Raw genomic sequence first — 54818 nt, 5'->3', positions numbered from 1 at the left:
CCAAGGTGCCGGCCGTGTGCCCCAAGTGCGGCACCGAGCAGCCGGCCGAACAGCCGCGCCTGCGCCGCTCGGCCAACATCACCCCGGACGACAAGCTCAAGAAGCGCGCCGCCGCCGCCACCGAGGTGGATGGGGACGAGGTGGAGCTGGACGACGTGGAGGCGGATGCCGGCGTCGAGGATGCGGACGAGCTGGAGGACGAGGACGACGCGATCGACGCCGAGATCGAAGTCGAGTCCGACCGCGAGGAAGAGGGCTGATCGGCCCCATGGAGCAGGATGTGTGAGCAGGGTTGCGCGCTTCGCCGTTGCGATGCGCCCCGCCCGCTCGTAAGGAGCGCCATGCGCCGTCTTCTCCTGCCTGCCACCCTGCTGCTGCTCATCGCGCCGCTGGCCGAGGCACAGCAGGCCAACCGCGCCGCGCCGCAGTCGCCCCGGCCCTCACGCCTGGGCGACTACCAGTCCTGGACCGCCGCCGCCCATACCGAGAGCGGCCAGAAGGTCTGCTACGCCTTCACCCGCGCCCGCAGCCTGGATGGCGTGGGGGGGCGCGATGCCAACAACGTCATGCTGCTGGTGACGCACCGCCCCGGCGGGCGGGACCAGGTGGCCGTGCGCTCGGGCTACAACTTCCCGCGCGGGGCCGAGACGAAGCTCTTCGTCGGCCAGAATGAGTTCGCCTTCTTCACCGCCAGCGACAATTCCTTCGCCCGCGATGGCCGCGCCGTTGTGGCGGCCCTGCGCGGCGGGCGGGAGGCGGTGCATCGCGGCCCGGGTCCCAATGGGCGCGGCCAGGCGACCGACACCTTCGCGCTGGCCGGCTTCACCCAGGCCTATGAGGCGATCGGCCGGGAATGCCCGCCCCCGGCCCGGCGATGAGCGCCAGCAAGGCCTTCACCCCGCATTCCCGCGTCGCTGCCAGCGACGGGCTCACCGAGGCCGAGCGGGACCGAATCCTCGCCAAGGCCGCGCTCTTCGCGCCGCCGCCCATGGTGGACGCCGAAGGCCGGCGCGAGCTGGTGGGGCTGACGCGCGAGGAACTGGCCGAGGAAATGGCCGCGATCGGCGAGAAGCCCTTCCGCGCCAAGCAGCTCTGGCACTGGATCTACCACCAGGGCGTGCGCGATTTCGCCGCGATGAACAGCATCGCCAAGCCGCTGCAGGCCAAGCTGGCGGAGCGTTTCGTCATCGGCCGGCCCGGCATCACCACCGAGCAGACCAGCACCGACGGCACGCGGAAATGGCTGTTCCAGTGGCGCGACGGGCAGCAGGTCGAGACCGTGTACATCCCCGAGAGCGACCGCGGCTCGGTCTGCATCTCGACGCAGGTGGGCTGCACGTTGTCCTGCACCTTCTGCCACACCGGCACGCAGAAGCTGGTACGCAACCTGGGCGTGGCCGAGATCGTGGGCCAGTTCCTCGCGGCGCGCGATTCCTACGGCGAATGGCCGACGCCCAAGGGCGAGGAAGGGCGGCGCCTCTCCAACATCGTCGTCATGGGCATGGGCGAGCCGCTCTACAATTATGAGAATATCGCCCGCGCTCTGACCATCCTGATGGATCATGAGGGCGTGGCCCTCTCGCGCCGGCGGATCACGCTCAGCACCTCGGGCGTGGTGCCGATGATGGACAAGTGCGGCGCGGAGCTGGGGGTGAACCTGGCCGTCTCGCTGCATGCGGTGCGGGATGAGCTGCGCGACGTGATCGTGCCGCTGAACCGCAAATACCCCATCGCCGAGCTGCTGGGTGCCTGCCGCCGCTATCCCGGTGCCTCCAACGCGCGGCGCATCACCTTCGAATACGTCATGCTGCGCGGCGTGAATGACAGCGAGGCCGAGGCGCATGAGCTGGTGCGGCTGCTGCGCGGCATTCCGGCCAAGGTGAACCTGATCCCGTTCAACCCCTGGCCCGGCTCGCCCTACCAGACCTCCACGCCCGAGGCGCTGCGGAAATTCGCCGCCATCGTGAATGATGCGGGATATTCCAGCCCGATCCGCCGGCCACGCGGGCGGGACATCCTGGCCGCCTGCGGGCAGCTCAAGACCGAATCCGAACGGGCGAAGCGGGGCGCGTGAAGAAAAGGGCCTCCGGCGGCTGGGGCCACGGGCCCCAGACCCCATTCCGTTGAGCGCGGCGCCTTCCGTTTCGATCTGGCTTGTGGCGCTGGCGGGCTTCGCCTCCGGCTCGGGCATGCGGATCATGGATCCGCTGCTGCCGCTGGTGGCCGCCGATTTCGGGGTGACGGTCTCGGGCGTGGCCATCCTTATCGCGGCCTTCATGCTGACCTATGGCGGCGGGCAGGTGGCCGTGGGGCCGCTGGGCGATCGCCTCGGCAAGCTGCGGGTGGCGGCGGTGGCGCTGATGCTGTTCGGCAGCTTCACCGTGCTGGCGGAATTCGCGACGAGCCTGACGCAGCTGACCCTGCTGCGCGCGGCGGGCGGGCTGGTGGCGGGTGCGGTCATCCCGCTGCTGCTGGCGCATATCGGCGACACGGTGCCCTATCACGAGCGCCAGGCGGTGATCGGGCAATTCCTGATCGGCAATGTGATGGCGCAGATGCTGACGGGGCCCGTCTCGGGCATTCTCGGCCAGCATTTCGGCTGGCAGACGAGCTTTCTCGTCTTTGGCTGCTTCACCGCCTCCATCGGGCTGCTGCTGGCGGCGCGGCTCGGGCCGCAGATGTGGCGCGGCACGCCGGATGGGGCGCGGGGGCAGTCCGGGCTGATGGCCTATGCGCGGCTGCTGCGGAACCCCAATGCAAGGCGCCTGCTGCTGGCGGCCTTCCTGGACGGCGCGTTGCTGTTCGGCGGGGCCTTTCCCTTCATCGCCTCCTTCCTCATCGAGGATTTTTCGCTGTCCGCCGGGGAGGCGGGGCTGATCGTGGCCGCCTTCGGGCTGGGGGCGCTGGCCTACACCCAGATCGCGCGGCGGATGGTGCGGCGGTTTGGCGAGCGGGGGCTGCTGCTTTGGGGCGGGCTGGGGCTCTCGGCCGGGCTGGCGCTGACGGCGGTGGCGCCGGGCTGGGGCGTGATCCTGACGCTGCAATTGCTGCTGGGCTTCTGCTTCTACAGCTTCCACGGCGTACTCCAGGCCCGCGCGACGGAAGCCATGCCGGAGGCGCGCGGCACCGCCGTTTCGGCCTTCGCGATGGCGCTTTTCATGGGGCAGACGAGCGGGAGCCTGATCTTTGCGGGCGTGATCGCGGCGACGGGCTATGCGGGGGCGTTTGGCATCGCGGCGGCGGGGATGGCGGTGTTCGCGGTGTGGGTGCGGGGCCAGGGGCCACGCGCGGCTTGAAGTGGCCGGCTGCGGTATCTATCTTTGGTAGGTATCTTTTGGAGCACCTGCCATGGACACCGCCAAGCTCTTCTGGACCGGCCGCTCCCAGGCGGTGCGGCTGCCCAAGGAATTCCGCTTCGAGGGCGAGGCGGTGCGCATCCGCCGCCAGGGCAACGCTGTAATCCTGGAACCGGTGGCGCCGGATTGGGCTTGGCTCGACGGCGTGGCTGGCGCGCTGGATGCGGATGCCGCGCAGGCCGCGCTGGAACAGCCTGACGCGCAGGCACGGCCGGGGCTGGATGAATTGTTCCGCTGATGGCCTTCCTGCTGGACACCAACGCCGTCATCGCCGTGCTGAAGGATCCCGCCGCGCCCATCGGGCTGCGGCTGCGGCGATGCCGGCCGGCGGAGGTCTTCGTCTCCGCCATCGTGATGCACGAGTTGTTCTGCGGCGCCTTCAGGAGCGCGCGGGTGGAACGGAACCTCGCGGTGGTGGAGGGGTTGCGCTTCGGCGTGCTGGAATTCAGCCGGGAGGATGCGCGAGCGGCGGGGGAAATCCGGGCCGCGCTGGCGGCGCGGGGGGCGCCGATCGGGCCCTATGACGTGCTGATCGCGGGGCAGGCCGTGGCGCGGGGGCTGGTGCTGGTGACGCGGAATGGGGCGGAGTTTGGCCGGGTGGTGGGGTTGGTGGTGGAGGATTGGGAGGGATCGTAGGATGGGTTTGGTCACAGTTGATGAGTGGTCGCGCCGATCAGTTCCACTAAAGCTTCGCATGGCCGGACAGGAAATTTCCACTGCAACCGGCTTTTTTTGGCATGCCGCGGACGGCTTTTATCTCATCTCCAATTGGCATGTGTTTTCTGGTCGACACACAAAGACCTTTCAACCTCTTGATAAATCACATTCCACAATCCCGGACGAAATTTTCTATCCAAGATTTATAAGTAATGCCGACCCCACTCAAATCGAATGGTATTCCATCTCTGTCAATACGCTGTCACCGTCACACGCAAATTGGCTTGAACATCCGGTTTTCGGTTCAGATGTTGATATAGGTGCCATCAAGATCGCAGATAGACGCGATTTTTTTGGAAATAGCGGATTGAAAACTGTAATATGGGAAGCAGGGGGGGTTAGAGGAACGCTTTCGAAGGAGCTTATCTCTGGATTTCAGTATTTTGGTCCAAGGCGAGAGATGGGTGATGATTTATTTGTAATTGGCTTTCCGTTCGGCATGAACCAAACAGACCATTTTCCTATCTGGAAGCGGGCTTCTGTTGCAAGCGAGATGGATTTTCTGATCGGAGGAAAGCCCGCGTTTTTGATTGATACTGCCGGGAGACCAGGTATGTCAGGCTCTCCTGTCATATTCGTCGAGCCAATGGAGCCAGTATCAATTGGGTTGGTTCGGTCTCGAAAGGCCACATTTATGGGTATTTACTCTGGGCGCCATGTTGGCGAACGAGATTTTGAAGCTCAATTGGGAATAGTCTGGCGGGAAGAGCTCATCAACGAGGTAGTTGAGGGAGGGAAGCAGGCGCCCACAACGCTCGCCGAGTTGGAGCGAGAAGCTGTCACGCGAGGGGAGCGCCGCTAGCCGGACCCTCCACCTCTGCACCTTGCCCCGCCCGCCATCCGCTGGCATCCACCTCCGCACAATTTCGTTCCGCGAGAAGGTTGCCCTCCCATGCGCGTCAAGGACGTCAAGAAAGTCGTGCTCGCCTATTCCGGCGGGCTCGACACCAGCGTCATCCTGAAGTGGCTCCAGACCACCTATAACTGCGAGGTCGTGACCTTCACGGCCGATCTCGGCCAGGGCGAGGAGCTGGGCCCGGCGCGGGACAAGGCGCTGATGCTCGGCATCAAGCCCGAGAACATCTACATCGACGACCTGCGCGAGACCTTCGTGAAGGATTTCGTCTTCCCGATGTTCCGCGCGAACGCCCTCTATGAGGGGCAGTATCTGCTCGGCACCTCCATCGCCCGCCCGCTCATCTCCCAGCGGCAGATCGAGATCGCGGAGGCCGTCGGCGCCGATGCCGTCGCCCATGGCGCGACCGGCAAGGGCAATGACCAGGTGCGCTTCGAGATCAGCTATTATTCGCTGAAGCCCGACATCAAGATCATCGCCCCCTGGCGCGAATGGGAACTCACCAGCCGTACCGCGCTCATCGCCTTCGCCGAGCAGCACCAGATCCCCATCGCCAAGGACAAGCGCGGCGAATCCCCCTTCAGCGTGGACGCAAACCTCCTGCACAGCAGCTCCGAGGGGAAGATCCTGGAGGAGCCCTGGGACGCGCCGGAGGAGATGGTCTGGCAGCGCACGCTGAGCCCGATGGATGCGCCGGACGTGGCGACGGAAATCACCATCGAGTTCAAGAATGGCGACCCGGTCGCGATCAATGGCGAGGCGATGAGCCCCGCCACGCTGCTGACCAAGCTGAACGCGCTGGGCAAGGCGAATGGCATCGGCCGCCTCGACCTGGTGGAGAACCGCTTCGTCGGCATGAAGTCCCGCGGCTGCTACGAGACGCCGGGCGGCACCATCCTCTGGCAGGCGCATCGCGCGATCGAGAGCATCACGCTCGACCGCGAGGCCGCCCACCTGAAGGACAGCCTGATGCCGCGCTATGCCGAGTGCATCTACAACGGCTTCTGGTTCAGCCCGGAACGCCGCATGCTGCAGGCGCTGATCGACACCTCGCAGGCCTCGGTCGAGGGCACGGTGCGGATGAAGCTCTACAAGGGCAATGTCATCGTCACCGGCCGCCAGTCGCCCAACAGCCTCTATTCGATGAAGCACGTCACCTTCGAGGATGACCAGGGTGCCTATGACCAGTTCGACGCGCAGGGCTTCATCAAGCTGAACGCGCTGCGCCTGCGCCTCGGCGCCATGGCGGGCCGCAAGGGCGGCGGGCTGTAAGCCTTCCGCAACGCTGCTAGGCTGGGAGGCATGTACACGCCCCCCGCCTTCCGCGAGGACCGCCCGGAGGTCCTGCTGCGCCTGATGCGCTCGTCGCGCCTGCCGCTGCTGGTCAGCAATGGCGCTTCCGGCGTTCCCGACGTCACCCATCTGCCGCTGCTGACCGATGGCACGCGCATCGTCGGCCACCTGGCGCGCGCCAATCCACATTGGAAGGCGCTGCGCGAGGCGGGCCGCGCCATCGCCATCTTCCCGGGGCCGGAGGGCTATGTCTCGCCCTCCAGCTACCCCTCCAAGGCCGAGCATCACCGCGTGGTTCCGACCTGGAACTACGAGGCGGTGCACGCCCATGGCCCCATCGAGATCGTCGAGGATGCGGGCCGGCTGCATGAGATCGTCTCCACCCTGACGGATCATCACGAGGCGCCGCGCGCGGCGCGCTGGGCCGTTTCCGACGCGCCGGCGGATTTCATCGCGGGGCAGCTCAAGGGGATTGTCGGCGTGGTGCTGACGATCGAAGCTCTGATCGGCAAGCGGAAGCTCTCGCAGAACCGGCCGCCCGCGGATCGCGATGGCGCGCTGGAGGATGTGAGCCACGACAACGCCGCGCTGGCGGGTGCGATGCGCGCGGCACGGGAAGGGAACTAGCCGGATGGACATGGAACTCAGGGGCAAGCGCGTGGTCGTCACCGGCGCGTCCAAGGGCATCGGCTATGCCTGTGCGGAGGCCTTCGCGGCGGAGGGGTGTGACATCGTCCTCGCCGCGCGCCAGCCGGATGCGGCCGCCGCCGCGCTGCGGGCGAAGTACCAGGTGCGGGTGGAGGCGATCACCGCCGATCTCTCGCGCCCCGAGGATCGCGCGAGCCTGCATGCGGCGGTGCCGGAGGCGGACATCCTGGTGAACAATGCGGGCGCCATCCCCTCGGGCGGCATCCATGACATCTCGATGGAGCGGTGGGCCGAGGCCTGGCAGCTCAAGGTCTTCGGCTATTTCCACCTGACGCAGCTCTACATGGGCAGCATGTGCGCGCGGAAATCGGGTGTGATCGTGAACATCATCGGCATGGCGGGGCGGGCCTGGAAGCCGGCCTATATCGCGGGCACGGCGGGCAATGCGGCGCTGATCGCCTTCACCAGCGCGGTGGGCTTCGACGCGCAGAAGGATGGCGTGCGCGTCTTCGGCATCAACCCGGCGGTGACGCGGACCGAGCGCATGGAGACCCAGGCGCGCTGGCGGGCGGAGCAGGCGCTGGGCGACCCGAACCGCTGGCCCGAGATGGTGACGGGCCTGCCCTTCGACCGCCCGATCGAACCGCGCGAGATCGCGGAGATGGCGGTCTTCGGCGCCTCGCCGCGTGGCGGCTACCTGAACGGCACGGTGATCGACATTGACGGGGCGGGGCAGTTCAAGGGGTGAGAATCAGCGTTGAAGATGGGGGCGGCGCGGCAGGATTGACCTGCACGCGCTTCGCCCCTATTCCCGCGCCACTGACTGTCCCGTTCGTCTAGAGGCCTAGGACACCAGCCTTTCACGTTGGCAGCACGGGTTCGAATCCCGTACGGGACGCCAGTTTCAATTCCCCTAACCCCTCTCCCCCGCAGCGGCCGTCGTCGTGTGGCGCAGGTTTTCCGCCATTTTTGCGCGATGGCTGGCGGTTGCTGAGTCGCAACGACACCCGAAAATCGCTCTCTCAGGCGCGAAATTCTCCAAAGCTGGCGACTTGGGCGATTTACCAGCCAGGCTGAAATCCGCAGAAATCCTAGAGTTTTTGCGGCGAAAATGCGGCCGAGTTGGAGTGGAGCATGCCCATCCAAGAGGGGCGAACAGCAACCATCGCTGTTCAGGATCACCCGCCAATCAGCCTCGCGGCTGGACGAATGGCTCCCCTGGAATTTACGGGACGCGCCTGACAGACTGGGTGCGTGGGCAGGAGAGGCACCATGGCTGCGACCGCAAGCGTGAACGAGATTTGCACCATGCGAATCGAGCTATGCGATAGTGATCCGCTGATCTGGCGCCAGGTCGAGGTGCCGACCTCCATGACGCTGAAAGCCATGCATGAGGCCATCCAGGCGGCGATGGGCTGGTTCGACTACCACCTCTGGGAGTTCACAATCGGCGAGCGACGATACGGCCTACCGATGGACGAGGATTGGGGCACAGAACCGCGTGTCGAGGCGGGGAAGGTTCGTCTCCGTGATGTGCTGACGCCAGGCCAGACCGCCATGACCTACGTCTACGACTTTGGCGATGATTGGCAGCACCGGCTGGTCCTCACGAACATCCGCCAGGGAGATCCCGACATCGAGTATCCGCGTTTCGTGGCTGGCGAGGGCAGCGCGCCGCCGGAAGATTGCGGTGGTCTCTCCGGGTTTTACGAGAAGCTCGAAATCCTCGGTGATCCACTCCATCCTGACCATGTCGAGCTCAAAGAGTGGTTCGAGGACTACGATCCCAACAGCATCGATGAATTGGTGATCCAGATCAGCCTCAGCCGCATCGCCCGGCGCAGAAACGCGGCAAGGGCACGGATCAAGAAGAAGGCAACCTGAACGCTGGGCGAGGTCGCCGGGCGCCCGCATGCCCCCTGGCGGAAGGCGCTCGGGTCATGCGGCATGCAGCGGAACCCGCTTGGCCGAGATGCCAGCGCGCGCCTCATCCCAGCGCGCAGGGCACCCAGCCATCAGATTTGCCATGTCCAACGGAGCCGGCTCCCGCCCGTCCAGGATGGCCTCCACTAAATCCGGCGCCAGCAGCGTGAGGTTGAGCGCCCGCCCGATATAGGCGCGGTCCACCCCCTCGGCGGTGGCAAGCTCGCGAATCGAGCTATGCCGTCCCTCCTCAAGCATCCGCCGCCACCGAAACGCTCGCGCCAGGGCCTTCACCAGCGCTGGATCGCCGCGTGTGGTCGCTTTACCGTCCGCCTCGTAAGCCCCAACCGCCGCCCCGTCCGGCCCGATGATCTGCTTGCGCCCGCCGCGGCGGCGAATCGCCAGCGGCACCATCACCGTCACGCTGGTCATGCTGCCAACGCCTTCTGCTTCGCTGCCATGTCCCGCGCCAGTCCGGCGATCCCCTCCAGGTTCAGCTTGATCTCCGCCCCCGCCTCGCCGACCGTCACCCGCTCCACCAGCAGCCGAATGATCCGCTCCTGCTCGGCAGGGAATAGCTCGTCCCAAAGCGGATCCAGCCGCCCGATCGCCTCGCGGCATTCGTCTTCCGTCACGTCAGGCGCTTGCGCCCGCGCGGCGCGCCAGGTGCCCACCACCACCTCCGGCTGGCGCAGCAGCGCGCGCACCTGCTCCATCACCACCGCCTCGATTTCGCCAGCCGGCAGGCGTCGGTACGTCGCATCATTCGCCCCGCCCTGCAGCACCGACTGGCTGACATAATATCGGTAGAGCCGCCCCTTCTTTCGAGTGTGCGTCGGCGACAGCGCCCGCCCATCGGCGCCGAACAGCAGCCCGCGGAGCAACGACGCTGCCTTGCCGCGCGACCGACCTCCCCGGACGCGTGGGCTCTCCTGCAATACGGCGTGCACCCGATCCCACAGTTCCTGCGGGACGATGCCGGCATGCTCGCCAGGATAGGATGTCCCCTTGTGCACCGCCTCCCCGAGATAGACCCGGTTGACCAGCAGCTTGTAGAGCGCGCTCTTGTCGAATGGCTTGCCGGTCTTCGTGACCAGGCCCTCGGCGCGGAGGATTGGCAGCAGCTTCGTGCCGGAGCCGATTTCCGCGAAGCCTTCGAACACGCGGTTGACCGTGGCGGCACCCGCCTCATCCACCAGCAGCTTCCGGTTTTCGACGCGATACCCGAGCGGCACCGGGCCGCCCATCCACATGCCGCGCGCGCGGGACGCCGCGACCTTGTCCCTAACCCGCTCGCCGATTAATTCTCGCTCATACTGTGCAAAGCTGAGCAGGATGTTCAGCGTCAGCCGGCCCATGCTGGTGGTCGTGTTAAACGACTGGGTCACTGAAACAAACGTGACCTCATTCGCGTCGAAGGTCTGCACCAGCTTCGAGAAGTCCATCAAGGAGCGCGACAGCCTGTCGATCTTGTAGCAGACGATGACATCCACGAGGCCGGCCTCGATATCGGCCAGCAGCCGCTGCAGGGCCGGCCGCTCCAGCGTGCCGCCACTGACCCCGCCATCATCATAGCGATCGTGCACCAGCACCCAGCCTTCGGATCGTTGCGAGGCAATATACGCCTCACAGGATTCCCGCTGGGCGTCGAGCGAATTGAATTCCTTCTCCAGCCCCTCGTCGGTGGATTTGCGGGTGTAGACGGCGCAGCGGCGCTTGCGCAGCTTCGCCGGCATGGCGGCGGGATCGTCGCGGCGGGTCATGCGCTGGCCTTCCGCAGGCCAAAGAATAACCAGCCATTCCAGCGCGTGCCGGTGATGGCGCGAGCGATAGCAGAGAGCGACTGATAGGGCCTGCCCTGCCAATCGAAGCCGTCGCGCGTCACGGTCACGACGTACTCGACGCCCTGATATTCGCGGATCAGCCGCGTGCCAGTGATGGGGCGCTGATCCTTGCGGATGCGGCGCAACGTGATGTTCTTTCCGTCGATCTGCTCACCCAGGGCCTCGAGCCGCGCCAGCGTCTCGGGCTTCAAGCCGCCATAGGCCAATTCCTGGACGCGATATGAAAGCCGGCTTTCCAGGAAGCGTCGATTGTACGGGGGTGGTTCAGCCCCAAAAAGCTCCCGCCACATCTGCTTGAGGTCCGGCGTCGTGGCAGTCTTGATCGCCGCCAGCCGGCCCGGCACGTCCGGCTTGGGGATGGCGGGAATGCTGAGCGCCGGCGTGCTGCCGGGTTTGGATTTCGTGGCGCGTGTCATGCGGGTCTCCGGTTGGTCCGGATTGCATGGAGGCGCTGGGGGGCCGGAAAGGGTAGCAACCTGTCTCCCTGATCCGCCGCCTCGCGCGCAGCTTCCTCGGCAGCGCGGCTCCGCAGCCGCACCAGCCCCGCGGCCAGGATGCTGCACACCTCACGGAGGTGAGGAGGCAGGTGGGCATTGTTGGCATTTGGCAGGGGCATTGGGGTCCACGCGCATTGTCCTGCCTCTTATTTACCGATCAGGCCGCCAGATTTTCCCACGCCCCCTCGCGCGACAGCTACGCGATCTTGCGCTTGGCCTCTGGCGCGAACATCGCCCAAAAATCCTTCAACTCCCGGTGCAATGTGCTCTCATCCGGCACCTTGCGGCGCTGCGCGACGAACCATTGCTGCGCGTGCCGAATCAGCGCCGTCTTCGACTCCGGGACCCCGTCGAAATATACCAGCCGCGCCAGCTCGAGCAGGAGCGCCTTCCAGTCATGCGTTGCCTGGACGCCACGCGACCTGGCCTGCGGGCCTGCTGTCTCCGCAGCCGGAGAACCATACTGCGCCTGCAGGCGAAGCATCTCGGCATGGCGCACACCCACATCATTGCGCGTCACCTCATGACCCGGGTGTTCCGGGTTAGCCCCGCCAATGCGCATGTAGCCAGGCGCAGGCACATCGAGCCAAACGAGGACCCCGCTGCCATTGCGCAAGACAGCCCAGGCATCTTGTGGTCGCAGATCGATGAGCCCGGTAAGCATCCGGTAGTCATCGGGAATACGGTACTGGCTACCGCTGTCCACGTCCTCCCAAATGCCAATCTCAACCGGCAATCCTGCAACCGGCGTACAGAGACGGATTTGCTGCTCCGCGAGCAGCACCCCGATGTCGATTAGCGACATGTCGAGGCGCGCCGTGATCTCGTCGACGTCATAAAAAAGCTTGGTCTTCGAACCGCTAGCCACCTGGATCTCCTTCATCGTCCCAAAGCCCGTATGCGGCGATAGGCCACCACCACCTTGCCGATCTCGCGGCGCATATCGGGCGGCAGGCGATCCGCCTCGACAAACAGATCATCGAGCCGCTCTCCCAAGATCGCAGCAGCACGCTCGATCAATTCATCCCGTGGCGGCTTCTCGAAATCACGCTCAATGCGAGACCAGTAGGCCGGCGATATGCCCAGGCGCTCGGAGAAGTCATTGAGGCCAATTCCCAGCGCAATGCGGCGGCTTCGCACAACGGCACCAAAGCTCATGGCCGGCTCTCCTGCAGCAGCCCATAGCGCCGCAGGCGAACCTCAACGAACCGGTCCGACACGCCGAATTCGCAGGACAAAGCGGCCAGCAAGCCTCCGATCATCTCCGGTGGGTTTTCCGTCGAGAGGATCGGACTGCCCGGTCGTCCCTGGTGGGGGCCACGCGCAAAGCGCATGCCCTCATTGCGGGCGAGCGCCAGCATGCGGGTGTGCAGCGCCACCGGCGGGGTGAGCAGCGCGCCCATGAATTCGTTGGCACGCCCTTCGGCACCGCGGCTCTGCCGTTCCAGCGCCGCAGCACTGGCGGCCACAGCCCGATAAAGGCTGCCACCTGCATGCAAGGCGGACGGCACATCAAACAGCACATGCCCCAACTCATGTGCTGCGGTGCTGAGCTCCAGATCTGGCCGATTGGCTGTCAGCTTCGCGTTGACCGAGATATAGGCGCAACCGGGCTCGTCGGGCTCGGTGGCACAGATCCCCAGCACTGGCTTGCCTGCCTCGTCGTGCACGGCATGAGCCAGATCCCACACGACCCTCATACCACGACCGTTGACGACGACGCGCTGGCTGGCCTGCAGCAAGGCCGACGTGGTGAGCATCAGGCTGTCCGGTTCGCGCGCGATCTGCGCGCGCACCTGGGTGGCTACAGCGCGAATGGCCGCAGCTGTGATGTTGCGTGGCGCGCCTGTCTCGGGCTGACACGCGTAGTGGATCGCGAGAGGCATCAGACCTCATTCCTATCAGGTTAAGCGCTTCATCAATGATGATGTTCACTTTACGTTCCCATCACCGGCAGAGTCCAGCCCCGTCGTAGGCGTGAGGTGTGGAAATCGGATTTCCGCACCACCGCCGCGTCAAGCTCAAGAAATCATCACATATCCCATTGTTTTATATCGGCTTCTGAAATCCCAGTGACGCATTTCCACAGCATTCCACACCTTTCCGCCCTCGCCGCACCAATGGAGCGCGTGCTGCCTTCTGGTCACCGCAGACCAGTGGACAAAGGAGATTACGGTGTTCGTTCAATACCAAAACCAAGGCGCAGACAGCCGCTTATGGGATGATGTTCACACAAAGCTTGCCCTTGCGGCTGCCACCCACCGCGCCGTCCGCTGGGCGCGACGCGGGCGGCGACACCAGGCGGATTGCGACGACCTCCGACAGGACATTCTCCTGGCGATCCTCGAGCGCGCTGAGCACTTTGATCCCAAGCAGGCGGCCTGGTCGACGTTCGTCAGTCTGCTGGCCCGCCACGTCGTCGGCGACCGTCTGCGTGCCGATGCCAAGGCAAGGAAGACAGAGCCAGTACAGGTGGACCTGGCGGCCCTCTCCAGTGTCAGCCAGCTGACGTCGGTCACGCTGCCGGAGGCGGGCGATGACGAATTGAGCAGCGTCCTACGCATCGACCTTGATCAAGCGGCGGCGGTACTTCCAGCCCAGGCCCGCGAAACACTCGCGCTGTTGATCATGAGCCAGGGCGACATCGCCGCGGCACAGCGGGCCAGCACGCGCTCGTCATCTGCTTTCTATCGCGACCTGGCCGATCTGCGCTTGTGGCTGCGCGCGGCTGGGCTCGCTCGTGCCTCTCGGTGCCGTGGGAAAAATCGCTGCCTCGATCAGTAAATAAGAAGCAGCCATCCACGACGAGAGGACCACGTGCCATGCACGCCTTTGCGCTCCTTGCTGCGCCTCAAAACGACAATGACCACCGCGCTGATCCAGAGGTGGTAGCCGACGCCAATGCGCTGAGCGACTTCATCGCAGATGCCGTGCCTGGCGCGTCGATCGCCTATTACCTCGGCGCGCTCGCCCGTGATCGGTACCCGCATCTCTCGGACTTGCCGGAGCAGCGGCGGGCTGAACTGAATGTGCTGGCTGACTATGCGCTGAGCCTGGCTGAGGCAGGTTGGGTGCATCTGCTTCAGCGGCGTCTCGGCCATGAGCGCTTCGCTTATTTGGTCGTCATCCGGCCGCGCTCCCGCGTCACCCGCCATCACGAACTGCCACGGCTTCAGGTGGTCGAGCTGGCGGAGGCGGCGTGATGCAGCCCCTTCTGACCAACCGCCCCAGCTTGGACGCTGCGCGCCGGATGCCGGTGGCGGAGCTCCTGGCCCTGCCGGCCGAGCATCTCGCGCTCCTACAGGAGGATGCCCGCGCCGCGCTGGACGCGGCCAACCGCATGCGCGACTGGATCGAGGGCACTATCGCTCTGCGATACGAACAGCGCGCCGTCGGCGCCCGTGCCGCCGCTGGCAAAGACACCGGCACGATCCGCTTCCAGGACGGCGCCGTCGAGGTCATCGTCGATCTCCCTAAGCGCGTCGATTGGGATCAGCAGCGCCTGGCCGCGTTGGCCGAACAAATCCGCGCTGGCGGCGAGGATCCCGGCGAATATGTCGAGGTCAGCTTCAAGGTGTCGGAGCGAGCCTACACCGCCTGGCCCGAGCGCATCCGCGCTGCCTTCGAACCGGCACGCACGGTGCGCACCGGCAAATCCACCTATCGCCTGACCATCGTGCCAGAGACCACGCTGCACGATCGCACCCAATCCACCGACACCATTCTCGTGCAGGGAGGCCGCTGATGGCGTCTCTGCCGCTGACCGAGGTGCGGTTCGATGCGGACTGCCAGTCGCGCGTCTGCCTCGATGAGGAGACTGTCGCGGAATACGCCTTCCGCATGAAAGAAGGCGCGGAATTTCCGCCCCTGGTGGTCTTCTTCGACGGCGCCGACCACTGGCTGGCCGATGGCTTCCATCGCTATGCCGCCTGCAAAGGCCTGGCCCGCGAGGGTGGCAATGAGGGGACCGCGGTCGTCTCAGCCGATATTCGCCAGGGTACCCGCCTGGAGGCGGTGCGCCATGCGCTGTCGGCCAATGCCCTTCATGGCAAAAGGCGCGAGCCAGGGGATTATCGCAAGGGTTATAGCATCGCAGTGCGCTGCAGGCTCTGTGAAGCACACGATGCTGAGGCCGTCCGTCGTCTCCTCGCCTGTTCCGAGCGGTGGGCGCGAGAACTGACCTCCGAGGCGCGTGACGCAGTCGAGCGTGAGCGTGATGGTCGCATCGTGGAGGCCCGCCGCACCGGAGAGCGCGTTCGCAGCATCGCAGCCCGCGAGAACCTGACACCCGGTGCGATCAGCAAGATCGAGGCACGTGTTTCCGAACGGCAGCCTGCCGAATGGAAACACTCTGATCACCCGATAGGCAGCAATGCCTCCACAGCGCTGCCGGCCGCCATTGCCGCACTGGACCGTCCGTCGCTGACCGCCTGGTCGGACGCGATCTACGCCCTCGAAAAACTCATCGATGCGCTCGACGCCGCAAAGCCATTCGGGGTCCCGCGCAAGGCGATGCCCCGCGTGCAGGCGCTGGTCGGGCGCGCGTCAAACCTCATCAACAACCTCGAACTGGAGCCCGAATATGACGTTGCGTAATCTCCTCCGCGAGATCGTCTCGGAACTCGATGCCGATGGCGCTGGCTTTCGTACCAACGACGCCGCCAACCTGCTCTACGCCAAGGCCAGCGAAGGCCGCGGGGACATCCCGGGCCTCGTAGAACGGCTGGCCCGGCGTGGCGCCCGAGAGGAAGTGGCCAACTTCCGCCCCGAGCGCGAGGCGGCCACCCGCACCACCAACGACATCATCGCCGGCCAGCGCGATCTCGCAGAGTTGGAGCAGGGTTTCGATCACTGGGTCACCGATATTGCGGCACTGGACGAGGGCTGCGACGCGCTCCGCAAGCGCGTGCTGCGCATGACCCATCCTGAGTTCGTCCAGATGATCGAGCTGCGCGAACAGAAGGCAACCCAAATGCGGGAATACGCCCGTCGCGCCCGCAAGATCCTCACCGACTTCCCGGAGTGGGCAGACAACCCGCGCATGATGCTCGCCGACGTTCTGGGGGTCTCAGAATGACACTCCGCATCATCAACGTCGACGAGCGACGGCCCGAGGCGCTCGGCGTCAAGGTCGTGATCCTGGGCAGGAACGGCATCGGCAAAACTGGCGCGCTGATTGCCTGTTCCTTGCCGATCCACCTGCTTCTCAGCGGTGGGAACCAGGACCAGGGAGTTTCCGAATGACGCTGCGCATCATCACCGCCGATGAGCGGCAGGCGGAGGCGCGCGGCATCAAGGCCGTTATCTTCGGCAAGAGCGGCATCGGCAAAACCTATCTCCTCCTGACGCTCGATGACGGCACGACGCTGTTCATTGACCTGGAGGCAGGCGATCTCGCCGTGCAGCACTGGCGCGGCGCATCCATTCGGCCGCGCACCTGGGAGGAATGCCGCGACATCGCGCTGTTCCTCGCCGGTCCCAACCCCGCGCTGCGTGACGATCAGCCCTATTCCGCCAAGCAATATGCGCGCGTCGTCGAGGCCTATGGCGACCCTGCCCGTATGGACGGCTTTGTCACCATCTTCGTGGACAGCATCACGGTCGCTGCGCGGCTCTGCTTCAATTGGTGTCGCGGGCAGCCAGAGGCGCATTCCGAGAAGACCGGCAAGCCCGATCTCCGCGGCGCCTATGGGCTGCATGGCCGCGAGATGATCGCCTGGCTCACGCATCTCCAGCATGCCCGCGGCCGCAACGTGATCTTCGTGGGGATCCTCGACGAGAAGCTCGACGACTTTAACCGCAAGGTCTTCGTGCCGCAGATCGATGGCAGCAAGACTGGCCTCGAACTGCCCGGCATCGTCGATCAGGTCATGACGCTGGCCGAGATCAAGATGGACGCCCCTATCGGCAAGGCGCCACCCGCTCCCTTTCGGGGGCTGGTCTGCCAGACGATCAATCCCTGGGGCTATCCGGCCAAGGACCGCTCCGGCCGGCTCAACATGCTGGAGCCGCCGCATCTCGGGCAGCTCTTCCAGAAGATCCGCACTCCGGTGCCGCAGGGCGTGGCGCACGACCCGCCGCCGTTGGCGCTGGCCGCCCCCACCGACATCCCCACCACCTGACCGGAGAAGAAGCACCATGGCTTCCTGGAACGATTACAACGACGCCCAGTCGAACCCGAACCTGATCCCCAAAGGGACGCTGGTGAAGGTCCGCCTCACCATCCGCCCCGGCGGCTTCGACGATCCGAGCCAAGGCTGGACGGGTGGCTATGCCACGCGCAGCAGCGCCGGCGCGGTCTACCTCAACGGCGAATTCACCGTGCTGGAGGGCCCCTACGCCAAGCGGAAGATCTTCACGCTGATCGGCCTCTACAGCCCCAAGGGGCCGGAATGGGCCGGGATGGGCCGCAGCTTCCTGCGCGGCATGCTGAACTCCGCGCGCGGCATCTCCGACAAGGATGTCTCGCCCCAGGCCCAGGCGGCGCGCCGCATCAGCGGCTTCGCGGATCTCGAAGGGTTGGAGTTCCTGGCCAAGATCGACCACGGCACCGACGTCGGCGGCGAGGCCAAGAGCGAAATCCGCATGGCGGTGACCCCGGATCATCGGGATTACGCCCAGGCGATGGGGCGGCAGGCGGCCCCAGCCGGTTATGCGCCGCCACAGCCCGCTTATGCGCCGGCACAAACGGCCTACGCGCCACCCGCCATGCCGGCCATGCAGCAGGGCGCCTTCCCCATCCCGACACTGCAGCCCGCCGCGGATGCGGACCCGCGTCCCGCCTGGGCGCGCTGAGGGAGGGTTGCACCAGCATGATGCTCCGCCCCCGCCAGAAGCTTTTCGTCGAGCGCAGCCTCCGTGCGCTCGGCGAGCATGGCAACACCCTCGGCGTCGCCCCGACCGGATGCCATGCCGCGGGCACGCCGATCCTAATGTTTGACGGCACCATCCAGGCGGTCGAGGAAATCTGCGTAGGCGATCGGCTCATGGGCCCCGACAGCACGCCCCGGACCGTGTTGGAATTGCATGCAGGCGAGGACGAGATGGTCGAAGTACGGCCCATCAAAGGTACCCCGTTCGTCGTCAACGCCGGCCACATCCTCACGCTCGTCAAGGTCAGTGAAGGCTCCTGCGGGTCGCATGCGACGGCGGTCCCTGGCGGCACGATCCTCGACATCAGTGTGGAGGAATATCGTCAGCGCAGCGCCTACTTCCGTCATCTCCATAAGCTGTTCCGGGTTGGTGTCGACTTCCCCGCCCGCGAACAACCGACGTTGGATCCATACTTTCTCGGACTTCTGCTTGGGGACGGCAGCCTCAAACACGGAAGCCTGGCGATCACGACGCCCGATGCCGAGATCGTCGAGACCTGCTTCGCGATGGCTGACCACCTCGGGCTGAAAGTCCGCACCGATTGCCGGGGCAACAACGAGTCGAATTCCTACCATTTCTCGGGTCCGCCGGGTGGCACCAATACGCTCCGTCAGATGCTGCGGGACCTTGGTGTGCTGGGTGTCGGATCGTCTGAGAAGTTCATGCCCGACGCTTACCGTCTTGGATCGCGCACTGTGCGCCAGGCGATACTGGCCGGCCTGCTTGATACGGACGGCCATTTCACGCATCGCTGCTTTGAGATCGTCTCGGCCTCGCGCCAGATGGCCGACGACATCGCCTTCGTGGCCAGAAGCCTTGGGCTGCGTGCTTTGATAGCGCAGCGACATGTGAATGGCACAGCATACTGGCGGCTGTGCATCTCGGGCGACTGCACCTGCCTCCCGCTTCGGGTAGTACGCAAAATTCCCCAGCCGAGGCGACAGAAAAAGGATGTGCTGCGGACCGGCTTCACTCTGCATGATGTTGGCAAGGGGACGTTTTACGGCTTCACCGTCGACGCCGATCATCGCTACCTGCTGGGCGACTTCACCGTCACGCACAACAGCGGCAAGACGATCATGTTGTCTGCGGCAGTGGGTGAGCATATTGGTGGCGGCTCTGGAAAGGCCGCCGTCCTCGCGCATAGGGATGAGCTGACGGCGCAAAACCTGGCGAAGTTCCGCCGCGTGAATCCCTGCATCAGCACCTCGGTGGTGGATGCAGGCCAGAAATCCTGGGCCGGCCAGGTCACCTTCGCCATGGTGCCGACGCTGACGCGCCCGGCCAACCTGGACGCCATGCCGGCACTGGACCTGCTGGTGATCGACGAGGCGCATCACGCCGTCGCCGACAGCTATCAGCGCATTATCGGTCAGGCCCTGCAGCGCAATCCGATGTGCCGCATCTACGGTGTCACCGCCACGCCGAACCGCGGCGACAAGATCGGGCTGCGCCAAGTCTTCTCGAACGTCGCCGACCAGATCCGCCTTGGCGAACTTATTGCTTCCGGCCACCTGGTGCCGCCCCGCACCTTCATCATCGATGTCGGCGTGCAGGATGAGCTCCGGACCGTCCGCCGCAGCGGCGACGATTTCGACATGGGCGAGGTCGCCCGCGTCATGGACACCGTGCCGGTCACCGACGCCGTGGTGAAGCACTGGCAGGAGAAGGCCGGCGGCCGCCAGACCGTGGCTTTCTGCTCCACCATCGCCCACGCCGAGCATGTTGCAGCTGCCTTCAATGCCGCCGGTGTGCCCGCCGTCATGGTGACCGGCGACATGCCGGACGGGGAGCGGCGCTCGGTCCTGGCGGCCTATGCCCGGGGCGAGGCGCGCATCGTCGTGAATGTCGCGGTGCTGACCGAGGGATGGGACCATCCCCCCACCTCCTGCGTCATCCTGCTGCGGCCCAGTTCGTTCAAATGCACCATGATCCAGATGGTCGGCCGCGGGCTGCGCACCGTGGATCCGGTCGAGCACCCCGGCATCGTCAAGCGCGACTGCATAATACTCGACTTCGGCACATCCTCGCAGATCCATGGCTACCTGGAGCAGGATGTCGATCTCGACAGCCAGCCCGGCGAAGGTGAGCCGCCCACCAAGACCTGCCCCTCCTGCGATGCCGAGGTGCCGATCGCGGTGATGGAGTGCCCGATCTGCGGCCACGCATTCGAGCCGTGCGAACGCGAGACGGCGCCGCTCACCGACTTCATCATGACGGAGATCGATCTGCTCCGCCGCTCCGCCTTCCAATGGTGCGACCTGTTCGGTGATGACGCAGCGCTACTGGCCAATGGCTTCAACGGCTGGGCCGGCATCTTCTTTCTCAATGGGGCCTGGCATGCAGTGGGTGGTGCGAAGGAGGAACGGCCGCGCCTGCTGTCCATCGGTGAGCGGCTGGTGGCATTGGCCGCAGCGGATGACTGGTTGAACAGCTACGAGACGGACGAGAGCGCCCACAAGAGCAAGCGTTGGCTGCGCGAGCCGCCGACTGAACGGCAGCTCATCCACCTACCGCTCGAGGCGCGCGCTGATCTTGGCATGACCCGCTACCAGGCCTCGGCGCTGCTGACCTTCAAGTTCAACAAGCAGGTGATCCGCAGGCTGGTCCGTAATGCGCAACCCATGGCGCTGGAGCAGGCGGCGTGACCGGCCATGCGCAATCCCGTCCCGCCCTGCGCCATCTGCCGCCGCTCCACGCGCGGCTTTGGGTGGTTCGATCCGACACGGCGGCGGCCGCCACGCCCCACCGCTTCCTTCTGCAGCATGCCCTGCCAGGCGCTGTGGACCACCCTTGCCGCCAGGAGCTCCCCCGCCATGGTTGATCTGACTGAACAGGAACAGGCCGCCATCCGCGCCACCATGCGACCGCTCGGCGAATGCCTGGGCGAGATCGGTTGGCAGACGCGGCTGATCGATCTGACCGAGCCACAGGTGCTGACGCTGATCGAGGTGGCCGTGGGCGGCTTTCAGGACGCGATGCAGGCGACGGCCCAGCAGGCACACGCCCCGCACCGCCCGCTCAGCGCTGCGGATGCGCCCTACTGATGCTGGATCTCAATAGCCGCAGCCAGACGTCAGAGCACGTCAACGCCGCCATCGATGCCGCGCTGGTCGCTGGCAACGCGGCCTCACCGCCGCGCAGCTATCTGGGTGGCTCGCGCCTGGGCCACGCCTGCGAGCGGGCGCTGCAATTCGAATTCGTGAAGGCGCCAAAGGATGAGGGTGCCGATTTCGACGGCCGGCTGCTGCGCATCTTTGGGATTGGGCACGCGCTGGAGGATGTCGCGGTCGCGTGGCTCCGGGGCGCCGGCTTCGAGCTGTTCACCCGCCGTGGCGGTGGCGACCATGGCGAGCAATTCGGCTTCTCCGTCGCCGGCGGTCGCATCCGCGGCCATGTCGATGGCGTCCTGGCCGGCGGCCCCGCCATCCCCGGCATGGCGTTTCCCGCGCTGTGGGAATGCAAAACCATGAATGCGAAGTCATGGCGGGAGACATCAAACAAGGGCGTGGCGGTCAGCAAGCCCATCTACGCGGCGCAGATCGCGGTCTACCAAGCGTACATGGACGCCAGCGTCCCAGGCGTGGCGGACAATCCGGCGCTGTTTACCGCCATCAACAAGAACACCGCCGAGCTCCATCACGAGCTGGTGCCGTTTAATGCGGAGCTGGCGCAGCGCATGTCGGACCGCGGTGTCCGCATCCTGGCCGCCACCGACGCTGGCGATCTGCTGCCACGTATCGCCGCCAAGCCAGACCATTTCGAATGCCGCTTCTGCCCCTGGGACAAGCGCTGCTGGAGGCTGCCGGCATGAACGCATGGGGAGATTTCAACGACGCGGCGCCGCTGGTGGATGACGGCGTGACCGATATTCCCACCGGTGGGAATGTCGAGATGGATCGACTTCCCGGCGCTGGGCAGTCGATGCAGGCCGGCGCCGAACCGGCCGCTGTGGACCTGGCCGCGATCACCACCTTCCTGGATGTGGTCTTCGGGTATTGCGAGGGGCTGATCCCCATCCGCGGCTTCGTGGACCAAGGCCAGGGGCTCGACACGAAGCCGCACAACATCTGGATCCCCGCCGACAGCAACGCGCCTGAGTTGCTGGCGACCTACGCCACCTGGGCCGCGCGTGAAGGCAGCGCCGTCTATGTCATCCCCGGCACGGTCGCGGAGCACGGCCAGGCACGCGCCGAGCATGTGCTGCAGATGCAGACACTGGTGGTCGATCTCGACGCCGGCGATATCGAGGCCAAGCTGGGACATCTCCTCCAGCACCTCGGTTCGCCAACGTTGCTGGTGGAAAGCGGCGGTCGCACGGCCGAGGGCGCCGCCAAGCTGCATGTGTGGTGGCGCCTGACGGAGCCGGCCGAAGGCACCGACGGCCTGCGCCTCTGCGCTCTGCGCGGCGAGATCGCCGATAAGGTGGGCGGCGACACGCATTTCCGATCTGCGCACCAGCCCATCCGCGTCCCAGGGACGGTCTATCGCAAGCACGGCGTCGAGCGGATCGTTTCCATCCGCAGCCACGATCCCCGCCGCGAGCTGGACCTCGCCGAATTCACGGAGGCCGTCGCCGGCATGCCTTTCCTGCCGGGCCAGGAGCGCAGCCAGGCGGCCCCACAGGGCGACCGGCCAGGCCTCGACGCCATCCTCACCACCCCGGTTCGCGAGGGCGCCCAGGACGCCTGGACGCGCTTCCAGGGGGCCAGCGCCGCCATCGGCCACTTCGTGCGCCAGGTGCATGAAGGCCGCATCACCGGCGACGAGGGCTGGGAGGCCATCTGCCAGTACAACGCTGCCTGCCTGCGCCCCACCTGGCCACTCGAGCGGCTCAAGGCCGAGGCCGATGCGCTCTGGGCCCTGCACGTCGGACGCAACGGGCCGGCGCTGCTGCGCGCCGGTGACGCGCCGCCCACCGCGGTCCCGGCGCACACCCTCGGCGCGCTGCTCGACGACACATCACCCATGCCCGATGACCTGATCAGGCCGCGCCTGCTGACCCCGGGCGGGATGCTGGTGCTCGGCGGCGCGCCGAAGGTCGGTAAATCCGATTTCCTGATCAACCTTCTGGTCCACGCCGCCGCCGGCGCCCCCTTCCTGCGCTTCACGGTGCCGCGCCCGCTCCGGGTGTTCTATCTCCAGGCGGAAATCCAGTACCACTACCTGCGCGAGCGTCTGCAGCAGCTGAGCCTGGATCCCGGCGTAGTCGCACGCGCCCGTGACACCCTCGTCGTCACCCCCAAGCTCCGCATGCTGCTCGATGACCAAGGCGTGTCCCTCGTCGCCGCCGCCATCCGCGCGGCATTCCCCGACGCGCTGCCGGACATCATTTGCATCGATCCCATCCGCAACCTGTTCGATGGCGGGCCCGCGGGCGAAGGTGAGAACGACAACGGCGCGATGATGTTCTTCCTGCAGAGCCGCGTCGAGGCTCTGCGCGACCTGGTTGCCCCCGAGGCGGGCATCATCCTGGCCCACCACACCAAGAAGCTCAGCAAGCTGCAGGTGAAGGACGATCCCTTCCTGTCACTGTCTGGCGCCAGCGCACTGCGCGGCTACTACACCTCGGGCGCCATCCTGTTTCGTCCCGACGAGGAGCAGACCCAACGCGAGCTGCACGTCGAGTTGCGCAACGGCCCCGGCCTCGAGCCCATGTTGGTCGACAAGCGCGGCGGCGCCTGGGTGGAACTCGATCGCCAGGGCGAGCGCCTGGTCAGGAAGGACATCGGCCGCAAGCTGGATGCCGAGCGTCTGCGCAAGCACGATGTGATCCTCGGTATCCTTCTCGATGAGGCCGCGGCTGGCCGCCTCTACGCCCTGATGCTGTTTGCGGAGACCTTCGAGAACAAGGTCGGGCTGGGCAGCAAACACACGATCCGCGAGCGGTTGAGCGTGCTCGCCACGAAGGGCTTTGTGAAGTTCCGCCGTGACGGCACGGAATTTGGGCACGAAGTTGTCCGGTCGCGCTTCGGGTATCTCTGCGTCGAGGGCATGACCTTCGGCCCCGATGTCGAAACCGTGGATCCAGACACCGGCGAGGTGACCACCAGCGTCCGCCGCGTCCTGCCCAGCCACTTCAAATGCCCCCAGTCCGGCACCTGCATGGAAGTCGAAAATCCGGAGGTTTGGGTCTACCCGGAGGGCGTTTTGGAAGGCCTCACTCCTGAGGAGTTAGGCCTAACTCCTCACTCCTCCCGGAAAACAAAGTCATGAAAACAATGGCTTGTGAGGACAGAGGAGTTAGGTCCCTCACTCCTCCAATTTCACACCTAACTCCTCTTTTCGTGTTGTTTTTCAATGCACTAAACATGATGGAGGAGTTAGGTGTTGTACCCGCCCCCCTACGGGGGGTGTGCGTGCGCGTCCCAAAGACGCGCGCACACCACACCCGGGGGCGCCTGGTTCGGGTCCGCGGACCACCACCCACCAGGGTCAATCCACCCAAAGCCGGGCAGCGACGACGAGCTCCGCCAAGAACCGCGTCGTCGCCACCCTCACCAGGATCATCCCCTCTCGGAGACCACCATGGATTTCCCGACTCTCACCACGACCGCCTCGGATGCAAGCACCACCTTGCCCGATCCCAGCCTGTACCGGCCGCGCAAGCCCGGCATCCTCGCCCTCGATCTGGGCACCACCACCGGCTGGGCCCTGCGCTTCGGCGACGGCGGCACAACCTCCGGCACCATGACCTTCAAGCCCGGTCGCTTCGAAGGTGGCGGCATGCGCTACCTCCGCTTCACCGACTGGCTCGTCGAAATCGCCATGCATGCGCACGGCCTCCGGCGCGTGGTGTTCGAGGAGGTGCGCCGGCACGCCGGAACCGACGCAAGCCACGTTTACGGCGGCTTTCTCGCCACGCTGACCTCGTGGTGCGAGGAGCACGAGGTGCCCTACGAGGGCGTTCCGGTCGGCACGATCAAGCGCTACGCCACTGGCAAGGGCAGCGCCAACAAGGCAGCGATGATCGAGGCCATGCGGGCACGCGGCTATCTACCGGCCGATGACAACGAGGCGGACGCCATCGCCTTGCTCCTCTGGGCCACCGATCCGAACGGAGGCCGCGCATGACCATGCACGGCGCACCCCAACCGCCCCGGTCCTGCCTCGACCGCGGCACACGCAGCCCGATCAACGACACCGAGGTGAACGCCATGCGCGCCGCCGCCTGGCATCGCCACGGCGTGGCCGCGATCCCGGTCGAGGACATCATCGATCCCTGGTTACGCCAGGCCATCACCAACGAAGCAAACCGGCGCTGGGGGCGTCGTAACGGAGAGAACCACCATGGCCGGTAAGCGCAAGGCGAAACGGGTGGTCGAGGATCTGTCCAAGCCCTCGAAGTGGAGGCTCCAGCATGGCGGCTTCTCCGAGCCAGTCCGTGCGGCCGACCCGGAAACGGGGACGCCCGTGGCGCACCGTCGCGCCGTGGATGCCTTGGGCATGATGCTGGCCAACGGCACCATCACGCCGCAGATGCACGAGGCGGGGTGCATCTTTCGGACGCTGTTCCGCTCCGCGGCGCTGGACAGCATCGCCACCACCCAGTTCGTGCGTGTTGGCGGCGCAACGGCGGACATCATGTCGACCCGGCAAGTGGATGCGCGACGGCGTGTGGCCCGTGCCATGGATGCGCTGGGTGGGCACGGCAGCCCAGCCGGCTCCGCCATATGGTTCGTGGTTGGGCTCGAGATGTCGATCCGCGAATGGTCAGCACGCCAGGGCTGGTGCGGCAGGGCCGTGCCGCAGCCCATCGCGAGCGGCATGCTGGTCGCCGGCCTGGGCATCCTCGCGATGCATTTCGGGCTGACGGCAGGGTCACAGGCGGCGTGAAACAGCGCGTTGCTACTCCGAGGCCAGGATGTAGGCCACGGCCTCGGAGATCATCGTGAGGGGCAACGCAGGGTGGTGCGCCAGCAGGACGTCGCGCACCGCCCTGTTTTCGCTCTCACCCACCCTCGTGTGCGGCCCAGCTGGGCGTCGTGCCACCCGCGCCGCCATCAAGGCGGCCTGGCTCAGCCAAGGGATCGGAGGGTGGGGAGGGTCGCCGTGGGGCATGCCCAACGGTATCCCCCCTATGAGAACAAGACAAGAACATGCTATCCAGCCGGGAAACCGAAAGGAGATAAGCCATGGCCAAACGACCCCCAGCACGCATGCGCCCTGTTGACGCCGCAACTGTCCGGCTGATGGAGCTCGCCGCCAAAGGCGTGCCTGCGAGACGGGTTGCCCGCGAGGTGGAGATCATCGTCGCCGAATGGCTGCGCGTGCCTGACGCAGACCCGCAGGATGCAAAGACCTGGCTCGATGAGATGCGCGAGCAGATCGTGGTTGGCGTGGCCGATGCCGAGGAGCAGGTCTCCTACGTCGACCCCGATGACGCCGTGGCGGCAAAGCAGGCTGGCCTGACCTTGGCTGCGCTGCAGGCGTCGCGCGAGGCGGTTGATCGGGCGTCCGCCTCGCTCTGAGCCGACTGGCTGCGCTGTTACAATTCACCCCATGGCGCAGCGCAAATCGAGTTGGCTATGATGCAGCCACGTCGAGAAGGTGCGTCGGTTTCCCGGTCCTGACCTCACCGGACCCGATCACCAGACTTCATCGCCGCTGTTACAATACGCCCCGTAGCGGCGTGCAAATCGAGTAGGCTATAACAGCGGCACGTCGAGAAGGTGGGTCAAGCGGACGGCTTCCGAGCCAGTCACCCACCGATCGAAGTAAAGGTGAAGTACTAATCCAGGGTCCTTCCCGCCGATACTGTATGCGGGGAGCAGCAGCGCGCAACATTCCTAGCGCCAGGCTATTTTTCCAAGTTGCCAGTATCTGGCGACTGTCTACAAATCTACGCTTGCGACCAATAAATCAATCACAGAGCATATTGATAAGAATCCGTGCGGCGCTTCGCCTCAGCAGCCAGTGCACGGGATCACCTTACCCGGTCGCCGTCTTACCCCCCCGGGTTTTGAGGACGGCGACCGGATTTTCTCCCACAACAGCAGGTGCGTATGCCCCAAGCTCCATGGTCTGCGAGCGCCGTTGAGGCGCGCGCGGTCGTCGCATTGCTGCCCTATGCTGGCAATGCGCGCACGCATTCCGCCGAGCAGGTGGCGCAGATCGCGGCCAGCATTCTGGAGTTCGGCTTCGTGGCGCCGGTGCTGGTCGACGAGCGCGGCGAGGTCATCGCCGGCCATGGCCGGCTGCAAGCAGCCAAATCCCTCGGCCTGGAGACGGTGCCCACCATCATCCGCGCCGGCCTGACCGAGCCGCAGAAGGCCGCCTACCGCCTGGCGGACAATCGCATCGCGCTGAACGCCGGCTGGGACGAGGCCCTGCTCGCCGCCGAGGTGGCCAAGCTGCAGGAGATGGGCGGCCTCGACCTGGCGCTGACTGGCTTCGACGCGGGCGAACTCGATCGGCTGCTGGCCGGCATGGAGCCGGTGGCAACGGACCCTGGCAACGGGACCCTTGCCAGCCCGGCCGTTGCCAGCGCCGACGCCCCTGGCAACGAGGCGCCGGCGGAGGATCCCGCAGACGCCGAACCGGAGCCGCCGCGCCAGGCCGTCACCCGTCCCGCCGATCTCTGGTTGCTCGGCGGCCATCGCCTGCTCTGCGGCGACAGCACCGACGCCGCCTCGGTCGCGCGCGTGATGGGCGATGACCGTGCCTCGCTGCTGTTCACGTCGCCGCCGTATGGAAACCAGCGCGACTACACCACCGGCGGCGGCACGGATTGGGACGCCCTGATGCAGGGCGTGTTCCGGCATCTCGACGCGGCCATGCGGCCGGATGGCCAAGTGCTGGTGAACCTCGGCCTGATCCACCGCGACAGCGAATGGATCCCATATTGGGCCGGATGGCTTGACTGGATGCGCGCCCGCGGCTGGCGCCGGTTTGGCCTCTACACCTGGGACCAGGGACCCGGCCTGCCCGGTGACTGGAACGGTCGCCTCGCACCGGCTTTCGAGTTCGTCTTTCACTTCAACCGCCAGGCCCGCCAGGCGAACAAGATCGTCCCCTGCAAATGGGCCGGCACGCCCAACAAGGGCAGCGGGCTGCGCGCCGCCGACGGCACCATCTCGGAGTACCAGCATGCCGGCCTGCCGGTGCAGGACTTCCGGATCCCCGACAACGTGCTGCGCCTGACCCGCCACAAGGGCCGCGGCATCGAGACGGAGCACCCCGCGGTGTTCCCGGTCGTGCTGCCGGAATTCCTGATGCGCACCTACACCGACGAGGGCGAGGTCGTGTTCGAACCGTTCGGCGGCTCCGGCACGACCATTCTCGCCGGCCAGCGCACCGGCCGTCGCGTGCGCGCGATCGAGCTGGCCCCGGCGTATGTCGACCTGGCGGTCGCCCGGTGGCGCATGCTGCATCCCGACCTGCCCGTGACGCTGGCCGATGATAGCCGCGATTACGAGGCTGTCGCCGCGGCCCGGATGGAGGTCACTGCCGATGCGGCCTGACCTTCAGATGGAGATGATGCCGGTGGCATCGCTCGCGGCCTACGCAGCCAACGCGCGGATGCATCCCACCGAACAGGTGGCGCAGCTGGCGGCGTCCATCGCCGAGTTCGGCTTCAACGTGCCGGTGCTGGTGGATGATACCGGCGTGCTGATCGCGGGCCATGGCCGCGTCCTGGCGGCCAAGGCCCTCGGGCTCGAAGCAATCCCTGCTATCCGGCTCGGCCATTTGACCGAGGCGCAGGCGCGGGCCTTTCGGCTGGCGGACAACCAACTGGCGCTGAACTCGACCTGGGACGAGAGCCTGCTTGCCGCCGAAATGCGGGAACTGCGGGCGGAAGAATTCGATCTGGGCGTGATTGGCTTTGACCAGGCGGCGTTGGATCGTTTGCTGGCCGATGCAACAGGCGATGAGACGGGCGGCGGCAGCGGCGATCCCGATGCGCCGGCGCCCGAGCCACCGGTCGTGCCGATCACGCGTTCCGGTGATCTCTGGCAACTCGGGCCGCACCGCCTGCTCTGCGGCGATGCCACCTCCGCCGCCGATGTCACGCGCCTACTGGACGGTGCGTCACCGCATCTGATGATCACCGACCCGCCCTACGGCGTGAACTACGATCCGGAATGGCGAAACGAGGCCGGCGTCTCGGCAACCATGCGCACCGGCAAGGTGGCGAATGACGATCGCGCTGACTGGCGCCAGGCCTGGGCGCTGTTCCCCGGTGACGTGGCCTATGTCTGGCACGCCGGCGTGCACAGCCGCACGGTGATCGACAGCCTCGAGGCGACCAGCTTCGTGATCCGCAGTCAGATCATCTGGGCCAAGTCGCGCTTCGTGCTGGGGCGCGGCGATTATCATTGGCAGCATGAGCCGTGCCTCTACGCGGTGCGCAAAGGCGCGACCGGGCATTGGCAGGGCGCGCGTGACCAGGCCACGCTCTGGGCCATCAGCAATGGTGGCGACGAGGACGCGGCCACGGTGCACGGCACGCAGAAGCCGGTCGAGTGCATGCGCCGCCCCATCATCAACAACAGCGCCGTCGGCGAGGCGATCTACGATCCGTTCCTCGGCAGCGGCACAACGCTGATCGCAGCGGAGACCGCGGGCCGCGCCTGCTACGCGGTGGATATCGACCCGCGCTATGTCGATGTAGCGATCCAGCGTTGGCAGAATCTCACCGGCAAGGCAGCGGTGCTGGCAGGCGAGGAGCGGACCTTCAACGATATCGCCGCCACCCGCGGGGTGCAGGCGGCGGCGTTATGAGGCCAGTGATCTTCGACTGCCGGGAGGGTGTTTCCATTTGGCACGCTGCCGTTTGGAAACACCCGCCTGGTCGTCACTCAGCGATGCGGTAGATTGTAAAGCTCCCGCGCGCACCCTCTTTGTTCGGGCCGACCTGGCGGATCCGCTCCATCACCTCGACCGCGTGGCCCTTCTTCTTGAGGCTGGCCAGGAAGCCCCGGACCGTGTTGTTGTTCCAGCCTGTGCCCTCGGCGATCTGCGCGACCGTCGCGCCCTCGGGCCGGCGCAGCATGGCCAGCACCTGCTCCTGCTTCGTGCCCTCCCGCGGCTTGCGCGGCGTGTTGGCGTCCCGCGGGGCGTGGGTGGGCTTGCTCGCGAGCGCGGCGCGCAGGGCCGCGATCGGCGCGTCGAGCGCCCCAGTCAGGTCGCCTTCATGCGTCCCAAATCGAGCGGCCTGATCATCCCAGGCGGCAAGGATGGCCGCGGCGGTGTCGCGGAGGCTGGCGCGTGGCGTCGCGGCGCGTTCCGCGAGGACTTGGTCGAGCAGGGCAATTTCCTCCGTCAGGGGCGCGGCCTGGGCGGGGTCGGCTGCGGGCGCGGGGCTTTCCCCCGGCGTGGCGTCCGGCGCCGCCGTGGGCGCCGTGTGTGCCACCGCGTCGCCGTCGTTCGGGTCGATGCCTATGGCGCGCAGCCCCTCGTCGGTGATGCGCGCCACGATCCAGGTGCCGTCCTCGTCCTGGCGCCAGCCCAGCCCGACGAAGTCCCGCGGGGCGTTGATCTCGGTCAGCAGGTTGTTCTTGATGAGGCTGCGGAACACTGCATTGCGCGCCGCGGCCGGCAGGGTCTTGGGCGCGCGGGCCAGGCCCATCTCGTGCTGGGCTGCGGCGCTCAGGATCACGCGCTGTGTGTCAGAAAGCTGGGTCATCGTGTTGGTCTCCGGTTCTGGGTGCCGGTCATCGGCCCCTACTGCCGGGAGCCCCGCCGGGCAGAACCCGGTCGGGGCGGTGCGGGGGGGCCGCGTCAGGCTTCGTATTCGCCGCGGCGGAAATGCTGGTCCGCGATGTCCTTCAGATTCGCGGTGGCATCCGAAAGCCAGGCCGCTTCGCCCCAAAGCACCGTCTCGGGGTCCGCGCCGAAATGGTCCTCGCTGGCCTGCGCCAGTTCCGCGAGAAGGGCGTCGAATTTGGCCTTCTTAGCCAGGAAGGCGGCCAGGCTGTTTTCCTGGTTGCGGGCGGCGCGGGCAGTGCGGTCGGTCATGCTGGTCTCCGTCGTGGTGCAGGGCGTGATGCTCTGCGCGTGACGGACCATTCGCGCTGCACCACGCCCGAGCCAAGCGCATCTCGCGCTCATCGAATTGCTCAGATCGGAGGGGTTCGATCACATCATGATCGCAGCCGCTTCTGATGCGCTGGTGTCCTCGCAGCGCGAGGTGGCGCGGCGCCTCGGCATCTCGCACACCGCGCTGCAGAAGGCCGCCCAGTCCGGCCGCATCGCGCAGGAGCCGAACGGCGGCTGGGACGTCGAGAAGGTCCGCGCGCGGCTGGCTGCGAGCAGCGATCCGGCCCGGAAGACGGCAGCCATGGTGGCGCCGGTATTGGTCGAGCCTGCGCCTTCGCCGCCCCGGGCCCCGGCCCCGCCGCGGCCGGCAGTCGTCGCCCCGTCCATTCCGGAACCGCTGCCGACACCCTCCGCGGGCGGCAGCAGCTTCCACAATGCCCGCACCGCCAACGAGATGCTCAAGGCGCAGGAGCGCAAGCTCCGGCTCGATGAGCGTCGCGGCCAACTGGTCGAGAAAGCTCGCGCGCTCATGCTGGTGCACCGCCTCGCCAAGGAGGAGCGCGATGCCATCCTCGCCTGGCCAGCCCGTATCGCCGCTGAGCTGGCGGCCGAACTCGGCGTCGACGCGCATCGGCTGCAGACGCTGATGGATGCGCGGCTGCGGCAGCACTTGGCCGATCGCAATGACGTGCGGATGGCGGTCGCATGATAACGGGCGAACAGATCATCGGCGAGCTTGGCAACTTCGACGGCGCCGCCGAGATCCTGCAGGCGTGGCGCGACGGCATGGCGCCAGAGCCCGCGCTGCTGGTCTCGGACTGGGCCGATAAGCACCGCATGCTCGGCTCTCGGGATTCGGCAGAGCCCGGTCCCTACCGAACCGCCCGCACCCCTTATCTGCGCGAGGTTATGGATGCGCTCTCGCCGCTGCATCCCGCGCGGCGGGTTGTGTTCATGAAGGGGGCGCAGGTTGGCGCCACCACCTGCGGGAGCAATTGGATTGGCTATGTGATCCACCACTCCCCTGGCCCGATGCTGGCAGTGCAGCCAACCACAGAACTGGCCAAGCGCTTCTCCGACCAGCGCATCGATCCGCTGGTCGAGGAGACGCCGGCCATCCGGCAGCGCGTCGCGCCGGCGCGTTCGCGTGACAGCGGCAACCGGCAGCTCAGCAAGGAGTTCCCCGGCGGCCAGCTGGTGATGACCGGCGCCAACAGCGCGGTCGGGCTGCGCTCCATGTCGGCGCGGTTCCTGTTCCTGGACGAGGTCGACGCCTATCCCGGCGATGTCGAGGGCGAAGGTGATCCGGTCGCGCTGGCCGAGGCCCGGGCCCGCACCTTCGGGTGGCGGCGCAAGGCCTTCCTGGTCAGCACGCCCACCATCTCCGGCCTGTCGCGCATCGAGCGGGAGTACCTCGCCTCCGACCAGCGGCGGTTCTTCGTTCCTTGCCCGCACTGTGCCACGATGCAGTGGCTGCGCTTCGAGCGGCTGGTCTGGGACAAGGGCGAGCCGGACAGCGCCCGCTACCTCTGCGAGGCCTGCGATGGCGCCATCGGCGAGCAGCACAAGACCGCCATGCTGGCCGGCGGCGAATGGCGTCCCACCGCCATCCCGCAGGATCCACACGCGATCGGCTTCCACATCTCGGCGCTCTACTCGCCGGTCGGCTGGTTCTCCTGGTCGCAGACGGTGCGGGACTGGGAGGCGGCGCAGGGCGACGACCGCGCCATCAAGACGTTTCGCAACACTGTCCTGGGTGAGACCTGGCAGGAAAGCGGGGAGGCCCCGGACTGGCAGCGGCTCTATGACCGCCGCGAGGAATGGGCCCCCGGCACGGTCGCTGCCGAGGGGCTGTTGCTGACCGCCGGTGTCGACGTGCAACGCGATCGGCTCGAGGCCAGCATCTGGGCCTGGGCGCAGGATCGGCAGTCCTGGCTGATCGAGCACCGCATCCTGGTGGGCAATCCGTTTGAGGCGGCGGTCTGGGACGAACTGCGGGGCCTGCTGGGCGAGACCTGGCGGCATGCCTCCGGCCACCGGCTTGGCCTCGCCATGACGGCGATCGACAGCGGCGATGGCATGACCACCGCCGAGGTCTATGCCTTTGTGCGTCGCGCCGGTGCCGGTCGGGCCATTGCCGTGAAGGGTCATGACGGGCTGCGCGCGGCGCTCGGCCAGCCCTCGGCCACGGAGGTGCGGCGGAACGGCCGCAAGCTGGGCGGGCTGAAGGTCTGGCCGGTCGGCTCGTCCTTCCTGAAGGGCGAGACCTATGGCTGGCTGAAGCTGGAGCGACCCACCGCGGAAAGCGGCGATCCCTTCCCGCCAGGCTTTGTCCACCTGCCGCTGCACGCGGCCGGCGAAGAGTTCTGCCGGCAGCTCACGGCCGAGCAGTTCGTCGCGCGCGCCGGCCGCAACGGCTTTCGCCGGCTCGAATGGGTCAAGACGCGAGAGCGCAACGAGGCGCTGGACTGCCGGGTCTATGCCCGCGCAGCCGCGGCAGCCCTCGGCATGGATGGCTGGGGCGACGGGCGCTGGGCGCGGATGGCGGATGCGCTGTCGCTGCCCGCCGCGGAACCCGCCGCACCGACCCAGGCGGATGGTGCTGCGCAGAACAGCACCACCAACACACGCCCACGTGGCTGGCTCGCGCCGCGTAACGGCTGGCTTCGCTGAAGGAGGACGAATATGGACCCGACCGTCCTCGCCTGGGCGCTGGCTCAGCCTGCCACCAGCCGCGCGGCTGTGCTGGCCGCGGCTTTCACCGGCGGCACCACGCGCGTGACCTTTGATGGACGCACCGTGGAGTACCGCTCGCTGGATGAACTGGACCGTGCGCTGTCGGTGCTGCACGGCGCCGAGAACACAGCCGCCCGCCGTCCGAGCGTCACCTTCGCCAGCTTCTCGCGCGAGGGAAGCTGGTGATGAGGCGTCTTCGCGATGCCTGGCAGGCGCTGCGCGGCTATGCCGCCGCGCAGGACAGCCGCGCCTCTAGCTGGGCCGCCTCTGGCGGCAGCGCCACAGCCGAGGTCGGTGCCGCCGCCCCCACCGTCGCGCGCCGCGCCCGCGACGCCGTCCGCAACGATCCCTACGCCGCCCGCATCGTCGATCTCTGGAGCGGCAACGCGGTGGGTGCCGGCATTACCACCCGCTGGCCGGACAAGGCGCACGCCGACGCCTGGCGCCGCTGGTCCGATAGCACCGCCTGCGATGCCGAGGGCCGGCTCGACCTCTATGGCCTCCAGGCCCTGGTCATGCGCGCGGTGGTCGAGAGCGGGGAATGCTTCGTCCGTCTGCTGCCGGCCGACATCACGCCCGCCAATCCCATCGGGCTTCGGCTCCAGGTGTTGGAGAGCGATCACCTCGACACAGCACGGCAGGGCGTCATCGAGGGCGTCCCCACGCTGCAGGGCATCGGGCTCGGTGAGGCGGGTGAGCCGGTCGGCTACTGGCTGCACCGCGTGCATCCCGGCGCGTCCTGGATGCTGCCGGGGGGCGCCACCTGGTTGACTAGTCAGTACGTCCCAGCTTGGGACGTGCTGCACATCTATCGCAAGCGTCGGCCGGGCCAGCTGCGTGACGTCTCCTGGCTGGCGCCGGTTCTGAACCGGCTGCGCGACCTCGGCGACTACGAGGCGGCGCTCCTCATGAAGGCCAAGATCGAGGCGTGCCTGGCGGCGGTCGTGTCCGAGGATGGCGACGAGGCCATGACCGGGCCGGCGTCGGGCCTGCTGCGCGATGCCCAGGGCCGCACGGTCGAGAGCTTCGAGCCAGGCATGATCCTGTATCGCCGCGGAATGGGATCCGTGGAGGTGGTGAACCCCTCGGGCGGTGGATCGCATGCTGCTTTCGCGCGCCGCGCGCTGGAAGCGTCGGCGGTCGGCACAGGCCTGACCTACGACCAGGTCGCCGGCGACCTGACCCAGGCCAACTACTCGTCGCTCCGCGCCGGCAAGATCGAGTTCCGCCGTCTCTGCGAGCAGGTCCAGTACGGCATGCTCATCCCGATGCTGGTCCGGCCCATCGCCGACCGCTTCCACGCGCAGGGCGCGCTGCTCGGGTTGTGGGGCGCGGAGGTCCCAGAGGGCCTGTCGCACGTCCCGCCCGCCCACGAGATGATCGACCCGCTCAAGGACACAACGGCGCTGATCGCCCAGGTCCGCGCCGGCTTCGTGCCGCAGCCCGAGGCGGTCGGAGCCTTCGGCTACGACTTCCGCCAGGTGGTCGAGATGATCCGCGAGGCCAATGCCCTGCTCGATGATGCGGGCTTGTCGCTCGACACCGACCCACGCCGCGTTGCCAAATCCGGCGCCGCCCAGGACGCGGCCCAGCTCGCCGCCATAGAAATCGCCGCCACCGGCGCCGCAGCGCCGCGTGCGGATGCGGGCGTCACCCCCAATCCAGGAGTATCGCCATGACCACCGGTGCCTATGATCCCGTCGAGGACATGCTCAAGGTGAAGTCCGTCCAGAAAAAATGGCGCGACAGCTTCACCGGCGCCGAGCTCAACCCGGGCAAATGGACCAACCAGATCGGCAGCGGCGCCACCATCAGCGTCGGCAGCGGCCTCCTCACCATGGCCAGCGGCGCGACAGCCGATGCCGAGACCTGGGTACTCAGCACCGAGACCTTCACCGTGCCCTTCCGGTTGTCGATCGGCCTGACGCTGTCGCAGCGTCTCGCCAACCAGAGCTTTTGGGTCGAGGCCGTCAGCGTGAACCGGGAGACCGGAGTGCCGGACGGGCTGCACGCTCTCAGTCTGCTCTTCGACGGCACGACGGCGACGCTGGCCAAGTACGAGGTGCAGAATGGCGGCCTCGCGCGGCTCACCTCGGCGGGCTCGACCTTCCCCACCACGGCGAGCGGTGGCGTCTATGAAATCGAGCCCTTTGCGGATGAGGCCTGGTTCCACGGTGGCACGCTCGACGCCACCACGGGCCGGGCCAATTCCTATCGCCGGCACCAGCAGATCCCGGATCCGAATGCGCTCTACAAGGTGCGCCTGCGCTGGCTGAACGCGGCGACGCCGCCGGCCAGCAGCACGAATGCGGTGGTGCAGTACATCGCCGTGCAGGACTATGCCGAGCTCACGGCGGAAATCACCGCCGGCCGCGGCCAGTCGGTGGCCGGCCAAAGCGTGGCCGTCGGCGTGGTCAGCATGCCGGCGGTGAGCACGGTGGGCGGCCAGGCCCGCAACACGACTGGCGCGCTGCCGGTGCTGGTGGCGACAGGTGCCTCGGCGAACCCGGTGGCGGTGACCACCGGCCGCGGCGTGGATCTGCTGGCGACGCTGGTCGGCGCGCTGGTCACCAAGCCCTTTTCGCTCCCTGAGCTCGACTGGTCCTATGCCGGGCCGATCACTGGCCTCACCACGGCCACCGACACAGCCGTGCGGGCCGCGGCCGGCGTGGGGATCCGCAGCTACGTCACGGGCCTGCAGGTGCAGAATACCTCGGCCACGGCGAGCGAGTTCCAGATCAAGGATGGCGCGACGGTGCTCTGGCGCTGCCTGATGCCGGCCAATAGCGCCTTCCTCGACATCACCTTCCCGAGCCCACTGCGGGGCACCGCCAACACGGCGCTGAACATCCAGGCGGTCACCGCCGGCAGCGTCGTGGTCGCCAATCTGCAGGGCTACGCCGCGCCGTAAGGCGCTCCACCCAGGACACCCACATGACCGACACCACCGACCCGGGCGGCGGCGATGCCGCGCCGGAACCCACTGTCGCGCCCGATCGACTTCCCACCGCTGGGCTATCGATCACCGCCTGCCGTGCGCTGGCGGCACCCATCACGGTCGATCGTGCCGCCCGCACCGTCGAGGTGGTGTGGTCCACCGGCGCCCGGGCTCGCAACTTCGTCCCCTCCCTCGGTCTCATCACCGAGGAATTGGATATGGCGCCCTCCGCCGTGCGGATGGACAGCCTGCGCTCAGGCCGTGCCCCGGTGCTCAACACCCATCGCCGGGGCGATGCGCGCGACGTGCTGGGTCGGGTCGTTGCGGCTCGCCTGGAGGCCGGCCGCGGTCATGCCACGCTGCAATTCAGCGCCGCCGCCGATGTGGAGCCGGTCTGGCAGCGCATCGCCGATGGCACGCTGCGCGCGGTCAGCGTCGGCTATCGCGTGCACCGTTACGACCAGGCGCCCGACGCCGCCACCGGCCAGACCATCCACCACGCGGTGGATTGGGAGCCCTTCGAGATCTCCATCGTGCCCATCCCCGCGGATGCAGCCGCTGTTGTGCGGGGCGAGGAGCCACAGGGCGCCCCTGCCATCGCCCTCGAACCCGCCCTGCCTGACCCCATCCCCACCGAGGAAGCCCCCATGCCTGACCCCACGCCGACCCCGCAATCGGATGCACCCGCACTGCCCGCCACCATCGCCCAGGAGAACCCTGTGACCACGACGCCCGCCACCCTGCCCATCACTCCTCCCGAGCCCACGCGCGCAGCGCCCGCGCCCGACCTGGACGCCATCCGCGCCGAGGCCGAACGGACCGCCGTGGAGCGCATCGCCGGCTACGAGCCGGTCCTCGCCGGCGCCCGTGGCTTGCTGCACGAGGATCGTCTCGACGAACTGCGTCAGGCCGCTATCCGTGAGCGTATCTCGCCCGAGGTGCTGCGAGGTCGTCTCTGGGAGGCCTTCACCAGCAGCGCCACCCGACCCTCGCTGCCCGCTCGCCCCGAGACCGGGCCCGCCCAGGACGACCCGGCGCAGATCATCGACGCCATGGCCGAGGCGCTGGCCGCACGCTCCATGCCCGGCTACCGGCCGCCCAGCACCGCCCCCAGCGCCGGCCGCCACAGCGAATTCATGGGCTGGCGCCCCTCCGACATGATCGGGGAGCTCATCCGCCGCCGCGGTGAGCGCCAAGTGCCGCGCAACCCCACCATCCTGGCCGAGCGCGCCTTTCAGACCACCAGTGATTTCCCAGCGCTGCTCTCGGCGGCCGCCAACAAGATGCTGCTCGCCGCCTATGCGCCCGCCGCGCCCAGCTATCGCCAGATCTTTCTCCGCCGCGACTTTCGGGACTTCAAGCCGCATCGCCATCTGCGCGTCGGCGATTTTCCCACGCTCCTGCCGCTCACCGAAAATGGCGAGGTGCAGGCCGGCACCATGTCCGAGAGCCAGGAGCTCGTGTTTCTGCAGACCTTCGCGCGGCGCATCCGCGTCACCCGCCAGATGTTGGTGAATGACGATCTCGGCGCCTTTACCGACTTCGCCGCCGCCATCGGCCGCCGTGTGGCCGATTTCGAGAACGCGACTGCCTATGGCCTGCTGAACTCGGCCAATGGCGATGGGCCGACGCTGACCACCGGCGCGGCCGCCGTCTTCGGCACCGCCGCGGCCCGCGCCAATAAGGCCGCCGCCGGGAGCGCTCTCGACCTGACGAATCTGGCCGCCGGTCGGGCTGCCATCATGCGCCAGCGCACCCTCGACGGCCTGCCCATCGCCGTCGGCGCGCAGATGCGGCTGCTGGTGGGGCCGAACCAGGAAATGGCGGCGCGGCAGCTGACCGTGAGCGTGGCGGCAGCGCAGATCGGCAACGCCAATGTCTATGCGGGCTTTGTGCAGCCCCTGGTGGAGCCGCAGATCGGCGCCAACCGCTGGTACCTCTTCTCGGACCCGATCGCGGCCCCGGTCTATGTCTATGGCTACCTGAATGGCGCCGAGGGACCGCAGGTCACCACCGGCAATGTCCAGGGCGTGGATGGCGTCGAGGTCTCGGTGATCTTTGACTTCGGCGTGGGCGCCATCGACTGGCGCGGCGCCTGGTTCAATCCCGGCACCTGATCCCCACCGCCACCCATCACTCCATCCATCACCAATCCATGCAGAGGCCGCCCCATCGGGCGGCTTATGCGTTTCTGGAGACCTCATCCCCATGCGCAACTACGTGCAGCCCGGCGACAGCCTGGCGCTTGCCGTCCCCTATGCGAGCGGCGTCACCTCCGGCCAGGGCGTTCTGGTCGGTGCGATCTTTGGCGTGGCCGCCGTCGATGGCGTCCAGAACGCCGTGATCGAATGCCAGACCAAGGGCGTCTTCGACATCACCAAACAGCCGGCCTTGGCCATCACCGCCGGCGCGCGGCTCTTCTGGGACGACACCAATCGCCGCCTCACCACCACCGCGACCGGCAATTTCCAGGTGGGCATCGCCAGCCTCGCGGCGCTCGCCGCCGATACGACGGTGCGCGCTTGGCTCAACCGCGTGCCGCCCTCAGGGTCGTGACCATGCGCACGCCCTTCACCATGCGCGACCATCAGCGCCTGGCTGGCCTGCATCCCGATCTCGTCCGCGTCGTGGAACGGGCTCGCCTCGCGGTTCCTTTCATCGTGGTGGAGGGGATGCGCAGCCGGGAGCGCCAGGCGCGCCTCGTCGCCATCGGCGCCAGTCGCACCATGAACAGCCGACACCTCACCGGCCACGCCATCGACCTCGCCTATTGGCTGGACGACGACGACGGCACGCCCGAGGCCGGCGAAATCCGCTGGGATTGGCCACTCGCCCACAGGATCGCCGCCGCGATGAAAAACGCCGCGGCCGCGGAGGATGTCGCCCTCGCCTGGGGCGGCGACTGGGCCTCCTTTCCGGACGGCCCACATTTCGAACTCGATCGGAGGATCTATCCGTGACCTACCTCCTCGCTCGCCTGCGCGAGCAGGGCACGCATACCGGCGTGTCCCTGCTCGTGGCGATCATCCTCCTGGCGCATCTCGCCGGCCTCGACTTGCGCAACTTGGCTGACAGCGCCATCGGCGTCGCCACCGCCCTGGGCGCACTGGCCGCCGCCGCCAAGACCGTGCTGCCCGACGCACCGAAGGAACCCCCGCGATGAGCGGCGCCGCTTTCGCCGCGGCCCTGGCCACGCTGCATGCCGACCCCAACATGGCCACCGACGCGGAGTGGCGGGCCGCGGGTAGCGGGGTCTGGCGCCCCCTGCGCGTGCTGCTGTCCGCGCCTGCCGATGAGGTGGCTGGGTTGGGCGGGCCGGGCGCCCGCGCTGGTGCGCTGGAGGCCACACTGCGCGCCGCCGAACTCGCCCCCGACACGCCGCGCCGCGGCGACCTTCTGCGCCGGCTCTCGCCGCCGGAGACCTGGAAGGTCGAGGAGGTCGATCCCGATCCGCTCGGCCTGTCCTGGCGGCTGTCCCTGGCGCGCTCCTCATGAGCGGCACCGTCCCGCTGCGCGAGGCCGCGCTCGCCGCCATCGCCGAACGGCTGGCGACGCAGTTGGCGGACGTCGCGGTGGAACGGGCCCGCCGCGCCCCGGTGGACACCGACGCCGAACCGCTGCCGCGGCTGGTGGTGCGCGGCGACGATCTCGAGGCGGACGACACGCAGGAGCCGGGCCGCACGCATTATCGCATCGGCTTTGGCGTCTCAGGCTTCGCGGCCGGCACCACTGACCTCGCCGCCGAACAGGCGCTTTCCCTGCTGCACGCCCGCAGCGTGGCGGCGCTGGCCGGTTGGACGCCCGCCACCCCGGACCTCGGCGACGTGGCCGAACAGGGCGCCGAGTTCCGTCTCTATGAGGCCGAGGACACCGCCCGCCCCGCCGGCGAATTCCTCGCGCGCTTCACCATCCTCGCCATCGGCCCCGCCGGCGGACCCTGGTCGTCCTGACCGCCGCCCCACCCCTCACAGCCATAAAGGAGCCGCGCGATGAGCATCGACCTCGTCCGCATGCGTTTTGCCGCCATCGCGGCCAAGATCGAAACCACCGCCGGCGTCGATTCCATCGGCGGCACTCCCGCGGCCGCCGACTGGCTCGCCGCCGATGTCGAGATCGACTTCGACCCGGTCACTGTCGAGAACCCCGAGCTTACCGGCTCCCTCGACCGCTCGCCCGCCATCGTTGGCGGCCTCAAGCCGCGCATTCGCCTGCGCATCCCGCTGCGCGGCTCCGGCACCGCCGCAACCGCGCCGGAATGGGGCCGGCTGATGCGCTGCTGCACCATGGCCGAGGGCCTCACCGCGGCCGCCATCGGCGCGCCCACCGCCGCCAGCGCCGGCACCACCACCTCGCTGACGCTCGCCACGCCCTTTGCCGCAACCGCCCAGCTCTATCGCGGCATGCCGCTGCTGCTTACCGGCGACCGAACGCTCACCACCGGCATCACCGACTACACCGTGGCCCGCGTCGCCACCCTCGGCGAGACCATGGCCACCGCCGGTACGGTGACCACGCTCGCGCAAATCCCGCCGCATGTGCTCTACAGTCCGACCTCGGACGAGGCGGTCTACCGGACGGCGACGCTCTACTTCTACGCCGACGGGCTGCGCTGGCGCTTTACCGGCGCGGTCGGCACCTGGAGCCTCGAGCTCTCCACCGGCGGCATCGGCTTTCTCGTGTTTGAGCTGCGCGCGCAGATGCTCGACAAGGCGACCGCAGCGCTGCCGACCGGCTGGAACACCACCATCCGCCCGACGCCGCCGCGCTTCGTCGGCGGTCGCTGCCAGCTGAACCAGCAGGTCGCCCGCGCTCGGCGCGTCATGCTGGAGGCCGGCGTCAGCGTCACCCTGCCGGACAACCCGGAGGCGGCCGAGGGCTATGACCCAGCCGTGCCCGTCGAGCGCGACGCGCGCGGGGCCATCGATCCGCTGATGAACACCACCACCGCGGTCGCGCTGTTCAACGCCTTTCGCCAGGGGACGGCGATGTCACTGATGGCGATCCTCGGTGTCACCGCGGGGAACCGCTTTTGCGTGATCGCGCCAGCGGCGAAGGCGACCGGCATGCGGCCGGGCGAGCGCGACGGGCTCGGGCAGCTGGACATCGCCTTCCAGCTCGATGGGGCGGACAGCCCGCTCTTCCTGGCTCAATTCTGATGGAGAAACCCATGACCGTTGTCTTCTCGCGGCGCGATGCCGAGTGGTTTGGGCCGCCCGGCACCGAGCGCCGCTATCTCGTCGCGCCGCTGACCTACCGCGAGCGCCAGGCCTTCCGCGCCGATTTGGCACGTGAGGGCGGGATCTATCCCTCGTATAGCCAGATGCTCGACGCGCTCCGGGCCGCCGTGCGGGAGATCGCGCCGGAGAATACCGGCGAACTGCTGGCCGTGATCGACGCCTCAGAGGCCACGCCTGACGACGCGGCCGTGCAGGTGCAGCTCGGCACCATCGAGGCAGCCTGCGCCACGGTGCCGGTCTATGCCGGGCTGCTCGCGGCGCGGCAGCGCTACCTCGGCACGCTGCCTTGGGTCGCCGCCCGGCACGCGCTCCGCGGCTGGGAGGGCGACGGACTGCCGCCGTTCCGTCGCGCGCGTGGCCTGGTGCCCGACGACCTCCTCGAGGCGCTTCCGCAGGACGAGGTCGAGGCGGTGGGCTGGCGGGCCAGCACCCTCATGCAGCCCGGTCAGGACGCGGCAAAAAACTCCGGGGCGCCCTCGCCGTCGCACGAGACCCCGGCGCCTATAACGGCGGCCTGAGGCCCGAGGGCGGCGGCGACTGGCTCGTCGGTGGCGAGCCTTTGGCGGAGAACCCACGGTTCACCATTGCCGAGCCCTGGCATGCCTTCGTCCGCCTCTGGGCGGCCTGCCGCGGCGGCATGGGCGGGATCGCCCATTGGCCCGATCCGGGCGGTGTCGGCGATCAGGCGGCCTGGGTGATGGATGCCTTCGCGGCATTGGGCGGGATCGACGCCGCGCTCGACGAGGAACGGCGGCGCCTGGCCGGTGGAGGCTGACCCATGCCCCTCCTCACCGCCGCCATCCGTGGCGACCTCCGCGCCGCGCTGGAGGCGGAGGTCCGCGACGCCGCCCGCGCCATGCGCCGCGGCGTCGAGCGCGCCGGCCGCGAGGTTCAGGCTGAACTCCGCGCCCAGGCCCGCGCCGCCGGCTTCAGCGACCGCGGCCGCGCCGTCGCCAATGCCTGGCGCCTGAGCCTCTACCCGCCGCCCGCTGCTGCGCCACGCACGCTCCGGCCCGCTGCCCTGGTCTGGACCAACGCGCCCAGGCTCGTCGACGCTTTCGACCGCGGGATCCCCATCGTCGCCCGCGGCGGGCGCTATCTCGCCTTCCCCACGCCCTACAATGCCGCCGGCGGCCGGCGCGGCGCCTCCGCCCGCGGCGGGCTGCGCGTCACCCCCGCGCAGATGCAGGCCGCACGGCGCGACGCCTTCGTCATTCGATCGAAATCCAACCCGTCGGTCCGGCTTTGGTGCCTGCGCGTCCGCGCCGCCAGCGGCATCGCGCGCCGTGCTCGGCGCCTGCGGCTCTTTGTCGGGCCGAACGCTGAAATCCTGACCGGCCGTCGCCGCGGCCAGCAGCAGCGCACCCGCGAAATCCTCGCCCAGGGGTTCGTCCCGATGTTCTTCCTCCTGCGCCAGGTGAGCCTGCGTAAGCGGCTCGACGTCGCCGCCCTGCGCCGCCGCGCCCCGGGCATCCTGGCGCGCGCGCTCGCCGCCGAGCTGGGTCGCCGGGCATGAGCGGCAGCGCCGCCCGCACCATCGCGATCCGCCTCACCGCCGACAACGCCGAGCCCACGCGCCGCGCGCTTGAGCAGGTGGGCGAGAGCGGCGAGCGGGCACTCCGCCGCATCGACGCCGCCTCCGCCCAGGCGCAGCCCGCATTGCAGGGGCTCGCCGCCGCCTCCGACGGCGCGGTGCGCGCCTTCGCCAACATGGGCGTCGGCCTCGGCGGGACGGAGCGGGCCTTCGCGGGCATCGCCACCGGCGCCGGCCTTGCCGCCACCGCCATCGCGGCACTCGCCGCCGGCACCGTCGCCGCCGGCGTCGCCGTGGCCCGCGCCGGCGACCAGGCGACCGAATCCCTCGCCCGGCTGCAGGCCGCGACCGGCTCGATCGCCGCGGCCGAGGCGGCCTACCAGGGCCTCTACCGGCTCTCCCAGCAGACCGGCGTCGCCGTCTCCGAGAGCGCCGGCGCCTTCGCGCGCTTCGCGCTGGCCGCCCGCGAGGTGGGTGCGACCAACGACCAGGTGCTGGCCCTCGTCCGCACGGTGCAGCAGGCCGGCATCGTCGCCGGCGCCAGTACCTCCGAGACCACCGCCACCGTCATGCAGCTCGGCCAGGCGCTGGCCTCCGGCAAGCTGCAGGGCGACGAGCTGCGCTCCATCCTGGAGAACATGCCCACCCTGGCCGAGGCGCTTGCGCGCCAGCTCGGGGTCGGTGTCGGCGAGCTTCGCAAGATGGGCGAGGAGGGCAAGCTCACTGCCGACGTGGTGATGCCCGCGCTGCTCCGCGCCGGCGAGCGCATCAACGCCGAGTTCGAGAAGCTGCCGCCCACCATGGGTCGGTCCTTCTCGATCCTCGGCGAGGCGATGACGCGCTTTGCGGCGGATCTCGACCGGGCGCTGGGCCTGTCACAGGCCATTGCGCGTGCGGCGCAGGCCGCGGCCGCCGCGGTGGACCGCACCCGCGTGTCGGTCGGCCTCGGCACGCCGGAGGAGACCGCCCGCGCCGGCCAGGCGACCGCGCAGCAGCGGCTGTCCAACGCTGATCGGCAATCGGCAGAGATCGAGCGCAGCATTGCCGCGCTCGAGGCCAACCCGCGCCGGACCGCCCCCGAGGACGCGATCCTGGAGACGCTGCGCCGCCAGGCCGCACCCCTGCGCGCCGATCGCGAGCGCGCCATCGCCGAGCTCGAGCGCTTCAACCGCGAGGTCGAGCAGATCGAGCGAGAGACGCTGGTCCGCCGGCTGGGCGAGCAGGAGGCGGCCGAGCGTCAGCGCGCGGAGGGCCAGCGGCGGCGCGATGCCGGATCCCTGGAGGAACTCCGCAAGGCGCTCGACAAGGAGCGCGGCATCCGTGAGGAGCACGCCACCCGGGTCCGCGAAATCGAGGCGCTGTTATCGCGCGGCGCGGTGGAGGGTGCCGAGGCCCAGCGGCTGCGCGCCGCCGCCGACCGCGAGCGCGACGACGCTCTCAAGCGGTTGGGCGACACCGCCCGCGAGACGGCACGCCAGGTGCGCGAGGTCGAATACGAGAACGCCCCGCCCGGGCAGACGGTGTTTCCCGCCGCCGCCGTCCAGGCCGCGCTGACGCGCGCGGGGGAGCAGCAGGAACGCCGGGACGCAGAGGCGCGCCGCAGCCGCGAGCGCGCCATGGACGATGCGCGCAGGGAGGTGGAGCGCTTCGAGCAGCAATCCCGCGATGCCTTTTCCCGAGTTGGCGAGACCGCTTTCGACCGGATTGGCCAGGGGCTGGTCAGCGCCTTCACCTCCGGCGGCAAGGCGGCGCTCGATTTCGGCAGCCTGGCCAAATCCGTACTCGCCAGCGCGGCCGCGGATCTCGCCAAGCTGGGCCTGGTCAACCCACTGGCCAATGCGCTGCTCGGCACAACCCGGCCGACGCTGGCCGGTGCATTTTCGGCTGCTGGCGAAAGCGGCAGCGCCGACGCAGCGGGTGGCGTGGCGAGCAGCACCGTGTCGGGGCTGTCGAGCGTCGCCGGGTCCTCGATCTTCTCGGGCCTGGGCGAGAGCCTCGGCCTGACGGGGAGTGGTGGCGTCTTCTCCGGCCTGGGCGCCTCCCTCGGCCTGACCGGCTCGGGCGGCCTCCTTGGCACCACGCTCTGGACCACCTCCTCCGGGGCGGGGGCCACGGCCGCACTCCCCGCCGGCGTCGCCGGGCCCGTGCTGCCCGCCTCGGGCCTCGGCACCGCCGGCATGGGCACCACGCTGGGCAGCCTGCTGGGGGGCGCCGGTGCAGGATTTGGCGCGGGGATGCTCATCTCCTCCATCGTGGGGGGCATGCGCGGCACGGTGGGCCCCGGAGGCACCATCGGTGCCGGCGCCGGTGCGCTGGCGGGTGCCGCCATCGGCTCGATCATCCCCGGCATCGGCACGCTCATCGGCGGCCTGATCGGCGGCGCCATCGGGGGTGGCGGCGGCGCGCTGTTCGGAGCCACCAAAAAGGGCATGGCCCAGCGCGCGGGGGGCGACGTCTTCTACGGCGTGAACGAGGCCGGCCAACTCGCCATCACCGCCGCCCGCGGCAAGCGCTGGGATGAGGCCGGCTCCCGCACGGCGGTGCAGGAGCAGCTCGACCGCATCAACGTCGCCATCCGCGAGCGCGACCTGCGCTTCGAGGGAATCAGCGGTGCCCTCGGCTTTGGGCAGGCCAGTGGCAGCCCGCGCGAGCTCGACGGCGCGGCACTCACCCGCGGGCTGCGCAGCGGCAACGGGAACGTCCAGACCGTGCTTGGCACGCTGGGCGGCCGCGGCGCGGGGCTGGAGGAGGCGCTGAACGCCGTCGACTGGGTCCGCGGGGTGTTCGAGACGCTGGGCAAGCCCGACCGCGTCAGCGGCTTCCTCAAGGCGCTGGAGGATCTGAACAAGACCTTCGACGAGGCGACGGCGCGCGCCCGCGACCTCGGCCTGTCTGAGGCTGACCTCAACGCCCGCCGCGCCGAGCGCATCGGCCGGCTGGAGGAGGAGCGGGCCAATCGGCTGGGGGCGATTGACGCCAACCTGAGCGCGCGAGGGCTGCGGCTTGTCGGCGACGAGCGTGGTGCCGACCTCACCGCCTTCGACAACACCGCGCGCGAGGAGGTGCGCCAGCTCCGCGAGACGTTGTTCCAGCTCGGGCTGGAGGGCACCGCCGATTACTGGAACCGCATCGCGCGCCTGGAGCAGACCCTCGCCGGGGAGCGGCTCGCCATCGCCGAGCGCTATAACCAGCAGGCATTGGCGCAAGAGCGCGCCCGGCAGTCCTCCGCTCGCGGCCTGCTGGAGCAGCTGACGCTGGGCGACCTGGGCGGCCTCGCCCCGGAGACGCGCTACTTCGCTGGGCTGCAGGCGCTGAACACGGCCCGCGGCACGCTCGCCGACGGCGCGACCCCAGAGGAGGTCTCCGACTTCGCCCGCCTCGCCCAGGCCGTGCTGCCGGTCGCGCGCGACTTCCTGGGCACCTCCGATCGCTACGCAGGGCTGGTGGCCGACATCGCCAGCACCATCCGCCAGGCCGTCCCCGGCGCCGATACCGCCAACCTCGCGGCCCTCCTCGAGGCTCAGGCCACCGGCACCGACCGCGTCGAGCTCGCCATCCTGTCCAGCGGCCAGCAGCAGACCGAGGTGCTCCGCACCCTGCTCGTCGAACTGCGCCGTCTCACCGCGCAGAACGAGGCGCTGCTGCGCCGCGTCGCCTGACCTTCTTGAGGAGCAACCATGCCCATCCTCGGCTACCGCACCCAGCAATCCACCGACACCACCGGCACCGGGCCGCTCGCGCTCAACGCCGCACCCTCCGCGATGCGCGGCTTTCAGGGGACCTTCGGGACCTCGGCCCGGCGCGTGCTGTACTGCATCTCTTGGGCGACGGGCTTCGAGATCGGCCACGGCCAATTCGATGGCGGCAGTCCCGGCGCGCTCACGCGCGCGACCGTGCTCGCCAGCAGCAATGCCGGGAACCCGGTCGCCCTGCCGGCCGGTACCAAGGACGTCTTTGCGGTGCTGGAGCCGAATGCGCGCGAGGTCCTCCCGCTCGCCGCCGGCGCCACGCTGTCGCTCGCCGACCTCGGAAACCTCGTGGTTTTCACCGGGGCGGCGCCGGCAATCCTCGCCCTGCCCACCATAGCCATCGTCCCCCCGGGCATGGGCGTCCTGGTCCGAAACAGCGGTACCGCCGACCTCACCGTCGATCCCGCCGGCACAGAGACAGTGAACGGCGGCGCCACCGTCACGTTGAACCCGGGCTTCTCGGCCGAGCTGTTCAACACCGGTACGGGCTGGACCGCGCTGCTCTCGGCGCCACAAAACTTCGGGCGCATTGTCGGCGAGCTGATCCCGATCGCCAGCACCTCGCTGCCGCCGCTCTGCGTCTGGCCCAACGGCCAGAACCTCTCGCGCAGCGCCTATGCCGCGCTCTTTGCCGCGCTGGGCACCAGCTACGGCGTCGGCGATGGCAGCTCCACCTTTGGCACGCCCGACTTGCGCGGCCGCGCCCTGTTCGGGCGGGACAATCTCGGCGGCACCGCGGCCAACCGTGTCACCGCCGGCAATAGTGGCATCGCTGGCAGCACCCTGGGCGCGGGTGGCGGCGATGAGCGCATGCCGGCACACGCGCACGGCGTGGGCGATCCCTGGCACGCCCATGGTGCCTGGTCCGGCAATGCCGGCGCACATAATCATGGAACGGCCTGGCCCTTTGGCGTGGGGACGTCGTTCGACTTCGACTCAGGGTCCTGGTTCCCAGGACCGCCCTCAGGCACCGGCCCCTTCATCCGCATCGAGAACACCAACTACATCGACCAGGGCGCGCTGATCGGCTGGGTCGGCGATCATGCGCATGGCATCGGCATTGGCGGCTCGGGCACCGGGATCAGCATCCAGACCGCCGGCGCGGGCGGCTCGGCCAATATGCCGCCGGCCCTGATCGGCAATTACGCCCTCTTTGCAGGAGTTTGAACCATGCCAGGCATCGAGATCGCACGCGCGGGCTATGACGGCTTTGCCGGCACGCTGGAACAGCGGGTCAACGACTTCATGGCCGCCTTGGAGGCGCACCGCACCTCCGTCGGGGTCCCCGCGCCGGTGGAGGCACCGCTCATCGAGGCCATTGCGCGCGCTGGCGGCATGGCCGAGGTGACGATCATCGATCCACTGCCGCCACCTCCACCGCCGGAACCCGCCATTCCTCCGCCGGTCCTGGTCTCCAAGCTCGTGGTGGTCGAGCGCATCGGCGCTGCCGGCAAGCTGCGCGACGCCCGCGCTGCCCTCAAGATCGGCCGGCCCGATGGCGAGCTCACGGACGCCGAGTTGCTGCTGCGCGAGCGCTGGGAGGCGGCAAGCATGATCGCGCCGGATGATGCGCAGGTGCGCAGCTTTGTCACGGCGCTGGCCCTTGATCCTGACGTGATCCTGGCTCCCTGACCCATGCCGACACGTCCCATCCTCTCCCCCGGCGGCCAGCCTGCTGCGGTGATCGTCCTCGTCGAGATCGAAGTCCGCGGCCAAGGCGGCTGATATCAGGAGGCTGATCCATGGAAGCCTTTGCCCCAGCCGCAGCCGTCGCACCGGCGACGCTGCCGAGCGCCTTTGTCAGTTCGGGCAATCTCCGCACCCTGCGCATCGCCTCGGCCGGATACGCGAGCGCGCCGGCCGATACACCCGCCAGCACACCCTGGACGCCGCGGCTGCTCGGCGACGTCGAGATCGGTCAGACGGCGGTGGACGCCCTCGGCCTCGGCGGCCGGGCGGCCCTCGCCGCCGCTGCCATCGAGATCTGGGATGGCGATGGCTTCGCCGCCGACCTCGCCCGCTACGGCACCGCGACCGGCCGCGCCGTCTCGGTCCGTCTGGCCGATGTCAAAAATTCTCGCGCATCCGACGTGGGCACGCCGCTGGCCCAGGCGCGGCTGGTCTTTGCCGGCACCGTCGCCGCGGTGGACCGCACGGACGGCCAGCGCGCCCGCATCGCACTCGCCGACGCCACCGATCGGCTCAACACCCCGCTGCAGCCCATCCTCTATCAGGGCACCGGCGGCCTTGAGGGCGGTGCCGACCTCAAGGGCAAGCCCAAGCCGGTGGCCCTCGGGAGGGTGTTCAATGCAGCGGCGGTCTTCCTGGGGAACATCGACCTGGGCGCCGGCGCGCTGCCCACCTGGCAATCCTCCTGGCGTGCGGTGCAGGCGCATGACACTGTCCGTATCAGGGGCGTGGCCCAGACCATGGTGGTTGGCACGCCCACCGTCGGGCAGGCGTGCGACTGGCCCGCCCAGGGATGCTTCCAGATCGGCGCCAGCCCGGACGGCGACGTGACCTGCGATCTCCGCGGCGATGCCGGCGAGGGCTATGTCGAGACCACCGCCGGCGTGCTGCGCCGGCTGCTGCAGACCCTCGGGCCAGGCTTTGGCGCCACGGAATTCGACACTGACGCCTGGGCGTTGGCCGATGCCGACCTGCCGGGGGCAATTGGCTTTTTCCAGGCCGCGACACCGACCACGGCGCTGGCAGCCGCCGAGACCGTGCTGGCAGGGTGTGGCGCCATTCTCGCCGGCGACCGCACCGGCCGGCTGCGGCTCTCCGACCCTCTGGCGCGCGATCCGGTGCCGCAATTCGAGCTTCCCGCCCCCTGGATCGTCGAGTGCCGCCCGTTGGCCCTGCCGGCCGCCTTCCAGCCACCACCGCGTGTCGTGGAAGTCGCCTGGGGCCGCAACTGGTCGCCGCTCTCCAACATGGCCGGCAGCGTCCCGGCCGCCGACCGACAGCGGCTCGAGGCCGCGCAGTCCGTCGCGCGGGCGGAGAGCGCGCTGGTCACCAGCCGCGTGGCACAGCAGCGCAGCCTGACACTCCCCGGCCTCTACGCCACCGAGGCCGCCGCGGGCGTGCGGGCCGCGCGCTGGCGCGACTGGATCGAGCGCGGACCGCGGCTCGTCGCCGTCACCACCGACCGCTATCTCGGCCAGATCGAGATCGGCCAGATCGGGCGCATCGCCTATCCGGCCTATGGCCTGGACGCCGGCCTCTCCGGCGTCGTCATCGGCTGGCGTGAGGCGCTGGCCGGCCGGCGCGTCGAAATCATCCTCGCAGGATCCGACTGATGCCCGGCGCCTTCCTCTACGACGAGCGCGTCCGCGACGCCGTCGCGCTCACCGCCCTGACGCCAACCGCGGCCGGCATGCCCGCGGCCAACCTGCGCGATCCGCAGCCGCGGCTGCGCGCGCGCTTTACTGGCGGGGTGGCCTCGGTGCTGATCGATTTCGGGGCAGCGACACCGGTGGAGGCCGTGGCGCTGATCTCCACCAACCTCGGCGCTTCCGCCACCGCGCGCTGGCGGCTCGGGACGCTGGAGGCCCTCGTCGAGGCGGCGCCGCTCGTCGGGCTCGACTTCCTCTCCGCCACGCCATCGGCGATGACCGGCTGGACCGGCACGCGCGGCGGCGCCGGCACTGGGGAGGCGACGTTATTCAATGCGGCCGGGGACCTGGCCGTCGCCGCCGGCTCGGAATGGCGCATCGCGCACGACCCAGCGACGCTCACCCGCCTTGGCCTGCTGGTCGAGCCGGCGCGCACCAACGGCGTACGGAACCCGCGCGCCGAGGGCGCGGTCGCCGGGAACCCCGGCACGGCCCCGACCAACTGGGCCATCGGCGGAACCAACGGCATCGCCGCGCAGATCGCGGGCACCGGCACCGAGAATGGCATGCCCTACGTCGCGGTGCGCTTCACCGGGACCGTCCCCTCCGGCACCGGCAGTGGCAACATCTGGTTCGAGACCACCACCGCCATCGCCGGCCTGAACGGCGACAGCTTCGCCCATTCCTACTTCGCCAAGCTGGAGGCGGTGGCCGCCGGCGGCATCGCCACGCATCAGGCGGGTATCGCCGAACTGACGAGCACCGCGACGTCGGTGCGGCAGGGCTTCGAGAACCAGGCCGTGCCAGGCACGGGGCGGCTGGCGGCGCAACGCGCGGTGCAGGTGATGACCCTCTCGGGTGGCGCCACCGTCGCGCGGATCCGGCCCTTTGCGGCCTTCAACTTCAACGCAGGCACCCACGACGTCACCATCCGCCTGGCTCTCCCACAGGTCGAGCTTGGCACCTTCCCGACCATGCCCATCCTGCCCGCCGCGGGGGCACCAGCGGCGGCGACGCGGGCCGTGGATGGCGGTTCGCTCACCGTGGCGGTCTCCGGCGCGGCGACGCTGCACGTCGAGCAGGTCACCACCGCCACCGCGGCCACTGGCTTTGTCGGGCATGTCAGCCTCGACAATGGCAGCAACCTGGACTCCATCCAGCTCCGCGTCACCGCCGCCAGCACGACCAGCGTGAGCTTGGCCCATCGCGTTGTCCGCTCCAACGCGACGCAATTCCAGCAGACCGTGGCGCGCGCCACCGGCGTCGCGACGCGGGGCACGATTGCCGCGGCGACCAACGATGCGGCCGTGGCGGAGAACGGCACCTTGCTGGGGTCGTCAGCCTCTGTCGTCATGCCACCACTCAACAGGCTGAACATCACCTCCGGCGAGCGGCAGGTCTTCTATCGGGCCATCCGCGTCTACGCCGCGCGGTTCACCAACGGGCAGGCGATCGCCCTGTCCGCCACGGGCTCCTCCCTCGACACGACGGCAATCGCGCACGACACCGGAGCGGTGCCCGCGAGCACGGGCGACGAGGCCAACGGCAACGTCGTCCTGCTCCGCAGCGGCGCTGCGACAGCGCGCTACCTCCTGGTCGACGTCGCCGACGCCTCCCTGCCGGCGATCGACATCGGCATCCTCGCCGCCGGCCCGCTCTGGCGCCTGGCGCGGGGCATGGCCTACGGCGTGCGCGAGGGGCGCATGATCCTCGACCAGCGCGACCGCAACCCGCTCACAGGCGCCGAGTTCGTCGTGCCCGCGCTGGCCAACCCGCGCTTTGCGGCCTTCACGCTGCCGGCGCTCTCGCGCGCCGAGGCGACGGACGCGCATCGCGACCTCGTGCGGCGGCTCGGTGCGGCGCGGGACGCGCTCTGGATCCCGGAGACCGCGGACAGCCGGGCAGAGACCAACCGTCGCGCGATATGGGGCGCGGTGAACCAGCCCGGCGAAGAGGCCGCGGCCGTGCGCGGGAGCTTCCCACTGCTGAACCGGGCTTTCCGGATCGTCGAGCGGCTATAGGGGACAGGAGACCAAACAATGAGCGAAGATGATGTCGCGGCGAGGCTCGCCGTGCACGAGGCGGTCTGCGCCGAACGCTGGAAACAAGCCAACAACCGGCTCGGCAGGATCGAAATGGTGCTGGCCGCCATTGTCCTGCTGCTGCTGGTGGGCGAAGGCAGCGTGGTCGCGGTGCTGCGGAGAATGTTGGGCGGATAGGCCCGTCCCGCATATCCCGACCACTCCAGCTTGTGCAGCGGACACCAAGCGATACCACTAGTTTTACGAGTGTCGAGGCCTTGCACGGCCTGAGTGCGGACGAAGTGCGCGCCGTGATACAATAAACATTAAATTCCGGCAGCCACCGGACATGGCGCAAGCGCGTTCGCCGATAGTCGGATAATCGCGAAATTTACAAGTGAAGGTTGCATGAAGGCATGATCGAGCTTCCGATCTCGTTAATATTTTGAACGCCGCATTGCCGCTAAATCCTCGCTACCCACGATCAAACGAACGCCCAACGATCCTGTTCCTGCCAACACCGGATACTTCCGAAGGCAAATTTCTACAGCGAGGATTTCGGCGTGGGCCGCGCAAGCCTGTGCGATCAGTGTCATCAGGTATTCCTGTGTTTCGAATTTCCGGCTGCGTGCAATCACTGCGATCTGTGCAATCAGAGGATCGTAATCAAACACGTGGACCATCGCATCCGACGCGACCTGTATGAGATCAGCAGAGATTTCGAGGTCGAGATCGAGGACATGGGCATCGGGCACGACATCGCCCGGCCCGTATGTCCCGATTGACGCCGGAAGATGAAGATCGCGCAGTTCAATCCGGGCATGGCTATTCATGGGTAAGCCCTTCTGTTCGCACTGGCTGGCAGTTTCCCGCGCCACATGAGTGATTTCCGGTTCAGGTCGGCAAGATCGATACGACCCGAGATAATGTCCTCGCACAATTGAACTGCCCGCAGCGCCTGCGCATCGCTGAGGTGCTTGTATGCTGGTCGTTCGATATGGTCATACCAGACGCCATTGCAGATCGCGTCGAGGACAATTCTTTGAAAACAGTGATCGTTGCGCACTGGCCATTCCGTTTTTCCGGATCTCGCCAGGTCTGGCATGATCGTTCCGGTCAGATGCCGATACCGGTTGATCGAATCGGTCCTCGTGCTCTCATACATATCGCATTATTTTCAGAAGCTCGCTCGGAAATCGATATCAATCATCCTGTAATCGCTGCGGCTCTACGGGCTGCCGGAGGCCGCGCCGGCCGTACTGAATGGCACGCCGTTGCTCCCACAGTCCGGGCAGCGAGAGTTCGCGGCAGAGGTCTCCTGGGATCTGCCGAGCCTGGCGCCCGGGGCAACTTCGCTGATCGATGTCACTGTGAGCGGGGCACGGGCCGGCGATCTGGCAGAGGCGTCGCTGGTTTCCTCGACGCGGTTCATCGAACTCGACGCCGCGGTTTGGTCGAACAATACGGTGCGGGTGATGGCGCGGAACATCTCGGCAGCCACGTTCGACCTGGCGGCGGCGACGCTGTCTGTCGGGGTTGCCAAGCGACGGGTGCCGTGAGGCGCATCGCAGAACCGTCAATGCGCTCCGACTGGGTCAATCCAACCGCGTTGTTCGCAGCCGAAGTGCATTCCCGACCACGCTCACCGACGACAGCGCCATGGCCGCCGCCGCGATGATGGGCGACAAAAGGATACCAAACATCGGATACAGCACCCCCGCTGCGATCGGCACACCAGCCGCATTGTAGGCAAAGGCGAAGAACAGGTTCTGCCGGATATTGCCCATCACGGCCTCCGACAGCCGCCGCGCCCGAACGATCCCCATCAGATCGCCGCCCAGCAGCGTGATTCCCGCGCTCTCGATCGCCACGGCCGTGCCGGTACCCATGGCGATGCCAACCTCGGCCGCCGCCAGTGCCGGCGCGTCGTTCACGCCATCGCCCGCCATCGCCACACGGCGCACCTCGGCCTTCAGCTTTTCGATGATGCGCTGCTTGTCCTCAGGCAGGACCTCCGCCTCAACCTCGGTGATGCCGAGCCGCCGCGCCACCGCCTCAGCGGTCGTGCGGTTGTCGCCGGTCAACATCACCACCCGCACGCCCTCCTTGGCGAGGCCCGCGAGGGCTGCCGCCGTCGTCTCCTTCACCGGGTCGGCCACCGCGACGATGCCGAAGGCATGGCCATCCACCGCCACGAAGAAGACCGTGGCGCCATCACCGCGAAGACGCTCGGCCTCCGCCGATAGGGCGCCGACATCCACCTTGGTCTCATCCATC

General features: G+C 68.2%; 62 protein-coding genes and 1 tRNA gene (2 of these 63 only partly in view). 52 read left to right on the top strand and 11 right to left on the bottom strand.

Annotated elements, in window-relative coordinates; all coding sequences use genetic code 11:
• The 12 genes from ACQ860_RS14750 to ACQ860_RS14695 form a co-directional block, all read left to right on the top strand.
• Positions 1–260 carry the 3' portion of a TIGR02300 family protein gene (locus ACQ860_RS14750; RefSeq protein WP_431304094.1) on the top strand. Its footprint begins 67 nt before the window's first position, so 260 of the gene's 327 nt are visible here — the last part of the coding sequence; the start codon falls outside the window, past its left edge; it ends in the stop codon at positions 258–260.
• An 81-nt stretch (positions 261–341) separates the two neighbouring features.
• Positions 342–878 carry an invasion associated locus B family protein gene (locus ACQ860_RS14745; protein WP_431304093.1) on the top strand — a complete coding sequence of 179 codons (537 nt, stop codon included), beginning with the start codon at positions 342–344 and terminating at the stop codon, positions 876–878.
• The gene (rlmN, locus tag ACQ860_RS14740; RefSeq protein WP_431305763.1) at positions 875–2074 is read left to right on the top strand and encodes a 23S rRNA (adenine(2503)-C(2))-methyltransferase RlmN; all 1200 of its coding nucleotides are present in this window, start codon (positions 875–877) and stop codon (positions 2072–2074) included. Before ACQ860_RS14745 ends, rlmN begins: the two co-directional genes overlap by 4 nt.
• Before the next feature lie 49 nt (positions 2075–2123).
• Positions 2124–3296, top strand: a complete 1173-nt coding sequence (locus ACQ860_RS14735; protein WP_431304092.1) for an MFS transporter — start codon at positions 2124–2126, stop codon at positions 3294–3296.
• A gap of 52 nt (positions 3297–3348) precedes the next feature.
• Positions 3349–3594, top strand: a complete 246-nt coding sequence (locus ACQ860_RS14730; RefSeq protein ID WP_431304091.1) for an antitoxin — start codon at positions 3349–3351, stop codon at positions 3592–3594.
• Positions 3594–3992, top strand: coding sequence for a type II toxin-antitoxin system VapC family toxin (locus tag ACQ860_RS14725; RefSeq protein WP_431304090.1), 399 nt, complete (start codon positions 3594–3596; stop codon positions 3990–3992). Before ACQ860_RS14730 ends, ACQ860_RS14725 begins: the two co-directional genes overlap by 1 nt.
• A 58-nt stretch (positions 3993–4050) precedes the next feature.
• The gene (locus ACQ860_RS14720; protein ID WP_431304089.1) at positions 4051–4875 is read left to right on the top strand and encodes a trypsin-like peptidase domain-containing protein; all 825 of its coding nucleotides are present in this window, start codon (positions 4051–4053) and stop codon (positions 4873–4875) included.
• Between the two features lie 90 nt (positions 4876–4965).
• Positions 4966–6201 (top strand): argininosuccinate synthase, encoded by a 1236-nt coding sequence (locus tag ACQ860_RS14715; RefSeq protein ID WP_431304088.1) that lies wholly within the window; start codon positions 4966–4968, stop codon positions 6199–6201.
• A gap of 30 nt (positions 6202–6231) precedes the next feature.
• Complete coding sequence (locus ACQ860_RS14710) at positions 6232–6849, top strand: FMN-binding negative transcriptional regulator (RefSeq protein ID WP_431304087.1); 618 nt, start codon at positions 6232–6234, stop codon at positions 6847–6849.
• A 4-nt stretch (positions 6850–6853) separates the two neighbouring features.
• Positions 6854–7618, top strand: coding sequence for a short-chain dehydrogenase/reductase (locus tag ACQ860_RS14705; RefSeq protein ID WP_431304086.1), 765 nt, complete (start codon positions 6854–6856; stop codon positions 7616–7618).
• A 77-nt stretch (positions 7619–7695) separates the two neighbouring features.
• Positions 7696–7771: transfer RNA gene (locus ACQ860_RS14700), tRNA-Glu, on the top strand.
• A 371-nt stretch (positions 7772–8142) separates the two neighbouring features.
• Positions 8143–8754 carry a plasmid pRiA4b ORF-3 family protein gene (locus ACQ860_RS14695; RefSeq protein WP_431304085.1) on the top strand — a complete coding sequence of 204 codons (612 nt, stop codon included), beginning with the start codon at positions 8143–8145 and terminating at the stop codon, positions 8752–8754.
• Positions 8755–8808: 54 nt separating this feature from the next.
• Here the strand turns inward: ACQ860_RS14695 and ACQ860_RS14690 are convergent, their stop codons facing one another.
• From ACQ860_RS14690 to ACQ860_RS14665, 6 genes are all read right to left on the bottom strand, one after another.
• Positions 8809–9225 carry a hypothetical protein gene (locus ACQ860_RS14690; protein WP_431304084.1) on the bottom strand — a complete coding sequence of 139 codons (417 nt, stop codon included), beginning with the start codon at positions 9223–9225 and terminating at the stop codon, positions 8809–8811.
• Positions 9222–10556 (bottom strand): recombinase family protein, encoded by a 1335-nt coding sequence (locus ACQ860_RS14685; protein ID WP_431304083.1) that lies wholly within the window; start codon positions 10554–10556, stop codon positions 9222–9224. Before ACQ860_RS14685 ends, ACQ860_RS14690 begins: the two co-directional genes overlap by 4 nt.
• A complete protein-coding gene (locus ACQ860_RS14680; protein WP_431304082.1) occupies positions 10553–11053 on the bottom strand; it encodes a DUF2924 domain-containing protein in 501 nt (166 codons plus the stop codon). The genes ACQ860_RS14685 and ACQ860_RS14680 overlap by 4 nt, the downstream gene beginning before the upstream one ends.
• A 277-nt stretch (positions 11054–11330) precedes the next feature.
• Positions 11331–12017, bottom strand: a complete 687-nt coding sequence (locus ACQ860_RS14675) for a hypothetical protein (protein ID WP_431304081.1) — start codon at positions 12015–12017, stop codon at positions 11331–11333.
• Positions 12014–12292: a helix-turn-helix domain-containing protein gene (locus ACQ860_RS14670; RefSeq protein ID WP_431304080.1), complete on the bottom strand. Its 279-nt coding sequence runs from the start codon at positions 12290–12292 to the stop codon at positions 12014–12016. Before ACQ860_RS14670 ends, ACQ860_RS14675 begins: the two co-directional genes overlap by 4 nt.
• Positions 12289–13020, bottom strand: coding sequence for a hypothetical protein (locus tag ACQ860_RS14665; protein WP_431304079.1), 732 nt, complete (start codon positions 13018–13020; stop codon positions 12289–12291). The genes ACQ860_RS14670 and ACQ860_RS14665 overlap by 4 nt, the downstream gene beginning before the upstream one ends.
• A gap of 289 nt (positions 13021–13309) precedes the next feature.
• On the opposite strand from ACQ860_RS14665, the gene ACQ860_RS14660 reads away from it, so the two are divergent.
• The 18 genes from ACQ860_RS14660 to ACQ860_RS14575 all read left to right on the top strand — a co-directional run bounded on the left by ACQ860_RS14660 (position 13310) and on the right by ACQ860_RS14575 (position 29731).
• On the top strand, positions 13310–13918 hold the full coding sequence (locus tag ACQ860_RS14660) for a sigma factor (protein ID WP_431304078.1): 609 nt from the start codon (positions 13310–13312) through the stop codon (positions 13916–13918).
• Between the two features lie 38 nt (positions 13919–13956).
• Entirely contained in the window at positions 13957–14337 is a 381-nt protein-coding gene (locus tag ACQ860_RS14655; protein WP_431304077.1) for a hypothetical protein, read from the top strand.
• Entirely contained in the window at positions 14337–14879 is a 543-nt protein-coding gene (locus ACQ860_RS14650; RefSeq protein WP_431304076.1) for a hypothetical protein, read from the top strand. The genes ACQ860_RS14655 and ACQ860_RS14650 overlap by 1 nt, the downstream gene beginning before the upstream one ends.
• On the top strand, positions 14879–15730 hold the full coding sequence (locus tag ACQ860_RS14645; protein WP_431304075.1) for a hypothetical protein: 852 nt from the start codon (positions 14879–14881) through the stop codon (positions 15728–15730). Before ACQ860_RS14650 ends, ACQ860_RS14645 begins: the two co-directional genes overlap by 1 nt.
• A complete protein-coding gene (locus tag ACQ860_RS14640) occupies positions 15717–16211 on the top strand; it encodes a hypothetical protein (RefSeq protein ID WP_431304074.1) in 495 nt (164 codons plus the stop codon). The genes ACQ860_RS14645 and ACQ860_RS14640 overlap by 14 nt, the downstream gene beginning before the upstream one ends.
• The gene (locus tag ACQ860_RS14635) at positions 16208–16378 is read left to right on the top strand and encodes a hypothetical protein (RefSeq protein WP_431304073.1); all 171 of its coding nucleotides are present in this window, start codon (positions 16208–16210) and stop codon (positions 16376–16378) included. The genes ACQ860_RS14640 and ACQ860_RS14635 overlap by 4 nt, the downstream gene beginning before the upstream one ends.
• On the top strand, positions 16375–17256 hold the full coding sequence (locus tag ACQ860_RS14630) for an ATP-binding protein (RefSeq protein WP_431304072.1): 882 nt from the start codon (positions 16375–16377) through the stop codon (positions 17254–17256). Before ACQ860_RS14635 ends, ACQ860_RS14630 begins: the two co-directional genes overlap by 4 nt.
• A gap of 16 nt (positions 17257–17272) precedes the next feature.
• Complete coding sequence (locus tag ACQ860_RS14625; RefSeq protein ID WP_431304071.1) at positions 17273–17929, top strand: hypothetical protein; 657 nt, start codon at positions 17273–17275, stop codon at positions 17927–17929.
• Positions 17930–17946: 17 nt separating this feature from the next.
• Positions 17947–20655, top strand: coding sequence for a Hint domain-containing homing endonuclease (locus ACQ860_RS14620; protein WP_431304070.1), 2709 nt, complete (start codon positions 17947–17949; stop codon positions 20653–20655).
• A gap of 168 nt (positions 20656–20823) precedes the next feature.
• Positions 20824–21054 carry a DUF6511 domain-containing protein gene (locus tag ACQ860_RS14615; RefSeq protein WP_431304069.1) on the top strand — a complete coding sequence of 77 codons (231 nt, stop codon included), beginning with the start codon at positions 20824–20826 and terminating at the stop codon, positions 21052–21054.
• Positions 21054–21821, top strand: a complete 768-nt coding sequence (locus tag ACQ860_RS14610) for a hypothetical protein (RefSeq protein WP_431304068.1) — start codon at positions 21054–21056, stop codon at positions 21819–21821. The genes ACQ860_RS14615 and ACQ860_RS14610 overlap by 1 nt, the downstream gene beginning before the upstream one ends.
• Entirely contained in the window at positions 21773–24223 is a 2451-nt protein-coding gene (locus ACQ860_RS14605; protein WP_431304067.1) for an AAA family ATPase, read from the top strand. The genes ACQ860_RS14610 and ACQ860_RS14605 overlap by 49 nt, the downstream gene beginning before the upstream one ends.
• A 312-nt stretch (positions 24224–24535) precedes the next feature.
• Complete coding sequence (locus ACQ860_RS14600; RefSeq protein WP_431304066.1) at positions 24536–25081, top strand: crossover junction endodeoxyribonuclease RuvC; 546 nt, start codon at positions 24536–24538, stop codon at positions 25079–25081.
• A complete protein-coding gene (locus tag ACQ860_RS14595) occupies positions 25078–25308 on the top strand; it encodes a hypothetical protein (protein WP_431304065.1) in 231 nt (76 codons plus the stop codon). The genes ACQ860_RS14600 and ACQ860_RS14595 overlap by 4 nt, the downstream gene beginning before the upstream one ends.
• Positions 25298–25843 (top strand): hypothetical protein, encoded by a 546-nt coding sequence (locus ACQ860_RS14590; RefSeq protein WP_431304064.1) that lies wholly within the window; start codon positions 25298–25300, stop codon positions 25841–25843. Before ACQ860_RS14595 ends, ACQ860_RS14590 begins: the two co-directional genes overlap by 11 nt.
• Before the next feature lie 299 nt (positions 25844–26142).
• Complete coding sequence (locus tag ACQ860_RS14585; RefSeq protein ID WP_431304063.1) at positions 26143–26478, top strand: hypothetical protein; 336 nt, start codon at positions 26143–26145, stop codon at positions 26476–26478.
• A gap of 588 nt (positions 26479–27066) precedes the next feature.
• Entirely contained in the window at positions 27067–28470 is a 1404-nt protein-coding gene (locus ACQ860_RS14580; protein WP_431304062.1) for a site-specific DNA-methyltransferase, read from the top strand.
• On the top strand, positions 28460–29731 hold the full coding sequence (locus ACQ860_RS14575; protein ID WP_431304061.1) for a site-specific DNA-methyltransferase: 1272 nt from the start codon (positions 28460–28462) through the stop codon (positions 29729–29731). The genes ACQ860_RS14580 and ACQ860_RS14575 overlap by 11 nt, the downstream gene beginning before the upstream one ends.
• 73 nt (positions 29732–29804) lie before the next feature.
• On the opposite strand, the gene ACQ860_RS14570 is transcribed toward ACQ860_RS14575, so the two are convergent.
• Positions 29805–30635 (bottom strand): DUF3489 domain-containing protein, encoded by an 831-nt coding sequence (locus ACQ860_RS14570; RefSeq protein ID WP_431304060.1) that lies wholly within the window; start codon positions 30633–30635, stop codon positions 29805–29807.
• A gap of 95 nt (positions 30636–30730) precedes the next feature.
• The gene (locus ACQ860_RS14565) at positions 30731–30967 is read right to left on the bottom strand and encodes a hypothetical protein (RefSeq protein ID WP_431304059.1); all 237 of its coding nucleotides are present in this window, start codon (positions 30965–30967) and stop codon (positions 30731–30733) included.
• A 127-nt stretch (positions 30968–31094) separates the two neighbouring features.
• Between ACQ860_RS14565 and ACQ860_RS14560 the strand changes: the two genes are divergently transcribed.
• From ACQ860_RS14560 to ACQ860_RS14460, 21 genes are all read left to right on the top strand, one after another.
• A complete protein-coding gene (locus tag ACQ860_RS14560; protein WP_431304058.1) occupies positions 31095–31697 on the top strand; it encodes a hypothetical protein in 603 nt (200 codons plus the stop codon).
• A complete protein-coding gene (locus tag ACQ860_RS14555; RefSeq protein WP_431304057.1) occupies positions 31694–33661 on the top strand; it encodes a phage terminase large subunit family protein in 1968 nt (655 codons plus the stop codon). Before ACQ860_RS14560 ends, ACQ860_RS14555 begins: the two co-directional genes overlap by 4 nt.
• Before the next feature lie 12 nt (positions 33662–33673).
• Positions 33674–33910 (top strand): phage head-tail joining protein, encoded by a 237-nt coding sequence (locus ACQ860_RS14550; RefSeq protein ID WP_431304056.1) that lies wholly within the window; start codon positions 33674–33676, stop codon positions 33908–33910.
• Positions 33910–35403: a phage portal protein gene (locus ACQ860_RS14545; RefSeq protein WP_431304055.1), complete on the top strand. Its 1494-nt coding sequence runs from the start codon at positions 33910–33912 to the stop codon at positions 35401–35403. The genes ACQ860_RS14550 and ACQ860_RS14545 overlap by 1 nt, the downstream gene beginning before the upstream one ends.
• The gene (locus ACQ860_RS14540) at positions 35400–36635 is read left to right on the top strand and encodes a ubiquitin-activating E1 FCCH domain-containing protein (RefSeq protein ID WP_431304054.1); all 1236 of its coding nucleotides are present in this window, start codon (positions 35400–35402) and stop codon (positions 36633–36635) included. The genes ACQ860_RS14545 and ACQ860_RS14540 overlap by 4 nt, the downstream gene beginning before the upstream one ends.
• A 23-nt stretch (positions 36636–36658) precedes the next feature.
• Entirely contained in the window at positions 36659–38779 is a 2121-nt protein-coding gene (locus ACQ860_RS14535) for a prohead protease/major capsid protein fusion protein (protein WP_431304053.1), read from the top strand.
• A 91-nt stretch (positions 38780–38870) separates the two neighbouring features.
• Positions 38871–39218, top strand: a complete 348-nt coding sequence (locus ACQ860_RS14530; protein ID WP_431304052.1) for a DUF2190 family protein — start codon at positions 38871–38873, stop codon at positions 39216–39218.
• Between the two features lie 2 nt (positions 39219–39220).
• A complete protein-coding gene (locus ACQ860_RS14525) occupies positions 39221–39622 on the top strand; it encodes a M15 family metallopeptidase (protein WP_431304051.1) in 402 nt (133 codons plus the stop codon).
• Positions 39619–39825, top strand: coding sequence for a hypothetical protein (locus ACQ860_RS14520; protein WP_431304050.1), 207 nt, complete (start codon positions 39619–39621; stop codon positions 39823–39825). The genes ACQ860_RS14525 and ACQ860_RS14520 overlap by 4 nt, the downstream gene beginning before the upstream one ends.
• Positions 39822–40157, top strand: coding sequence for a head-tail joining protein (locus tag ACQ860_RS14515; protein WP_431304049.1), 336 nt, complete (start codon positions 39822–39824; stop codon positions 40155–40157). The genes ACQ860_RS14520 and ACQ860_RS14515 overlap by 4 nt, the downstream gene beginning before the upstream one ends.
• Entirely contained in the window at positions 40154–40612 is a 459-nt protein-coding gene (locus ACQ860_RS14510; RefSeq protein ID WP_431304048.1) for a hypothetical protein, read from the top strand. The genes ACQ860_RS14515 and ACQ860_RS14510 overlap by 4 nt, the downstream gene beginning before the upstream one ends.
• A 39-nt stretch (positions 40613–40651) precedes the next feature.
• Entirely contained in the window at positions 40652–41818 is a 1167-nt protein-coding gene (locus ACQ860_RS14505; protein ID WP_431304047.1) for a hypothetical protein, read from the top strand.
• A gap of 11 nt (positions 41819–41829) precedes the next feature.
• On the top strand, positions 41830–42417 hold the full coding sequence (locus ACQ860_RS14500; RefSeq protein WP_431304046.1) for a hypothetical protein: 588 nt from the start codon (positions 41830–41832) through the stop codon (positions 42415–42417).
• 41 nt (positions 42418–42458) lie between these two features.
• Positions 42459–42674 (top strand): hypothetical protein, encoded by a 216-nt coding sequence (locus ACQ860_RS14495; RefSeq protein ID WP_431304045.1) that lies wholly within the window; start codon positions 42459–42461, stop codon positions 42672–42674.
• A gap of 3 nt (positions 42675–42677) precedes the next feature.
• Positions 42678–43415 (top strand): DUF6441 family protein, encoded by a 738-nt coding sequence (locus ACQ860_RS14490; RefSeq protein ID WP_431304044.1) that lies wholly within the window; start codon positions 42678–42680, stop codon positions 43413–43415.
• The gene (locus ACQ860_RS14485; protein WP_431304043.1) at positions 43412–47092 is read left to right on the top strand and encodes a tape measure protein; all 3681 of its coding nucleotides are present in this window, start codon (positions 43412–43414) and stop codon (positions 47090–47092) included. The genes ACQ860_RS14490 and ACQ860_RS14485 overlap by 4 nt, the downstream gene beginning before the upstream one ends.
• Positions 47093–47110: 18 nt before the next feature.
• Positions 47111–48349 (top strand): phage tail protein, encoded by a 1239-nt coding sequence (locus ACQ860_RS14480; RefSeq protein WP_431304042.1) that lies wholly within the window; start codon positions 47111–47113, stop codon positions 48347–48349.
• Positions 48350–48352: 3 nt separating this feature from the next.
• Positions 48353–48814, top strand: coding sequence for a hypothetical protein (locus ACQ860_RS14475; RefSeq protein WP_431304041.1), 462 nt, complete (start codon positions 48353–48355; stop codon positions 48812–48814).
• Between the two features lie 110 nt (positions 48815–48924).
• The gene (locus ACQ860_RS14470; RefSeq protein ID WP_431304040.1) at positions 48925–50484 is read left to right on the top strand and encodes a hypothetical protein; all 1560 of its coding nucleotides are present in this window, start codon (positions 48925–48927) and stop codon (positions 50482–50484) included.
• Entirely contained in the window at positions 50484–52541 is a 2058-nt protein-coding gene (locus ACQ860_RS14465; RefSeq protein ID WP_431304039.1) for a hypothetical protein, read from the top strand. The genes ACQ860_RS14470 and ACQ860_RS14465 overlap by 1 nt, the downstream gene beginning before the upstream one ends.
• A gap of 18 nt (positions 52542–52559) precedes the next feature.
• Entirely contained in the window at positions 52560–52739 is a 180-nt protein-coding gene (locus ACQ860_RS14460) for a hypothetical protein (protein ID WP_431304038.1), read from the top strand.
• Between the two features lie 239 nt (positions 52740–52978).
• Here ACQ860_RS14460 and ACQ860_RS14455 read toward each other — a convergent pair whose 3' ends face one another.
• Together ACQ860_RS14455 and ACQ860_RS14450 are read right to left on the bottom strand one after the other, a co-directional pair.
• Positions 52979–53374 carry a dihydroneopterin aldolase gene (locus ACQ860_RS14455; RefSeq protein WP_431304037.1) on the bottom strand — a complete coding sequence of 132 codons (396 nt, stop codon included), beginning with the start codon at positions 53372–53374 and terminating at the stop codon, positions 52979–52981.
• Positions 53371–53706, bottom strand: coding sequence for a hypothetical protein (locus tag ACQ860_RS14450; RefSeq protein WP_431304036.1), 336 nt, complete (start codon positions 53704–53706; stop codon positions 53371–53373). The genes ACQ860_RS14455 and ACQ860_RS14450 overlap by 4 nt, the downstream gene beginning before the upstream one ends.
• Positions 53707–53815: 109 nt before the next feature.
• Here ACQ860_RS14450 and ACQ860_RS14445 point away from each other — a divergent pair, with 109 nt between their 5' ends.
• Positions 53816–54100: a hypothetical protein gene (locus tag ACQ860_RS14445; protein ID WP_431304035.1), complete on the top strand. Its 285-nt coding sequence runs from the start codon at positions 53816–53818 to the stop codon at positions 54098–54100.
• Between the two features lie 36 nt (positions 54101–54136).
• Here the strand turns inward: ACQ860_RS14445 and ACQ860_RS14440 are convergent, their stop codons facing one another.
• A protein-coding gene (locus ACQ860_RS14440) for a heavy metal translocating P-type ATPase (protein ID WP_431304034.1) crosses the window boundary here: on the bottom strand, positions 54137–54818 show its final stretch. Its footprint extends 1688 nt past the window's final position; the window shows 682 of its 2370 coding nt (coding positions 1689–2370); its start codon lies beyond the right edge, outside the window — the gene reads right to left on this strand; the stop codon is at positions 54137–54139.

It is taken from the genome of Sediminicoccus sp. BL-A-41-H5 (assembly GCF_050632405.1).
In the GTDB taxonomy this organism is placed as follows: domain Bacteria; phylum Pseudomonadota; class Alphaproteobacteria; order Acetobacterales; family Acetobacteraceae; genus Roseococcus.
The sequence above is the reverse complement of the archived record's forward strand: the minus strand, read 5'-3'. Positions and strand labels throughout refer to the sequence as shown.

Excerpts from the sequence above, each read along its gene's own strand:
- ACQ860_RS14620 (WP_431304070.1), top strand. The coding sequence starts at position 17,947 with ATGATGCTCCGCCCCCGCCAGAAGCTTTTCGTCGAGCGCAGCCTCCGT.
- ACQ860_RS14545 (WP_431304055.1), top strand. The coding sequence starts at position 33,910 with ATGAGGCGTCTTCGCGATGCCTGGCAGGCGCTGCGCGGCTATGCCGCC.
- ACQ860_RS14555 (WP_431304057.1), top strand. The coding sequence starts at position 31,694 with ATGATAACGGGCGAACAGATCATCGGCGAGCTTGGCAACTTCGACGGC.
- ACQ860_RS14615 (WP_431304069.1), top strand. The coding sequence starts at position 20,824 with ATGGTTGATCTGACTGAACAGGAACAGGCCGCCATCCGCGCCACCATG.
- ACQ860_RS14635 (WP_431304073.1), top strand. The coding sequence starts at position 16,208 with ATGACACTCCGCATCATCAACGTCGACGAGCGACGGCCCGAGGCGCTC.
- ACQ860_RS14605 (WP_431304067.1), top strand. The coding sequence starts at position 21,773 with ATGCCGCTTCTGCCCCTGGGACAAGCGCTGCTGGAGGCTGCCGGCATG.
- ACQ860_RS14485 (WP_431304043.1), top strand. The coding sequence starts at position 43,412 with ATGAGCGGCAGCGCCGCCCGCACCATCGCGATCCGCCTCACCGCCGAC.
- ACQ860_RS14720 (WP_431304089.1), top strand. The coding sequence starts at position 4,051 with ATGGCCGGACAGGAAATTTCCACTGCAACCGGCTTTTTTTGGCATGCC.
- rlmN (WP_431305763.1), top strand. The coding sequence starts at position 875 with ATGAGCGCCAGCAAGGCCTTCACCCCGCATTCCCGCGTCGCTGCCAGC.
- ACQ860_RS14505 (WP_431304047.1), top strand. The coding sequence starts at position 40,652 with ATGAGCATCGACCTCGTCCGCATGCGTTTTGCCGCCATCGCGGCCAAG.
- ACQ860_RS14465 (WP_431304039.1), top strand. The coding sequence starts at position 50,484 with ATGCCCGGCGCCTTCCTCTACGACGAGCGCGTCCGCGACGCCGTCGCG.
- ACQ860_RS14570 (WP_431304060.1), bottom strand. The coding sequence starts at position 30,635 with ATGACCCAGCTTTCTGACACACAGCGCGTGATCCTGAGCGCCGCAGCC.
- ACQ860_RS14705 (WP_431304086.1), top strand. The coding sequence starts at position 6,854 with ATGGACATGGAACTCAGGGGCAAGCGCGTGGTCGTCACCGGCGCGTCC.
- ACQ860_RS14725 (WP_431304090.1), top strand. The coding sequence starts at position 3,594 with ATGGCCTTCCTGCTGGACACCAACGCCGTCATCGCCGTGCTGAAGGAT.
- ACQ860_RS14460 (WP_431304038.1), top strand. The coding sequence starts at position 52,560 with ATGAGCGAAGATGATGTCGCGGCGAGGCTCGCCGTGCACGAGGCGGTC.
- ACQ860_RS14625 (WP_431304071.1), top strand. The coding sequence starts at position 17,273 with ATGGCTTCCTGGAACGATTACAACGACGCCCAGTCGAACCCGAACCTG.
- ACQ860_RS14450 (WP_431304036.1), bottom strand. The coding sequence starts at position 53,706 with ATGTATGAGAGCACGAGGACCGATTCGATCAACCGGTATCGGCATCTG.
- ACQ860_RS14670 (WP_431304080.1), bottom strand. The coding sequence starts at position 12,292 with ATGAGCTTTGGTGCCGTTGTGCGAAGCCGCCGCATTGCGCTGGGAATT.
- ACQ860_RS14510 (WP_431304048.1), top strand. The coding sequence starts at position 40,154 with ATGAGCGGCACCGTCCCGCTGCGCGAGGCCGCGCTCGCCGCCATCGCC.
- ACQ860_RS14565 (WP_431304059.1), bottom strand. The coding sequence starts at position 30,967 with ATGACCGACCGCACTGCCCGCGCCGCCCGCAACCAGGAAAACAGCCTG.
- ACQ860_RS14525 (WP_431304051.1), top strand. The coding sequence starts at position 39,221 with ATGCGCACGCCCTTCACCATGCGCGACCATCAGCGCCTGGCTGGCCTG.
- ACQ860_RS14640 (WP_431304074.1), top strand. The coding sequence starts at position 15,717 with ATGACGTTGCGTAATCTCCTCCGCGAGATCGTCTCGGAACTCGATGCC.
- ACQ860_RS14680 (WP_431304082.1), bottom strand. The coding sequence starts at position 11,053 with ATGACACGCGCCACGAAATCCAAACCCGGCAGCACGCCGGCGCTCAGC.
- ACQ860_RS14695 (WP_431304085.1), top strand. The coding sequence starts at position 8,143 with ATGGCTGCGACCGCAAGCGTGAACGAGATTTGCACCATGCGAATCGAG.
- ACQ860_RS14745 (WP_431304093.1), top strand. The coding sequence starts at position 342 with ATGCGCCGTCTTCTCCTGCCTGCCACCCTGCTGCTGCTCATCGCGCCG.
- ACQ860_RS14650 (WP_431304076.1), top strand. The coding sequence starts at position 14,337 with ATGCAGCCCCTTCTGACCAACCGCCCCAGCTTGGACGCTGCGCGCCGG.
- ACQ860_RS14530 (WP_431304052.1), top strand. The coding sequence starts at position 38,871 with ATGCGCAACTACGTGCAGCCCGGCGACAGCCTGGCGCTTGCCGTCCCC.
- ACQ860_RS14470 (WP_431304040.1), top strand. The coding sequence starts at position 48,925 with ATGGAAGCCTTTGCCCCAGCCGCAGCCGTCGCACCGGCGACGCTGCCG.
- ACQ860_RS14685 (WP_431304083.1), bottom strand. The coding sequence starts at position 10,556 with ATGACCCGCCGCGACGATCCCGCCGCCATGCCGGCGAAGCTGCGCAAG.
- ACQ860_RS14585 (WP_431304063.1), top strand. The coding sequence starts at position 26,143 with ATGGCCAAACGACCCCCAGCACGCATGCGCCCTGTTGACGCCGCAACT.
- ACQ860_RS14595 (WP_431304065.1), top strand. The coding sequence starts at position 25,078 with ATGACCATGCACGGCGCACCCCAACCGCCCCGGTCCTGCCTCGACCGC.
- ACQ860_RS14475 (WP_431304041.1), top strand. The coding sequence starts at position 48,353 with ATGCCAGGCATCGAGATCGCACGCGCGGGCTATGACGGCTTTGCCGGC.
- ACQ860_RS14655 (WP_431304077.1), top strand. The coding sequence starts at position 13,957 with ATGCACGCCTTTGCGCTCCTTGCTGCGCCTCAAAACGACAATGACCAC.
- ACQ860_RS14610 (WP_431304068.1), top strand. The coding sequence starts at position 21,054 with ATGCTGGATCTCAATAGCCGCAGCCAGACGTCAGAGCACGTCAACGCC.
- ACQ860_RS14535 (WP_431304053.1), top strand. The coding sequence starts at position 36,659 with ATGACCGACACCACCGACCCGGGCGGCGGCGATGCCGCGCCGGAACCC.
- ACQ860_RS14575 (WP_431304061.1), top strand. The coding sequence starts at position 28,460 with ATGCGGCCTGACCTTCAGATGGAGATGATGCCGGTGGCATCGCTCGCG.
- ACQ860_RS14455 (WP_431304037.1), bottom strand. The coding sequence starts at position 53,374 with ATGAATAGCCATGCCCGGATTGAACTGCGCGATCTTCATCTTCCGGCG.
- ACQ860_RS14550 (WP_431304056.1), top strand. The coding sequence starts at position 33,674 with ATGGACCCGACCGTCCTCGCCTGGGCGCTGGCTCAGCCTGCCACCAGC.
- ACQ860_RS14645 (WP_431304075.1), top strand. The coding sequence starts at position 14,879 with ATGGCGTCTCTGCCGCTGACCGAGGTGCGGTTCGATGCGGACTGCCAG.
- ACQ860_RS14560 (WP_431304058.1), top strand. The coding sequence starts at position 31,095 with ATGATCGCAGCCGCTTCTGATGCGCTGGTGTCCTCGCAGCGCGAGGTG.
- ACQ860_RS14675 (WP_431304081.1), bottom strand. The coding sequence starts at position 12,017 with ATGAAGGAGATCCAGGTGGCTAGCGGTTCGAAGACCAAGCTTTTTTAT.
- ACQ860_RS14490 (WP_431304044.1), top strand. The coding sequence starts at position 42,678 with ATGCCCCTCCTCACCGCCGCCATCCGTGGCGACCTCCGCGCCGCGCTG.
- ACQ860_RS14730 (WP_431304091.1), top strand. The coding sequence starts at position 3,349 with ATGGACACCGCCAAGCTCTTCTGGACCGGCCGCTCCCAGGCGGTGCGG.
- ACQ860_RS14665 (WP_431304079.1), bottom strand. The coding sequence starts at position 13,020 with ATGCCTCTCGCGATCCACTACGCGTGTCAGCCCGAGACAGGCGCGCCA.
- ACQ860_RS14630 (WP_431304072.1), top strand. The coding sequence starts at position 16,375 with ATGACGCTGCGCATCATCACCGCCGATGAGCGGCAGGCGGAGGCGCGC.
- ACQ860_RS14690 (WP_431304084.1), bottom strand. The coding sequence starts at position 9,225 with ATGACCAGCGTGACGGTGATGGTGCCGCTGGCGATTCGCCGCCGCGGC.
- ACQ860_RS14540 (WP_431304054.1), top strand. The coding sequence starts at position 35,400 with ATGACCACCGGTGCCTATGATCCCGTCGAGGACATGCTCAAGGTGAAG.
- ACQ860_RS14710 (WP_431304087.1), top strand. The coding sequence starts at position 6,232 with ATGTACACGCCCCCCGCCTTCCGCGAGGACCGCCCGGAGGTCCTGCTG.
- ACQ860_RS14500 (WP_431304046.1), top strand. The coding sequence starts at position 41,830 with ATGACCGTTGTCTTCTCGCGGCGCGATGCCGAGTGGTTTGGGCCGCCC.
- ACQ860_RS14515 (WP_431304049.1), top strand. The coding sequence starts at position 39,822 with ATGAGCGGCGCCGCTTTCGCCGCGGCCCTGGCCACGCTGCATGCCGAC.
- ACQ860_RS14600 (WP_431304066.1), top strand. The coding sequence starts at position 24,536 with ATGGATTTCCCGACTCTCACCACGACCGCCTCGGATGCAAGCACCACC.
- ACQ860_RS14590 (WP_431304064.1), top strand. The coding sequence starts at position 25,298 with ATGGCCGGTAAGCGCAAGGCGAAACGGGTGGTCGAGGATCTGTCCAAG.
- ACQ860_RS14715 (WP_431304088.1), top strand. The coding sequence starts at position 4,966 with ATGCGCGTCAAGGACGTCAAGAAAGTCGTGCTCGCCTATTCCGGCGGG.
- ACQ860_RS14480 (WP_431304042.1), top strand. The coding sequence starts at position 47,111 with ATGCCCATCCTCGGCTACCGCACCCAGCAATCCACCGACACCACCGGC.